The sequence below is a fragment of the Nocardia shimofusensis NBRC 100134 genome (assembly GCF_001613125.1).
In the GTDB taxonomy this organism is placed as follows: Bacteria; Actinomycetota; Actinomycetes; order Mycobacteriales; family Mycobacteriaceae; genus Nocardia; species Nocardia shimofusensis.
Map to the genome: position 1 here is coordinate 56,529 of NZ_BDBT01000027.1, position 47,910 is coordinate 104,438.

Below are 47,910 nucleotides of genomic sequence, written 5' to 3' on the forward strand. Positions count from 1 at the left end.
GATCGTCATCGCCGCGAAATAAGCCAGGGCCCGCGCTCTTTCGATAGCGACGTGCATATCGACGGCTTTGTGCTTGACCGCCTGGAAGCTTCCGATCGGCACCCCGAACTGGGTCCGCCCCCGGACGTGCTCGAGCACCATCTCCAGCACCCGCGCGCAGGCGCCGACCGTGGTCATGGCCAGACCCACAAGCGCCACGTGACGCGCCTTCTCGGGATCGGCGTCGGCTTTCGCGTCGTCGCGCACCGGCACCGCGGCGAAAGTCACCTCGGCCAGATGCAGCAGCGGATCGAACACCTGCTCGCGGCGGATGATCGCCGATGCCGCGGGCACCACGAACACCCCCGACGGTGTGAGCACCGCGAGCCAGTCGGCGCGATCACCGTCGAGCACATGGCGCGCGGTGCCGGTGAGCACCCAGCTGTTGCCGTCGTGATGCACGCCGACACCCTCGTAGACCGCCGCACCCGCGGCGCCGGCCAACTCGAATCCCGCGGCGAGCGGTGCGAACTGGGTGACCGTCGCCAGGAAGGGCGTCGGATCGGCGTGCCTGCCCAACTCCTCGAGCACGATCCCCAGCTCCACCGCCTCGGCGGGATCGGTGAGTTCGCCCCACCCCTGCTCGGTGTAGACGCGCCACAGCGCTTCCGTCGACGCGCCTTTGTCCGCGACCTCGCGGATCAGCGCGGCCGGACAATGTCGCGTGAGCACCTCGCGGACGGTGTGCTGCCACAGGCGCTGATCGGCGTCGAACTCCAAGAGCATCCGGACTCACCTCCTTGCCTGGTCCGCTGCGGGATCGTGCGAGAATAGCATTCTCTTTGAGAGAAAGTGAAGCATTACCTAGGTGGAAGTCTGCTGCTCAGAACCACCGGAAACGAGCATCCCTCCGGTACAGTGCGTTCATGTTCTCTTCCGCTGACCCAGGAATGAGGCGCCCGTGAGCAGCCCCGGCGAAGAGCCCGCATGGAAGCAACGCGCCGTGGAACGCTCGCTGCGCACCGCGAAACTGCGAGCCGAAGAGCGCGTGCAACGCTTCCTGGACGCAGCCCAGGCGATCATCGCCGAGAAGGGCACCACCGATTTCACCGTGCAAGAGGTGGTCGATCGGTCACGCCAGTCGCTGCGCAGCTTCTACCTGCAGTTCGACGGTAAGCACGAGCTGCTGCTCGCCCTGTTCGAGGACACCCTGGCCCGGACGTCCGAACAGTTGCGTGCAGCCACCGAAGGCAAGACCGATCCACTGCACAAGCTGCAGGTCGTCGTGGAACTGCTCTTCGAACTGTGCCGCCCCGACCCGGTCGCGCAGCGCCCGCTGTTCACCGAGTTCGCCCCGCGATTGCTGGTCTCCCATCCCGCCCAGGTCAAGCTCGGCCACGCGCCGATGCTGGCGCTGTTCACCGAGTTGATGGACGAGGCGGCCGGAGCCGGACAGCTGCGCGCCGGTGTGAATACCCGCCGAATGGCCGCGATGGTCATGCAGACAGTCATGTTCACCGCGCAGTCCAACGGCAATCCCGACGAGGAGACTCAGAACCCCATCACCGCCACCGAGGTATGGAACTTCTGCGCGCACGGGTTCACTCCCGAGCGGTAATGCCATTCTCGTTTGCGAGAATTTGACATACACTCAGGTCATGTCCGACCTGTGGAGTGATCTTGTCGACTGCCTCGACATCACACGAGTACCGTCCCCCGACACTTCCGGCGAGGCCGAGACCGTGTTCGAGGGCAGCAACCAGCACCTGACCTACCACCGCGTGTTCGGCGGCCAGATCCTCGGCCAGTTCGTCCGCGCGGCGGCGTCGAGCTTCCCCGACAAGCAGGTGAAATCCCTGCACGCGCTGTTTCCGCGCGAAGGCCGCTCCGAGGAGCCGATCCGCTACCGCGTACGCCGCCACCACGCCGGCCGCACCTTCGCCTCGGCGTCGATCGTCGCCGAACAGGCTTCGGGCGTGATCGCCACCGCGTCGATCTCCCTGCACGCCCCCGAAGACGGACCGCGGCGCCAGACCACCGAACCGGTGCCCGCGCTGCCCTCGGCCGAGCACAAGGCCGACTGGGATCTGCTGCCCTGGGAGATCCGCGCTACCCGCGATATCGACGACAAGGGCAGCAGCGCACCGGAATTCGAGTTCTGGATGCGCACCCCCGCCGTCGACCCGCAGCTGGCACAAGCCCTCGCGTCCTACGCCACCGACCTCACCCTCATCGGAACCGCCCTGCTGCCCCAAGAGAGTTTCTCGCAGAGCGGCAACGGCACCGCCTTCCTCTCCGCAGTCACCTCCCACACGCTGTGGTTCCACCGCGAATTCCGCACCGACGACTGGCTGTTGCTGCGCCAGCACAGTCCGATCCTCGCCCACGGGCGCAGCTTCGGGCGCGGGGACATCCTCACCGAAGCCGGCGATCTGGTCGCGTCCTACGCTCAGGAGGCGATGGTCCGGCTACCGTCGTAACAGTTCCAACCGGTGCGGCCACCGCGGGAGTCGCAGGTGCGGTCCTCGTCCGGTCATCTACGGTTTCGTGAAGAAGCGACGTTCGCTATGCTGGCGGTCCGCCCCTCACTCGCAGCATGGACGCATCTGTCCTGGAGGCTATTTCGCTGCGTACAACCCGGCAGGTGCTCGACTCGTCTTCGCAGAAGGGAACTTCGTGACCAACGACCGACCGGACGCGGACGATGAGCTCGGCCAACTACTCGGTAAGTTCCAGGCTTTGGACGAGGAACAGTTGTACGCCGAACTCGGCGCCTCCCACTTCGGCGAAACCTTGGGCGTTCGGCCGTCCGAGTTCGGACGCTACCTGCGCACCGGACGCCTGTGGTTCGAAAAGCACGAGTCCGAGATCCGCGAACGGCTGTGCTCGCACGAGAGAATTGTGCAACTACGCGCATCGTTGGACCGCGATCAAGCCACCGAACTCGCGACGATCGTCGATATCCTGCTGAGCCTCTACGGTCAGATTCCGGCCGCCATCGTCGCGATCATCATCACCAGACGAGGACTCGACAGGCTCTGCCCGGACAGATGACGGCGATGAAGGCCCGGAAGTGGGCCAAGTTTCATCGAATGATCGTCTGCGACGACGAGCCGACGGCGGACGAGCCGGAGGATCCGGTGGTCGCCGCGATCGTCACGTTGCTGCGGCGTCGAGTCATGGCCATGACCGCGGAATCGAGAGGCAGCGCGCGCGAGGCGATGGCGAGAGTCTGGATCGAGAGGCTCCCCACCGGTTATTGCACCACCGAACTGCGGCCGGTCGAGGACGAATACGCGATCCTCGTCGACAGCGGACTCGAAGACTCCATCCTGCTCGGGGCGAAATTCTTCGCCCATCACTTCGACGGAACAGTCTTCGAGGTTGCCGCCGACGAAGCACACACCGGTGCGGCATTCGAACGCTACTACGCGACACTGATGTCCCAATTCTTCCTTCACGGCCGGCTACACAGAGCCGACATCATTTCGGCCGGATATGATCGCATGATCGCATCTCGAATCTGCCTCGAGGCAACAAGTTTCGTCATCGCCCACGAACTCGGGCACGCCATGGCCGGCCATCAGCACTTTCAAGGGGATAATCAGTGGCTGGAACAGTCCACGATCCCGCCCGCGTACAACGCCTTCGCACAAGAAATCGAAGCGGACGCCATCGCCGTGCAGATAGCTTTCGGCGACATGTGGAGTAGATCCGTTGGGCAAGGTGAGATCGAGCTGCGCCTGCTCGCAGTCCGCCTGGCATTCCAGACCCTGCAAACGGTGGAGCGCTGCGCATTGGTGCCGGTCTTCGCCAAACATCTTCCTGCCCCGCAACGCTGGGCCGGTATCCTCTCCTTCTTGAGGGAACGGCTGCCGCAATGGCTGCTCGACAAGCACCAAGCCACTTGGGTATCGCTGGGCGCACGGCTGACCGTGGGAGCTGTTTCCGAACTCCTGCCACCGGATGCCGATATCATCGAGGAACTTCGCGATGCGGGTTGGATCGCCGCATCCTGGTCATACTCTGGCAGTGACTGGAGAGAACTGGAGTCGGCGGCGTGGCAGTTCCGTCTCCGCCGCCCGATCCTGGACATCTTGATCGGACACGAGGTCTGTCTAATCGAGGATCGGCCCGATCAGACACTCGCCGACGCTTGGCGCGTAGGCTCGCGGTACATCGACGACTTCACCAGCTCGTTGCCGGATTGGTTGACAGGCGATGATTCCGGCCGCGGATCCGCTACCTCCGGTGACCTGATCCAGTACCTCAGGTATCGCGACCGCTGGCCGGAACCGTTCCGCGCCGGTACCGATATCCCGCTGCCGCTGCACACCATGGCCGCAGCGATTGGTCACCGTGTCGCGGAACACCGTGACCGTCGCATGGCCCGCAAACCTGCCGACCCTCGGGATGCGCCGGATCATGCAGGCACGGAATGAGGTGCTGCACTATGCCTCATCATCGGCCTGCATCGGCGAGGTATTCCCCCTCGGCAAGATGCGCCGATACCTCGAGCGCCCCAACAGCGACTATCTCGCGCACACCGATCGATCGGCCACCTCTTCAGCCCTTACGAGCTGATCGAGTGCCCACGCGAAGAAGGCCGACTCAGGTATGGCGTGGTCAGGCCGGACCGCCCAAGGCCCAGCTCCGATCCTTGGTGATCTGGCGGCTCATCGCCCGCGCCATGCGTGACGCCTGGAGTACCGCGCGTGCGGCGAAGGGTCCGGCGTGCCGCTCGTCGACAATCTCGGTCCACAAAGCCAGCCAGCGCTGGAAATGCGCGACGGTGAGCGGGTGCTGCTGGTGCAGGCGGGTGTGGACCGCGAGCGCGCTGCCGCGGTAGGTCTTGGTGCCGAACAACACCGTTTCCCAGAAGTCGCACATCACCGGCAGGTGGGATTCCAGGCCCTTCTCGCGAAGCTCGGTGAACGGCTCGACCAGTTCTTCGTCGATCAGCGCCCGGGAGTAGAAGGCGCGCAACAGTGCTTCGATGTCCGCGCGGGTGGTGAGATCGCCGCGCTCCGTCTGCACTGTCATCGAATCCTCCTCGCCCAGCCGGGTGTGGGGCCCGGGGTCACCTCGCTCGCGCGGCGGGCCTACTACCGATGGTAGTCCGGGACCACCGGCGCTCAGGCCGGTGAGACGGACGAGACAGGCTGGTACCACTGGCAGGATGGAATGGTTCAGCCATCCACAGCGGAGAGGGCGCAAATGACCATCCTGGTGACAGGGGCCACCGCAAATATCGGCCGCAAGGTCGTCGACCACCTGCTCGCGCTGGGCGCCAACGACATTCGGGCGCTCACCACCAACCCGCGTAAGGCCGCGCTCCCCTCCGCGGTGCAGGTGGCCGAGGGCTACCTGCGGCAACCGGACACCCTGCCCGCGGCATTCGAAGGGGTCGATCGGATGTACCTGGCGCCCACACCCGACAATGTCGCCGAGGTGCTCGCGCTGGCCCGCGCGGCCGGTGTGCGACATGTCGTCGATCTTTCCGGTGAACCGGAGAGCTGGCGGGGCGGCGTCTGCACGGCCGTCGAGGACAGCGGCATGGCCTGGACTCATCTGTGGCCGGGGGATTTCATGGAGAACACCCTGATCTGGGCGCAGCAGATCCGCGAGACCGGCGCTGTCCTGGAGCCGGTGCCCGAGGCCGCGAGCGCGCCGATCGCCATGGACGACATCGCCGCTGTCGCCGCCACCGCCCTGCTGACCGACGCACATCTCGGCCGTGCCTACCCGCTGGCGGGGCCGGAGATCCTCACCCGCACCGACCTGGTCCGGCATCTCGCCGAGGCACTCGGTCGCGGCATCACCTTCCAGCGGGCATCCCGTGAGGAGACCATCGCCGTTCTGACCCCCGCCATGGGCGACACCGCGACCTGGTACGTCGACAACGTTCTGACCAGTTTCGACGTGCCGGCGTCAGCTCTGCCGATCACCAGCGTCCAGGAGATCACCGGCAGGCCCGCGACGACCTTCGCCCGGTGGGCCGCCGACAACGCCGCGCGTTTCGCTGTCGACTGACGGGAGCTACCGGGGGATTGAGCCGTAGCCGCCGAGGGGTGAGCACTCCGACCCACGCTCACCTGCTCGGCGACGGGTTGGTCCCCGTGTCGAGGCAACGGTGGGCTGGCGTCGACAGCAGCGTGTCGGCGGCGGAATAGGCATCCAGCGCCCCGGCGCCGACCGCATCGGCCAGCCGGTCGAGGTCGCTGTGCCCGCGTAGCCGGCTCTGGGCGAGAGAGAGGATCTGGGCGCGGGCGCGGGCCGTGCGACGATCGCGGGTCTCGGCGCGGCGGTGGGCATCGATGGCGGTGATCAGTTCGCCGACGCCGACGCCACGGTCGGCGATCAAGGTGAGGATCGGGACGGACGCCTCCGCGCGCAGATCGCGGACCGTCTGCTGGGCGCCGTCGCGGTCGGCCTTGTTGACCACGAGGATGTCGGCGACCTCGAGCAGACCGGCCTTGGCGGCCTGGATCGCGTCTCCCGCACCGGGATTCAGGACCACCAGCGTGGGGTCGGCGACTGCGGCGATCTCGATCTCGGATTGGCCGACACCGACAGTCTCGAGCAGCACCACCTCGTAGCCGACCGCGGCGAGCAGGGCGAGGGCCGCGGGTACCGCTTCGGACAGGCCGCCGAGGTGGCCGCGGGCAGCCAGGGAACGGATGAAGACGCCCGGATCGTCGATGTGTCGATCCATCCTGATCCGATCCCCCAGCAGCGCGCCCCCGCTGTAGGGCGAGGACGGGTCGACGGCCAGCACGGCCACGCGCAGACCCCGTTGCCGGTATGCGCCCACCAATGCCGAGATGGTGGTCGACTTTCCCGCTCCGGGTGGTCCCGTGACGCCGATGACCAGTGCCGAGGCGGACTCCCCCCGCAGCGCGTCGCGCACCGACGCACTGGCCGGTCCTTCGACCGAAGTGAGCAGTCGCCCTAGCGCACGGGGCGATCCCGCCCTGGCCCTCGCGAGCAGATCAGCCACTCCGTCGTCGTCCGGCGTCGGCTCGGCATCCGAATCCGCGACCTCGGCCGGGACGGCCCCCGCTCTCCGGGGCGGCGCCGCATCGGGGGCGACGCCGAGGGACACCTCGGCACCGGACGCGGTGGGCGGACCATCCGCCGAGGGCACGACGGCACTCGTCGCGCCCTCGGATACGGCGACGAATTCGCCGCCCGGCTCGCTCACGGCGCGGGGACCTCGATGACTGTGGCCGATCCCATGCCGCCGCCGGCACACAGCGCCGCTATCCCCAGGCCGCCGCCGCGACGGCGCAGTTCGTGCACCAGGGTCACGATCATGCGCGCACCGGTCGCCGCGACGGGATGGCCGAGCGAGCACCCGCTGCCGCTGAAGTTGACCCGGTCGGCGTCCAGATCCAGTGCCGCGATCGTGGCCAGCGGAACAGACGCGAACGCCTCGTTGATCTCGATCAGCGAGACATCCGAAAGCGAGACCCCGGCGCGCGCAACCGCTTTGGTGATGGCCTGGATGGGCGCGAGACCGGTGTCGTACGGATCGACGCCCACGCTCGCCCAGCCTCGGATGACCCCGAGGGCAGGCAGTCCGAGTCGATCGCTGGCGACGGCCAGTGCCGCCGCGCCGTCGTTGGCGCCCGAGGCGTTGCCCGCGGTAATGGAGAAGCCCTCGATCTCGGGGTGCAGCACCTTCAGTGAGGCCAGTCGCTCGAGGTTGGTGTCGCGGCGGGGATGCTCGTCGGTGTCGAACAGCCCGTGCGGGGTCTGGATCGGGACGATTTCTTCCTTGAAGCGCCCCTCGTCGATGGCGGCGATGGCGTTGCGGTGCGAGCGCAGCGCCCAGGCGTCCATCTCCTCGCGCGAGATCCCCGCTTTCACCGCCGTGTTCCAACCGACGGTGATCGACATGTCCATGGCGGGGGCGTCCGGGCGGTCCGGGTGGCTCGGCGATGTCCACGGGTCCGCCCAGGTGTCCGGACCGGTCCTGAATCGCGCTCGGGGCGCGGTGGAATCGGAGTTCACCCCACCGGCGATGACCAGTTCGTCCATGCCGGCGCGAATCGACGCGGCGGCCGTCTGCACGGCCGACATCCCCGCCGCGCAGTGGCGGTTCTGGGCCAGCCCCGGCACCCCGGTCAGTCCCGCGGTGATCGCGCCGTGGCGGGCGAGCACGCCGCCGCCGTAGCGGCCTTCGCCGAGGACCACGTCGTCGATGCGGTCCGGGTCGAGCCCTTCGGCGGCGGCTCCCACGATGTGCCGGGCCAGCTCGAAGGCGTCGGTATCGCGCAGCGTTCCTTTCCTGGCGGTTCCGATCGGGGTCCGGGTCGCGGACACGATGACGGCCTCAGGCATGGTGACACTCCAATCACGTATGAGAATATAATTCTCTCAACACGAGAGTTCAGTTTCAAGAGAGGGTCGCGACATGCAGATCAGTGGAAGCTCAGCCCTGGTGGTCGGCGGTACCGGTGGACTCGGTGAGGCCACCACGCGCAGGCTGGTCGCCGCGGGCGCCAAGGTCGTGGTCGCGGATGTGGCCGACGAGAAGGGCCGCGAGCTGGAGAAGGAGCTCGGCGTCCGGTACGTGCACACCGACGCCACCGACGAGGACTCGGTGAACGCCGCCATCGCCGAAGCCCGATCGCTCGCCCCGCTGCGCATCTCGGTCGATACCCACGGCGGCCCCGCCCAGGGCGGCCGGCTCATCGGAAAAGACGGAAAGCCGTTGGCGCTGGACGGCTTCCGCACGACCATCGAGTACTACCTGACCGCCGTCTTCAACGTCCTCCGGCTGTCGGCGGCCGCCATCGCCGAGGCCGAACCCCTGGAAGAAGGCGGGCGCGGCGTCATCGTCAACACCGCCTCCATCGCCGCCTACGAAGGTCAGATCGGGCAGCTGCCGTACGCCGCGGCCAAGGGCGGCGTGGTCGGCATGACCCTGGTCGCCGCCCGCGATCTGTCGCCGCTGGGCATCCGGGTGGTCACCATCGCGCCGGGCACCGTCAACACCCCCGCCTACGGCAAGGCCGCCGACCAGCTCGAGCAGTACTGGGGACCGCAGGTGCCCTTCCCCAAGCGCATGGGCCGGTCCACGGAGTACGCCCAGCTCGCGCAGTCGATCATCGAAAACGACTACCTCAACGGGGAAGTCATCCGCCTCGACGGCGCGTTGCGGTTCGGACCGAAATAGCCCGGCCCCGCGTGCCGTCGACGCGCTTCGACCGAGCCGCACCGAAAGCAACGACCGGTGCGGCTCGGTCGATCGTCTACGGGATGCCGCCACCGCTCTCGTCAGGGGGCACCGGCAACGAGCCCGATACGAAGATCATCGGCGTTCGACGCGAGGACAGCCGGTGGAAGGCAACGATCTCGAAAGGCAGATGTAGATCAGTCGCCTTCGGACGTGAGCCGGGCGATGGTGGCCCGGAAATCGGCGGTCTGGAACGACTGGTCCTCGGCGATGTTCGCGTAGTCCAGCGTCGCCAGCACCGCGCGCTCCAGGTGCAGGTTGAGCATACGTTTGGTGCTCTCCACCGCCTGCCTGGGCAACTCGGCCATGCGCTTGGCGCAGGCCAGCGCCTCCGCCATCGGATCGGCGACGATGTGGTTGACCAGCCCCATCTCCCGCGCCCGCTCGGCGGTGATCTTCGCACCGGTGAGGGCGTACTCCTTGGCCAGCATGAGGCTGGTGTGCAGGGGCCAGGTGAGCGGTCCGCCGTCGGCGGCGACCAAGCCGACCTGTACGTGCGGGTCCTTGAGGTAGGCGGATTCGGCGATGTAGGCGATGTCGCTCAAAGCGACCAGACTGCAACCCAATCCGACGGCGGGGCCGTTCACCGCCGCCACCACCGGGATGCGGCAGCGTGCCATGCCGAGGACGATGGCGCGACCATGGGCGATGGTCTTGGCGCGCAGATTCTCGTCCCCGGCGAGCTCGGCGAGATAGGCGAAGTCGCCGCCCGCGCTGAACGCCTTGCCCGCGCCGGTCAGCACTGCGGCACGCGCCTGCCGATCCTCGTCCAGGCGCGGCCAGAGCTGGGCCAGCGCGGTGTGCAGGTCGTCGTTCACAGCATTGAGGGCATCGGGGCGGTTCAGCGTGATGACGCGGATCGGGCCGTCGGCGCGGACCTCGATCACGTCGGGAAGGTCGTACATGTCAGGCTCCTAGTTCGAGGATGCGCGAGGCGATGATGTTCTTCTGGATCTGCGAGGTGCCGCCCATGACGCTCTGGGCGCGGCTGTAGAAATAGGCGCCGAGCAGTTCCTCGTCGCCGGTGCCGCCGACAGCGAGGGCGGCGTGGCCGACGGATTGGTCGACCCAGGTCATGAGGAGCTTGTCCAGGGAGCCGTCGGGGCCGTGGGTGACGCCGTCGAGTTGTTCGGACAGCCTGCGGCGCACGTGCAGGCGCAGCATCTCGGCCTGCACGGCGGCCCAGCGCAGGTCTCCGGGCGGGTTCGCACCGGCACGGGCTGCCAACTGCCGCACCAGTTTTCCGTAGCGGGCGGCGTAGCCGAGGGTCGAGGGTTCACGTTCGTGGCCGACCACGGTCATGGCCAGCTTCCAGCCTTCCCCCGGGGCGCCGACCATCTGATCGGCGGGCACGCGGGCGCCGTCGAAGAGAACCTGGCCGAACTCGCGGGTGACGCCGCTGATCATCTGCAGCGGACGCTGTTCGACGCCGGGCTGCTTCATCGAGACGACGAACGCCGAGATGCCTTTGTGCCGAGGCGCATGCGAGTCGGTGCGGGCCAGCAGCAGGCACCAGTCGGCGACGTCGGAGTAGCTGGTCCAGATCTTGTGGCCGTGGATCACGTACTCGTCGCCGTCACGCACGGCCGTGGTGCGCAAGGAGGCGAGGTCCGAGCCCGCGCCGGGTTCGCTGAAACCCTGGCACCAGCGTTGGGTCCCGTCGATCATGCCGGGCAGGAAGCGGTGCTGGAGCTCCTCGCTGCCGTGCCTGCCCAGGCCCTGCACGAGGTAGCCGAGGCTGGGGCGCGGCGGTGCGCCGGCGAGCGCGAGTTCTTCGTCGAGGATGACGTCGTAGACGGGCGGCAGATCCTGTCCGCCGAACTTCACCGGCCAGGACAGGCCGAAGAAGCCCGCCGCGTAGAGCGCGTGGTGCCAGTCGCCCTGCCTGGCCCAGTATTCGTCGCCACTGCTCGGGTAGTCCGCGGCGTTGTCGGCGAGCCAGGAGCGCAAGCGCGAGCGGAATTCCGCTTCGCGGGCCGAGTCACGATAGTCCAAGGTCGATCTCCTCCAAACGTACGGGGAACCACTCGGCCGAGGTGAGCGCTCGGCGCAGGAACACGTGGGCCAGGCACTCCCAGGTGTTGCCGATGCCGCCGTGCACCTGGATGGCGGTCTCACAGACGGTGCGGGCGGCGCGGGTGATGTAGAGATGGGCGATGCGGGCCGCTCGCAGGGCATCCACCGGATCGAGTTCGTCGACCGACCAGGCCGCGTGACGCAAGACGCTGATCGAGCCTTCGATCAGCGCTCGGCTCTCGGCGAGCAGGTGCGCGACCGCTTGATAGCTGCCGATCGGGTGACCGTACTGTTCGCGGACCTTCGCGTAATCGATGGCCAGATCTTGCGCGCCGCGCGCCGCACCGAGCTGATCGGCGGCGGTAGCGGTGATCGCCAGGGCATACCACCGGGTGCAGCGGTCTTGTGAGATCTCGCTGAGCGTGTCGAATCCTGTCGCCAGGTCCGCATCGCGGCGGGTGAGATCGGCGGCGGGCAGCCGATTGCCGACCGGAGCCCAGAGCAGCAGGCCGTCGGCCGGTTCCAGAGCCCGATCCCGGCCGCGGGCGTCGACGGCCCGCCCGTCCACGGCGACGGTCCACTCGCCCGGCTCGCCACCCTCGCCGAGCAGGTCGTCGGCCAGCACCGGCCCGAGGAAGGCGACGTCCACCAAGCCCCTGCCGAACTCCTCGGCGACCAGCGCGACCTCCACACCGGACGCGCCGTCGGAGCGCAACGAACGCCAGCCCGCCGTCTCGACGGCCTTGTCCAGCCGGGCGACCCGCTGTTCGTCGTCGAGGTCGGCGACCGAGCCCGGACCGAGTTCGTCGGCCAATCGGGCAGCGGCGTCGCGTAATTGACGCTGTTCAGCGGTCAGACGGACATCCATGACGCTCCTTCAGTACTCGGCGCAGCACCTTGCCCGAGGGCAGGCGGGGAATCTCCGGGACGAACACGATCCGGCGCGGTTTCTTGTAGGTGGCCAGTCGGCTGCCGATCAGGTCGACGAGTTCTTCCTCGGTAACCGGCTCATCCGCGTGGACCGCGGCGATCACCGCCTCGCCGTCGGCCGCGTCGGGCACGCCGAAGACCGCGCAGTCGGTGACGCGCGGGTGGCCGTGCAGAACGGCTTCGATCTCGGCGGGCGCGACCTGGAAGCCGCGAACCTTGATCATCTCCTTGGCGCGGTCGGTGAGCCTGATCCAGCCGTCGGGATCGACGTAGCCGACATCGCCGGTCCGGTACCACCCCTCGTCGAAGGCACCGGCCGTCGCTTCCTCCGGCAGGTAGCCGGACATCAGAGAGCCCGCGCGACATTGGATCTCACCGATCTCGCCGGTCTCGAGCACCTGCCCGGAATCCAGGTCGACCACGCGGACCTCCACGCCCGGCGCGGCCTTGCCCACGCTGTCCAGGCGCGCGCCCTCGAGCGGGTTGCAGGCGATGACGGGCAGTTCACTGGCTCCGTAGGCGGGCAGCCACGCGACTCCCGCCCGGCGGGTGACGGTCTCGGCCACGCTGACGGTCACCGGGGTCGCGCCCCACATGATGTAGCGCAGCGAGCTCAGGTCGAAGGACTCGAGATCCGGATGCGAGGCGATGGCCAGGGCGATCGGAGCGACCGCCATCTCGATGGTGATCCGGTCGTCCTGGATGCACGAGAGCATGGTGTTCAGGTCGAAGCGCCGATGTAGGCGCATCCACGCTCCGGCATCGAGCGCGGTGACGATATTGAGCAGGCCGAGGATGTGCGACGGCGGAGTGGCGACCTGGATGCGATCGGCGGCGGTCAGCCCGAGCACTTCGCGCCACTGCCGCACCGCGACCGCCAGCGAACCGTGCGTGTGCCGCACCGCTTTCGGCATCCCGGTGGTCCCGGAACTGAAGACGAGCACCGCCTCCGCCGCCGGATCGACGGCGGTCGGGTCCGCCGTTCGCGGAGTGATCGGATTGTCGAGGTGGCGCATGGGCAGCAGTTCGGCCAGCACGGGATGGTCACCGGCCCCGTGCACCGCCCCGGTGACGGCGAGCGCGTGCACGACCTCGTCGTTCTTCCAGGCCGGACTGATGAGCACGACCGCCGCGCCGAGCCGCCAGATCGCCAGCACGGCGACGACGAACTCCGGCCGGTTGGACGACATCAGCGCCACCCGGTCACCGGCCCGGACACCGCGGAGGGCGAGGTCGGCAGCCAGGCCGGCGGCGAGTTCGTCGAGTTCGACGCGGCTGTAGGACCGCTCCTCGAAGACGAGGGCGATGGATTCGCTCCCAACAGACATTTGAGATGATCCCGTCTCGTGGCTGAGAATGTGATTCTCTTAATATTAGAATATATGTACCAAAGGAGGCGGTCGATGGCGAGACCCACGAACGTTCAGCGAGCCGGGTTCCAGACCGCGACGGTGACCCGGATCGTGAAGGAAAGCGTGGACGCGCGCACCTTCGTGCTGCGCCCGCACGAGCAGCCGATCACCTACCGCGCCGGGCAGTTCTGCACGTTCCGCGTCACCGTGGACGGGGAGGTCCTGTACCGGTCGTACTCGATGTCCAGCGCGCCGGAGACCGACTCCGAGCTGATGACCACCGTCAAACGCGTTCCGGGCGGCAAGGTGTCGAACTGGATGCACGACAATCTGACCGAAGGCGACGAGCTGGAACTCGGCCCGGTGACGGGACGGTTCTGCCTTCGCGAGAGCGCCGCGCCGCTGCTCGGATTCAGCGGCGGCAGCGGGATCACGCCGATCCTGTCGCTGGCCAAGTCGGTGCTGGCCACCACCGATCGCCGGGTCAGGTTGCTCTGCGCCGACCGGGACGCGGACTCGATGATCTTCGGCGAGGCATTGACCGCACTAACCGCGCGCTACCCGGGACGGCTCGAGGTTCGCCGCCATCTCGACAGCTCGGGCGGTTTCCTCGACGCCGACGCCGTCCGCGCCTTCGTCGGCCCGGACGGGCACGGCGAGGCATACGTCTGCGGGCCGGAAGCGTTCATGGAGATGGTCGAGAACGCGCTCCCGGGGCCGGGCGCGATCTACAGCGAGCGGTTCGGAACGCCCGTGCCGGCGACACCACCGGTGTCGGCCGACCCGATCGCCGGGGGCGCCGCGGTCGTCTCGCCGGAAATCGGCCCGTCCGGCACACATACGTCGGTGTCGGCGGCAACTCCGGCGACTGCCGCACCACCACCCCAGGGCGAGACCGGCACCGTGACGATCCTGCTCAACCGCAAGAAGAAGACGGTGCCGCGCCGGGCCGGCGAGACCCTGCTGGAAAGTGCCCGGCGCGCGGGGCTGGTCCCGCCGTTCTCGTGCGAGGCGGGCAACTGCGCTACCTGCATCGCGAAGGTCACCAGCGGGCACGCGACGCTACGGGTCAACGAGGCGCTGACAGACGACGAACTGGACGAGGGGTACGTCCTCACCTGCCAGGCGGTGCCGGATACGGATTCGATCACCGTCGACTACGAGTGAGCTCAGTGGGAGTGGGCGGACACGCCTGGACATTCCACTGCCGACGCGAGAACCGCCGCGCTATCTGCGATCCCGGCGGTTACTCCACTGTCGCCGCGCAGCCCACATCCCCAGAAACTCACGCACTTCCGGAACACTCGCGTGTGGTCGCACCGCCGCGACCAGCTCGCCCAGTCGCTTCTGGAGCCGCGCGGATGCCAGATCCGATATGGCGGCGAAGGTGCCCGCCAGGTACTCGCATGCCTGCGCCGTGTTCCCGCTCCGGATGAGGTTGTGCGCCAAGTGCAGCTGCCACGAGGCGCGTTCTCTCGGCCAGGCCGCCGAGCTGTCGATGGCCTCCCGGAGGTGGTCGGTCGCCGCGGCGTGATCGCCGAGCCGCCTATGCGCTTTGCCGGATACGCCGCTCATTTGGGCTTCGGGCAGGTACACCCAGTCCGGATCGAAGCCGCGCGTGGAGTCGTATGCGCGAAACGCTCGTCCGATCGCGGCATTCATCTCCGTCCGATCCCCCCGGGCACCATTCGCCTCGGCCTCCCGGAGCGCCATGAGTGCCCGCAGTCTCGGCCCACCTCGGCGGCGGGCTGCCCGTGAAGCCGCCTGGGCGTACTGCACGGCCATCCGGTCGCCGGTGCTGTTCGATCCCAGCCGGTTGACCATCAGGTGGCTGGCGTTGCCGAGAGCATGAGCCGCGGCAATTCCGTCGTCGGCGGCGATCGCGGTCTGGGCCGCCTCGGTGTAGTAGCGGGCAGCCACATCGGATTGCCCGGAGTCGTAGTGCACCCAGCCGGCTGCCGTCATCATCTCGGCAGTGGCGCCGGCCAGGTCCCGCCCGACCGCATCGCTGTAGGTGCCGACATCGAGCAGATACTGTGCGTAGCACACTTGCCCGGCGGAGAGACCACGCAGTCGATCCCCGCCGATCACGAGATCGAGATCGTGGATTTGGCTGATGCTGTCCGTTATGGCGGCGACATCAGAGGCACCGACCTTGACGGCGGTGCCGGAGTCGCGAGCAGGAGGCGCCGCCGCGCTCGCAGCCGACACGGCAATTCCGCCGACTCCGAGGGCGCCGGTCTCGAAGAATTCGCGACGCTTCACGTCCGCCTCCTCTTCGTCTTCCACTACCAGTATGGCAAGCGGAACATGGAGCGCTCGGGCAATACGGCGTAGGACGCGAACATCGTGGATGGCGGGTCCGTTACGCTCGAGGTGGGCAATGACGATCGTTCGAAGGCAAAGCCATTGCCGGGCAAGGGTAGCCGAAATCACGACCGCTGCCTCATGGCGGCGCCCGGAGCGAGCGCTACGGGCTAGCCGTCTTCCCCGAGCCGGGGCGGCCGCCGATACCGCGGCCGATAGCCCTCGACCCGGATCGGGCATCCGACCAGTCGATGCTCCCCCGCCTGGATCAGTGCATCGGGACTGGCGTCCAGCGCCTCGGGCAGTTCACGGACAGCGGCGGCCGGGATGCCCAACGGCCGTAAGCGCATCTCCCAGTTCGCCGCGGTGTCGGCGGCCAGCGCGGCGGTCACGACCGCGAGTACCTCGTCGCGGTGGGTGACCCGCTCGCTCATAGTGGCGTATCCGTCGATGCCCGCTTCTCCCGCGAACGCTTTCCAGAAGCCGTCGTGGGTGACGAACAGGGCGAGGTGGCCGTCCGCGGTCGGGAAGAGTTGCGCCGGGACGTAATACGAGTGAGCGCCGTTCGGGCGGCGTTGCGGCCGCTTGCCTTCGGCGAGGTAGGCGGCGGCGTGGTAGTTCAACTGCGACAGCATGACCTCGTAGAGCGAGACGTCGATCTGGCCGCCGCGCCCGGAGACGATCTGCGCGAGCAAACCCAGCGCGGCGGTGAGGCCGGTCGAGTTGTCGGCCGAGGAATAGCCGGGCAAGGTCGGTGGGCCGTCGGGGTCGCCGGTGAGGGCGGCGATGCCGGTGGCCGCCTGGATGACGTAGTCGAAGGCCGGATCGTCGCCGCCGTGCAGGCCGTAGCCGGTGATGGCGACGCACACGATCCGCTCGTTCACGCGACGCAGGCTGTCGTAGGTCAGGCCGAGGCGGTGGATCGCCGAAGGCTTGAGATTGACCAGCAGAGCGTGGGATTCGGCGGCCAGTTCGGCGAGTTTCGCCTGGCCACGTTCGGTGCCGAGCTCGAGGCGGATGCTGCGCTTGCCGCGGTTCAGGCTGGCGAAGTAGCTGTCGCTCACCTGGCGGGAGATGTCGCCGCCCGGCGGCTCGAGCTTGATCACCTCGGCGCCGAGATCGGCCAGCATCATGGTCGCGTACGGCCCCGCGAGCATGGTGCCGACCTCGAGGATCCGGATTCCCGCCAGCGGACCCTCGTCAGCCGCGCTCACCGTACAGTCCCTCCTCCGGCGTGCCACCGGTCCATCCCGCGCGAGCACCCGTAACGAACACGCGCACACCGACGGGCCACATGCGCGGGCAAGACCCCGACGGCCGAGTGCGGGCCGCCGGGCGCCGCCCGCTCATCGCAGGGCCTCGGCGATGTCGGCGATCATCTGACGGGTGCGGCGTTTGGAGGCGACCAGTTCGTCTCGGGTGTCGCCGATGGGGAGCAGCCGCACCGACAGGTCTGTCGCGCCCGCGTCGGCGTACCGGCGCAGCCCGGCGACGATCGCTTCTTCGTCACCGGCGATGCACAGGTCGCCGATGTCGCGGGCCGAGCCTTGTTCGAGCAGGCGCTGGTAGTTCGGGGAGACCTCGGCCTCGCCGAGAATGCGGTTCGCCCGCGCTTTGGCCTCGTCCACTTCGCCGGGCGCGCACAGGCACACCGGCAGTCCTGCGACGATGCGCGGGGCAGGGCGGCCCGCGTCGGCGGCGGCTTTGGTGATCTTGGGGACGACGTGGTCGGAGACGGCCTTCTCGTCGGCCATCCACAGCACCGTGCCGTCGGCGTGCTCACCGGCGATGCGCAGCATGACCGGGCCGAGCGCGGCGATCAGCACCGGCAGCGGGGCGACCGGGCCGAGGTCGAGGGGGTTGTGCACGGTGAACGTGTCGTTCTCGACGTCGACCCGACCGGGACCGCGCAGTGCTGCGTCGAGCACCTCGAGGTAGTCGCGGGTGTAGGCGGCGGGGCGGTCGTAGGGCAGGCCGAGCATGTCCCGCACGATCCAGTGGTGTGAGGGGCCGACTCCTAGGGCGAGCCGGCCGCCTGCGGCCGCATGGACCGACAGCGCCTGCCGGGCGAGCGCGATGGGATGTTGCGCCTGCAACGGGACCACGGCGGTGCCGAGTTCGATGCGGCCGGTGCGCAAACCCATGGCCGCGACGGCCGTGAGAGCATCGAAATCGGTGGGGATCTGAGGGATCCAGGCGGTGTCCAGACCGGCCGACTCCGCCCATTCGATATCACGCAGCATCCGGTCGAGCTTGCGACCGGAGTCGCCCTTCTCCGGCCCGATCATCACACCGATACGCACTGTTCCTCCAAGCTGTCCGGCGCTTCGCCGGACCATCGGGCCGGCGGCGACGACCATCGTCGGCCTGCGCGCCGCCGACCACCGTTTCCTGGGTCACCGCCGGTGTCGACGGCGACCATTGCTTCCCGCAGCGCCGCTGCCGGAGACGGTGCGTCCCCCGTGGGACACCGCCGCCTTCCATGCGAGATCTCCACGCTCTTCGCGGCCCGGCTGCTGATGCTGTCGACGCTCGGTCGTCCCGGTAAGCCGTGCGGCGACGACCGCTGTCGCGGCTCTCGCCCCACTCGTCAGGTATCGCACACGCGTCCCCACCGGCTCGACCGCTGTCCCGATGCCGCGCACCACGGCCTAGTTCGCCGCCGATGTCGTGAGTGCGCGGATCTCCTCGACCAGCGTCTCCAGCGCGGTTCCGGTCGGAAAGACCGCCGCCGCACCGGCTTCCAGCAGCACCGGCACGTCCGCCCGCGGAATCGTGCCGCCCACGACCACCGCGATGTCGGAGGCGTCGGCGGCCCGCAGCGCGTCGATCACCCGCTGGGTCAGCGCGACGTGCGCGCCGGACAGGATGCTCAGGCCGACCACGGCGACGTCCTCCTGCACCGCGATGGCGACGATCTCCTCCACCTTCTTGCGGATGCCGGTGTAGATCACCTCGAAACCCGCGTCGCGCAGGGTGCGGGCGACGATCTTGGCGCCGCGATCGTGACCGTCGAGTCCGGGTTTGGCGACCAGCACGCGGGCGGGCATCAGAACACCACCGGCTGCTGGAATTCGCCCCAGACCGCTTTGAGCGCGGAGGTCATCTCCCCCACCGTGCAATAGGCGTTGGCACAGGCGATCAGGTGGTGCATGAGGTTGTCCTCTCCCTCCGCGGCCCGCGAGAGCGCGGCCAGCGTGTCCCGCACGGCGGCGGGGTCGCGTTCGGCCTTGACGCGGGCCAGTCGCTTCAACTGCCGCTCGCGGCCCTCGGCGTCGAGCGCGTAGGTGCCGATGTCGGGGGCGGGCTCGTCGGTGACGAACCGGTTCACCCCGACCACCGGCCGCTGTCCCGACTCGACCGCGTGGTGCAGGTCGAAGGCGGCGTCGGCGATCAGGCCCTGCAGGTAGCCGTCCTCGATGCAGCGGACCATGCCGCCGCGCTGTTCGAGGTCGCTCATGATCTCGACGATCCGTTTCTCGGTCTCATCGGTGAGCGCCTCGACGAAGTAGGAGCCGCCGAGCGGGTCGGCCACCCGGGTGACGCCGGTCTCGTAGGCGAGGATCTGCTGGGTGCGCAGCGCCATGGTCGCCGATTCCTCGCTCGGCAGCGCGAACGGCTCGTCCCAGGCCGCGGTGAACATCGACTGCACGCCGCCGAGCACCGCCGCCATCGCCTCGTAGGCGATGCGTACCAGATTGTTCTGCGCCTGCGGGGCATACAGCGAGGCGCCGCCGGCGACGCAGCCGAAGCGGAACATGGCCGCCTTGTCGCTGCTCGCGCCGTAGCGCTCGCGCACGATGGTGGCCCAACGGCGTCTGCCCGCACGGTATTTGGCGATCTCCTCGAAGAAGTCGCCGTGGGTGTAGAAGAAGAACGAGATCTGCGGGGCGAACTGGTCGATGGTCATCCGGCCGCGTTCGACCAGGGTGTCACAATAGGTGACGCCGTCGGCGAGGGTGAAGGCCATCTCCTGGACGGCGTTGGCGCCCGCGTCGCGGAAGTGCGCGCCCGCCACCGAGATCGCGTTGAAGCGCGGCACCTCGGCGGCGCAGAACTCGATGGTGTCGGCGATCAGGCGCAGCGAGGGCTGCGGCGGCCAGATCCAGGTGCCGCGCGAGGCGTATTCCTTGAGGATGTCGTTCTGGATCGTGCCGGTGAGCTTCGCCCTGGGCACGCCCTTCTTCTCGGCGGCGGCGACATAGAGGGCCAGCAGGATCGCGGCGGTGCCGTTGATGGTGAAGCTGGTGCTGATCTTGTCGAGCGGGATCTCGTCGAAGAGCACTTCGGCGTCGGCCAGGGTGTCCACGGCGACGCCGACCCGGCCGACCTCCTCGCTCACCTCGGGATCGTCGGAGTCGTAACCGCATTGGGTCGGCAGGTCGAGCGCGACCGAGAGTCCGGTACCGCCCTGCTCGAGCAGATACCGGTAGCGACGGTTGGACTCCTCGGCGGTGCCGAACCCGGAGTACTGCCGGAAGGTCCACAACCGGCCGCGGTAGCCCGTGGGGAAGTTGCCCCGGGTGAAGGGGTAACTGCCCGGCGGGGGCGGATCCGTTCGCCTCGCCTCGGGCCCGTAGCTCGGCTCCAACGGTATGCCGGACGAGGTCTGCACTTGCTCGTTCATCACTTGAATACGTTACTTGCAGAAAATGAGAATGCCAATACCATTCTAGGCGAACGCATAATCGGAACGCCCCGGACCAGCGGGAGAACGGACGGCACATGAGCACTCCCCCGCCCTTCCGAGTCGTCCAATGGGCCACCGGCACCATCGGCCGCCGGTCACTGCGCGCGATCCTCGCGCACCCGGGGATGACGCTCGCGGGCGTCTATGTGCACTCGCCGGACAAAGCAGGCCGGGACGCGGGTGAGCTGTGCGGAACGGATCCGGTGGGCGTCACGGCGACGACCGATATCGAGCAGATCCTCGCCCTCGACGCCGACTGCGTGCTCTACATGCCGATCACCTTTGACGCCGACGAGGTCTGCCGCCTGCTCGCGGCCGGTTTCGACGTGGTCACCACCTGCGGCCGATTCCACCATCCGGAGACCACCGAGCCAGGACTGCGCGCACGGGTCGCCGCGGCCTGCGCCGAAGGCGGCGCCTCGATCCACAGCACCGGCAGCAGCCCCGGCTTCATCACCGAGGCCATCCCCTTGGCGCTGACCTCGGTCCAGCGCGAGCTGACCGGCCTGACGATCGACGAATACGCCGACCTGTCCCGGCGCCCCTCACCGGAACTGCTGTTCGGCATCATGGGATTCGGCGGCCCCGCGCAGACGGCCGATCCGAGCCGAGCCGCATACCTGCGCGACAGTTTCGGCCCCTCGCTGCGCCTGGTCGCCCGGGCGCTCGGCCTGCCACTCGACGACCTCACCGCCCATGCCGAACTCGCTTGCGCGCACACCGATGTCGACATCGCCGCAGGCCGTATCCCGGCGGGCACCGTCGCCGCCCAGCGCATCACCGTCACCGGAGTCCGGGCGGGCGCACCTCTACTGACCTTCCGCGCGACCTGGTACTGCACCGCCGACCTCGACGCCGACTGGCGCATCGGCGACACCGGCTGGCACCTGTCGGTGGACGGCGACGCTCCGCTCGAGGTCGACATCCGGCTCGCTGTCGACCTGGACCGGATGGCTCAGGTATCCCCCGGCTACACCGCCCATCGAGCAGTCAATGCGGTGCCCGCCGTCTGCGCCGCCGAGCCGGGTATCCGCAGTTCGGTCGAGCTCCCGCAGATCATCGCAGACTTTCGACCCAGGGGCTCCGATCCGCTATCGTCTATACCATGAGCGAGAGCGTCATTCTCCTATAGATAGATTGACAATTTCGCGAGACTGACAATCTCACGTCAGCCCCGTTCCGCAGACGCCCACGTACGCGAGGAGTCCCATGAACACCGACGACCTGATCCTGGTGAGCATCGATGACCATGTCGTCGAGCCGCTCGACATGTTCGACGGTCACGTCCCGAAGAAGTGGGCCGATCTGGCCCCGAAGGTCGTCGTGGACGATCAGGGCATCGACCGCTGGATCTACCGCGACCGCCCGACCGGCGTCGCGGGTCTCAACGCCGTGGTCACCTGGCCCGCCGAGGAGTGGGGCCGCGATCCCGCCGGCTACGCCGAGATGCGCCCGGCGGTCTACAACGTGCACGATCGAGTGCGCGACATGGACGCCAACGGGGTGCTGGCCTCGATGTGCTTCCCGACCTTCACCGGGTTCAGCGCCGGGCATCTGGCCCACCGAAAGGACGAGATCACCGTCGCGATGATCCAGGCGTACAACGACTGGCACATCGAGGACTGGGCGGGCGCCTACCCGGGCCGGTTCATTCCGATCGCCATCCTGCCGCTGTGGGATCCGCAGCTGGCCGTGGCCGAGATCGCCCGCGTCGCGGCCAAGGGCTGCCATTCGGTGACCATGCCGGAGCTGCCGCACATCGACGGCCTGCCCAGCTACCACGACATCGAGTACTGGGCGCCGGTGTTCGAGGCGCTGTGCGAGCACAACACCGTGATGAACCTGCACATCGGCCAGGGCTTCGGCGTGCTGCGCCTGGCCCCGGACGCGCCGATCGACAATCTCATGGTGCTCGCCCCGAGCATCTCGCTGATCGCCGCGCAGGACCTGCTGTGGGGACCGGCGTTCCGCGCCTACCCGAAGCTCAAGATCGCGCTCTCCGAGGGCGGCGTCGGCTGGATCCCGTTCTTCCTGGACCGCTCCGACCGGCACTACACCAACCAGCGCTGGCTGCGCCGTGACTTCGGCGGCAAGCTGCCCAGCGAGGTCTTCCGCGAGCACGTGCTGGCCTGCTACGTCACCGACCGGACGGCGTTGAAGTTCCGTCACGACATCGGCATCGACAACATCGCCTGGGAGTGCGACTACCCGCATTCGGACTCGATCTGGCCCAACGCGCCGGAGTTCGTGCTCGAGGAGCTCGAGGCCGCCGGGGCCACCGACGACGAGATCCACAAGATCACCTGGGAGAACGCCACCCGCTGGTTCGACTGGGATCCGTTCCGGCACATCCCCCGCGAGCAGGCAACCGTCGGTGCGCTGCGCGCCAAGGCGACCGACGTGGACATCTCGACCACCTCGCGCAAGGAGTACGCCGCGGCCTACGCCAAGCGCGCGGGCTGATCACGCACGAAGGCGGGCCGCAGCCTCTCCGGCCGCGGCCCGCCTTCGTGTTCGGGCGAGGTGTCAGGACACCGCGCCCGCCACCTTCAATTCCACGATCCGATCCCAGCTCAGACCCAGCTCGAGCAGCACCTCGTCGGTCTGCTCGGCGAATCCCGGCGCGGGCCGCAGATCCGGCGCCGTGACATCGAATTGGACAGGATTGGCCACCAGCTCCAGCTCACCGGCCTGCCGCAGGTACTCGTTGGCCCTGATCTGCGGATCGCTGAGCACCTGCTCGGAGTCCTGCACCGGCGCCCATGGGCCCGACAGTGTCGCCAGGCGCTCGGTCCATTCCGCCAGCGTGCGGCGCCCGATCTCGGCGCGCAGGATCTCCACGGCCTCGGCGGTGTGCTCGGCGATGCTCGCGGCATCGGCGAAGCGCGGGTCCTCGGCCAGTTCCGGACGCTCGATGTGGCGGCACACATCCGCCCAGAATTTGGCGGGCTGCAACATGACGAACGAGAGGTACCGTCCGTCGGCGGTCGAGTAGAGACCCGACAGCGGATTCGTCGGAGCGCCGTGCGCGCCCGGCTTCGGCGCGATCATCGGCTTCTTGCCGTGCGCGGACAGCGCGACGGTGTGCCCCAGCGACCACAGACCGCTGCCGAGCAACGAGACGTCCACGACCGAAGGCTTGCCGGTGCGTTCACGTTTGAGCAGTGCGGCGGCGATCCCGCCGGCCAGATTGGTGCCGGAGATGGTGTCGCCGAAGGCGGGACCGGGCGGCTGGATCATGCCCTCGACACCGGGCGCGGTGATCGTGGCGGCGATCCCGCCCCGGCACCAGAACGCGGTCATGTCGTAACCGCCGCGGTCGGATTCGACGCCGCGCGGACCGAGCGCGCTGCCGCGGGCGTAGACGATCGACGGATTCACCGCACGGATGTCGTCGACATCGATGCCGAACTTGGTCCGCGCCTGCGGCAGGAAGCTGGTCAGGAACACATCCGCGCCGCGGGCGAGCTCGTGGATCACCGCACGCCCCTCCGGTGTCGACATGTCGACACCGATGCTGCGCTTGCCCCGGTTCGCGTGTTCCACATTGGGATTCGGGTCGTTCTCGACGACGAACTGCCCGACCCGGCGCAGCCCGCGCTGCGGATCCCCGGTCACCGCGTGCTCGACCTTGATCACGTCGGCGCCCCAGTCGGCCAGCACCGCCCCCGCCGACGGGACGAACCCGTACATGGCCACTTCGAGTACCCGGATACCCGCGAGCGGGCCGTCGGCCTCCGTTGTCTGTGTCATTCGACAATCTCCGTCATTTCGAAATCTCCGTCATTCGTCGGTCGCCGCGTTCGCCGATCGTCGTCATTCGAGGTCGGACATGCTCTTGTCGACGTCGGCCAGCGTGGTCGGCTTGCCGTGGTCGACGGTGTAGCGGTAAGGCGTGAAGCCACAGCGGAAGACGCCGGTGTCGGGGTCGAAATCCGCGGCCCGCCAGCCCTCCGGCGTCGCCTGCTGCACGTTGAAGCACCGCGGCTGATCCGAGCGCGGCTTGCTCAGATCGACCGGGGCCTGCAGGCCGCCGCCGGTCCACGCGGTTTCCTTGCTCGCGGTCTCGAACACACAGCGCCTGGTCAACTCGTCGCCGCACGCGGTCGCGGACTCGGCGAACAGCAGCCAGGCCGGGAACGCGCGCAGCACCTGGTAGGTGATGGGGCTGTCGGGCGCGTACTGCTCGAACATGTCCCGCAACTGCGCCACCGCGGGGACCTGATCGGCGGCGTCGAGCGGCGCCGTACCGGCGAGATCGACGAAGTTGTTCTGCGCGGCCAGCGAGGCTCCGGCGCCGTCGAGGAAGGCCTGCTTGTAGGAATTGGAATTGGCGTCGATCCAGTCCGGCTTGTAGTTCAGGCTGGTCAGCGCTTCTTCCAGCTTGGTGAGAGCCCGGTGCTCGCCGAGGAAGATCAGCCCGCGCACACCGTTGCTCTTGATCGCCTGCGCGTAGGGAGTCCAGTCCGCGAGGCCGCCGAGCGGGTACAGGCCGCTGTAGGCGACATTCGCGCCCGAGGCGGTCAGCGCCTCGGTGAGCTTGTCGCCCATCACCTTGGTGATCGGGGAGTCGCCGGTGAGCAGGCCGATCTTGCCCTTGGACTCCGGATACGCCTGCGTGGTCAGCCAATTGTAGAAGCCCGTATAGGGATTGACGTCCTCGGACAGCGATGAGCCACCACCCAGCTGCAGATCCGAGCCGGTATTGGCGGTCTGGGTGACCTGCGCGGGGAACTCCGGGAGCAGGCACTTCAACCGGTCCTTGACGCCGAGTCCGTCCAGCGCGGCCGCGCCGCCGACGAGGAAGAAGTCCTCCCGACAGGCTTCGAGCATGCGCTGACGCACCTCGGTGAGCCGGGTGTCGCGCAGATTGGTCACCAGCTCACGGCCGTTGATCCCGCCCGCGGCATTGCACCACTCGACGAACACCTTTGCCGCGTCGGCGATATCGGGGTCCTTGGTGAAGCCGATATCGGAGAAGAGCCCGATTTCGATCTGCGTGGCGCTGACGCCCTGGGCCGACGCGGACGAGGCGTCACCGGGCCCGCACACGCTCTTCAGATCACCGAAGTCGCCGGAGGCCGCGGCGACCGAGAGTCCCGGATCCTCGCCGGCGCCTGGCTCGCGAGCACATCCCGCGGCGGCCAGCGCGAGCACGCATACCGCGACGGCGGCCTTCCTCAGCGTGCGATGTCGCCGCGTGCCGGTTCGGCCGGGAGCGAGGCGCGCCGCGCGGAATCGTGGAGTGCGCATGGGACATCCTTGTGGTCGAGGCGTGAGCGAGCGGGTCCGGCGACCCCCACAGCCGGTACCTGTTCGGAGAATATCATTCTCTTGAAATGAGTATGTCGTTTTTGAAACGCTGACGCCCACCGGGGGCGCATCCCTTGTGATATGGGGTTATCCGGTACAGTGCATTCATGTTCTCTTCACATCACCGGGGCTGGAGGCGCCCGTGACCAGCCCGAGCGAGCAGCCGGCCTGGAAAGAGCGCGCCGTCGAGCGTTCCCTGCGTACCGCCAAGCTTCGCGCCGAACAGCGCGTTCAGCGGTTCCTCGACGCTGCCCAGGCGATCATCACGGAGAAGGGCAGCACGGATTTCACCGTGCAGGAGGTCGTCGACCGCTCCCGGCAGTCGCTGCGCAGCTTCTACCTGCAGTTCGACGGCAAACACGAGCTACTGCTCGCGCTGTTCGAAGATGCGCTCGGCCGCACCGCCGACCAGTTGCGCGCCGCCGCCGACGGCGAGACCGAACCTCTCGACAAGCTGCGGGTCACCGTGGAGTTGCTGTTCGAGTTGTGCAGGCCCGATCCGGGCGCGCACCGTCCGCTGTTCACCGATTTCGCCCCCCAGCTACTGGTCAGCCATCCCAGCCAGGTGAAGGTCGCGCACGCGCCGATGCTGGCGCTGTTCACCGAGCTGATGGAAGAGGCCGAGGCCGCGGGCGCGCTGCGTGCCGGTATCGATCCGCGCCGCATCGCCGCGATGGTCATCCAGACGGTCATGTTCACCGCTCAGTCGGCGGCAGCCGAGGAGGATCAGCGGCCGATCACCGCCGCGGAGATCTGGGATTTCTGCGCGCACGGATTCACCTCCGGCAAGTGAGCCACTGAAACGAGGCGGATTGCGGGGCAAGTCGTTTCGAGCCTGCCCCGCCCGCATCCCGCATCACCCGACCGGCATCAGGTCGGCGGCGACCTGGGGCACGAGCGTGGCTCCGCTGCGAAAGATCTCCGTCGAACCGACCGCGACCGACAATGCCGCCGCTGCGGTCAGCGCCTGCGCCTTGAATGCCTGCGCCGCCATGCTGAGCCGGTGCAGCACCGGATCCACCCGATGCTCGGGCGGAGTCGACCAGTCCTCGCCCCACACCACGACCTCGACGCCGCCGTCGCGCAGCGCCTTGAGCACTCCGCGGTGCGCCCGCGAATCCTGTTGACAGACAGCGCTCGCGATACCGAGCGCGTCGGGTCTGCGCCCCTGCCCGCTCGCGGACAGCACCGACTCCAGGTCCAGCACTTCCGCGCCGAGGATGCGCAACGGGCGGGAATCGGCGAGATCGGCGACCAGTACGGTCACCTCCCAGCCGGCGATCGCACGGTCGAACAGCCATCCACCGGCATGCTCGACGACGTCGACGATGCTGGTCCCGACGATGTCGAGCCGGTAGCGGGTCGTTCCGTGGCCGGAGCGAAGTCCCGGGCCAGCGCCCGAGTGTATTCCTCGAACACCTTCGCCAGCGGGATCGAATGATCGAGCAGCCATGAGATCTCCATTCCGTTGATGAATGCAACGATTTCCATGGCCCGGACATCGGCATCCAGATCGGCCCGGTACTTACCGAGCTCCTGGTTGTGCCTGATGATCGCGGCCACGATGCCGACGGCGAGTTTCCATCTGTCGAGCAGGCGGTCGTGCAGCGGCGCGTCGGGCTGCAGGTTCTCCACCAGCATCACCACGAAGGTGCCGACCAGCTCCGGTGAGCGCTGGATGCGTTCGGCGACCCGGCCGATCTCGACGAACAGGTCCCCGGTGAGGTCGGCCCGAGACAGATCGTCGGCGTCCTTGGCGTCGAGGACGGCGTGCAGCAGTTGGTCCTTGGAGGGGAAGTGGTGCAGCAGGCCCGCCGGGCTGACCCCGGCCTCGCGCGCGACCATCGCGACGGTGGTGTTACGCCAGCCGTTCTGGGTGAGCAGCCGCTGAGCGACGGCCAGGATGCGCTGCCGGCGATCTTCGCCTTTGGCGAGCAGTGAGGCATAGGGGCGAGGAGCTGTCACGCGGAAACACCTGTCGGCTGGAAACCAAGTGAACACACAGTAGGTTGGTTTCGGACTTGTGACAAGGGTCTCATGGCGTGGCGCGAAGGTCCCCTCCGGTCGTGTCGCACACCCCTTGTGACACATCACCATGAGAATATTATTCTCCACTTTCCATCTGCCCTTATACCTGATCTCATCCCTCACACTTGGAAGTCATCTTCTCCTAGTGTGATAATCTCATTACCGCACTGCTCGGCCCCTGCCGACCGGTGCCTCGACCACACCCGAACTCCCCACGGAGGGTCATGATGTCGGTTCCGACCAGCAGTGCTTCGTTGTATCCGCCGGGTGGCTTCGGCCCGCCCAAGGACCGGCGCGGCCATGCCGAAGGCACTCTCGGCCTGCCCGCGGGCACCGAGGTGTTCTCGGCCGACAATCACATCTCCCTGGCGCACGACATCTTCTTCGAACGCTTCCCCGAGAGCCTCAAGGACCGTGCGCCCCGCGTCTGGTACGAGGACGGTGCCTTCCAGCTCGGGCGCAAGGGAAAGTCCTTCCTGCCCGGCGATTTCAGCCACGTGCTCATGCAGTACGACCCGCTGGACGGCTCGGGCAGCGCCAACCTCGAAGCCCGTACCGCCGATCTGCGCGCCGACGGCATCGCCAAGGAGCTCGCGTTCCCCAACGCGCTGCTGGCGCTGCTGTTCTACCCGGACAAAGAGATCCGCGAGCTGTGTTTCCGCGTCTACAACGCCTACATCGCCGAGCTGCAGGAGCAGTCCGACGGCGCGTTCTACGGCGTCGGCCTCATCAACTGGTGGGAGCCCGAGGGCGCGCGACGCACCCTCGAGGAACTCCGAGGACTCGGCCTGAAGACCTTTCTGCTGCCCCTGTCGGCAGGCAAGGACGACGACGGCAAGATCATCGACTACGGGAGCACCGCGATGATCCCGGTGTGGGACGCCATCGAGGAGTCCGGCGTGCCGGTCTCCCACCACATCGGCGAGTCTCCGCTGTCGAGCCCGTGCGAGGTCAACAGCGTCGCGGTCGGCATGATGCACAACGTCGCGCCGTTCCGGGAGTTGTTCTCCAAGTACATCTTCAGCGGCATCATCGACCGCCATCCCGGCCTGAGCATCGGCTGGTTCGAGGGCGGGATCAACTGGGTGGCCGCGGCCCTGCAGGACGCCGAGCACATGCACGCCTCCTTCCAGCACATGCTCGACCGCCCGCTCGACCACGACGTGCGCCACTACTGGGACAACCACATGCGCGCGTCCTTCATGGTCGATCCGCTCGGCCTCGCATTGGTCGACCAGATCGGCGTGGACCGGGTGATGTGGTCCTCGGACTACCCGCACAACGAGAGCACCTTCGGCTACTCGGAGAAGTCCCTGGCCGCGGTCGTGGAGGCGCTGGGCCCCGAGGACGCCGCCCGCGTCGTCAGCACCAACGTCCAGGACTTCCTGGGACTGTCCTCCCAGGAAACACGATCCCCCCTGGAATCGCGATGACCGCTTTCGCCACCCCGCAGACCTCGTCGTCCTTCGTGATCCCCGAGGTCCCCGACCGCGCCCGCATGCGCCGGGAGACCGACGCCCGGCTGCGCGCCGCGATGGCCGCCCAGGGCGTGGATGCCCTGGTGCTGCTCAACAACAGCAATGTCGTCTACGCGACCGGCGCCAACTGGCCGCTCGGCGACGCCGGCCTCGCGCATGTCGAGCGTCCGGTGGCCGTGGTGCTGGCCGGCGACCCGCATCCGCATCTGTTCCTGCCGTTCCGGGAGGGCGCGGCCGCGGAGTCCGAGTTGCCCGCCGATCACCTGCACGGACCGGTCTATCTCGAATTCGACGAGGGCGTGCGGGGTTTCACCCGGATTCTCGCCGACCTGATCCCCTCCGGCTCGACGGTGGCGGTCGACGAGTACACCGGCGCCATGCTGCGGGCGGGCGCCACGGTGTTCCCCGCGGGCCCGCCCACCGACGCCGCCGCGGTCATCGGCCCGGCCAAGCTGGTCAAGACGCCCGACGAAGTGTCCTGCATCCGCACCGCGGCCCGGATCACCGAGCAGGCGATCGTCGACGTGCAGGCCGCGCTCGCGCCCGGCCGTCGCCAGATCGATCTGTCCGCCGGATTCGTGCGCCGCGCTTTCGAACTCGGCGCGACGGCGAACATGCTCGACGCCATCTGGCAGGTCATGCCCGCGACCAAGGCCGAGGGCGTGTGGACCACCCACGGCGACCTCGCGCTACCGCTGCTGAGCACCGAACGAGAACTGGCCGCGGGCGACGTGCTGTGGACAGACGTCAGCATCACCTACGGCGGCTACTGCTCGGATTTCGGCCGCACCTGGATCGTCGGCGCCGACCCGACGCCCGCCCAGCAGCGCCAGTTCACCCGCTGGCGCGAACTGCTGACCGCGGTCCTGGACGTGACCCGCGCCGGGGCGACCGCCGCCGATCTGGCGCGCGCCGCTACCGAGGCCAACGACGGCGCCGAGCCGTGGCTGCCGCACTTCTATCTCGGCCACGGCATCGGCGTGAGCGCGGCCGAGATGCCGATGATCGGCACCGATCTCGGTGCGGCCTATGACGAGAACTTCGTCTTCGAGCCCGGCATGGTGCTGGTGCTCGAGCCGGTCGTCTGGGAGGACGGCACCGGCGGATACCGAAGCGAGGAGATCATCGTGATCACCGAGGAGGGCTGGCTCCCTCTCACCGACTACCCCTATGACCCCTATGGCAACTGAGGTAGTGCCCGACGATCGCGCCCTGCGGCATGGGCGGCGCGATCGCGCACTGGCACAGATGCGAGCCCATGATCTGGACATCCTCGTGCTCGGCAGGCAGGCCAACGCCCGCTATGTCTCCGGCGCCGTGCAACTGTGGGTCGCGGGCACCCGGCCGTTCGGTCCCGTCGCCACTCTGGTCCGCGACAGCGGCGCGGTGCATCTGCTGAGCACCTGGGACGAAGGCGTGCCCGAGGACATCCCGCACGAGCACCTCTACGGCCTGCGGTGGAATCCGATGAACACCATCGCGGTGCTCGCCGCCATCGACGGCGCGAAGACCGCCCGCCGCGTCGGCACCGACGCGCTGTCGCCCGGTTTCGCGAAGCTGCTGCCGATGGCCTTCCCCGCCGCCGAACTCGTCGACGGCGAACAGGCCATGCGCGAAGCCCGCCGGATCAAGACTCCCGAGGAGATCGCGGCGCTGCGGCGCGCGCTGACCGTGGCCGAGGTCGGACTGGCGGCCACCGTCGCCGAACTCGCCCCCGGCGCCACCGAGCACGGCTTGATCGGCGTGCTGCTCGAGGCCATGACCGCCGGCGGCATCAGCACGCCCGCCGCGCAGGACTCGGTGTGGGTGACCTCGCCGGAGCATCCGTGGCGGCGGGCGGGTGCGGATCGCCGGATCCGTGACGGCGATCTGGTGGCAATCTCGGCGAGCGTGCTCGGCGAGGGCTACATCGGTGAGGTAGGTCGCACCTGGCCTGCCGCCGGCACGGCCGATGACCGCGTTCGCGCGCTGTATCGGCGCGCGGATGGCTTGTGGGACAAGCTGATCGAAGCCTGTCGGCCGGGCGCATCGGCCGCCGGACTGCTCGACGCCTACGAGGCCGCGGGGGTCGCACTGCCCCCGATGCCGGTGGCACGCGGGCTCGGCATGGGCTTCGACTCCCCCGTGATCTCCCCTCACCTGCGCGAAACCGCCGAGGCCGACCGCCTCGAGCCCGGCATGGTCCTCGCGGTCACCGGCTACGTGTGGGAATCGGGCATCGGCGCCGTCTTCACCCGGGACTCGGTGCTGATCACCGACTCCGGCCCGGAGGTACTGACCACCGCGCCGCACTGGCCGCACTGACAGGAGCCGTCGCATGTCCGAATCCGATCAACCGTCGGCCGAGGAGATCATCCTCTACGACAAGGACCCCGCGACCCGCATCGCGACCATCACCTTCAACCGCCCGGAGCATCTGAACGCCCCGACCATCGCGGCGAGATTGCGCTACGGCGATCTCATCCACCGCGCGAGCGTCGACGACGAGGTGAAGGTGCTCGTCGTGCGCGGGGCGGGCGACGATTTCGGCAGCGGCGCGGATCTGCCCGAGTTCCTGCGCGTGCAGAACGACCCGTCGCAGGGTCCGCGGCTGGCCGAGTACAAGATCGGCGAGGACGAGGTGCGCTACCCGCCGAAGAACTCCTTCCGGCACGGCGCCACCGTCAGCCAGTGGTATGCCAATGCCCAGGCGGGCTGCCGCAGCCTGCAGGAGTTCAAGAAGATCAGCATCGTCGAGGTGAAGGGCTACTGCTACGGCTGGCACTTCTACCAGGCCGCCGACGCCGACCTGGTCATCTCCTCCGACGACGCCCTCTTCGGCCACCCCTCCTTCCGCTACTACGGGTGGGGCCCGCGCATGTGGACCTGGGCGCAGACCATGGGCATGCGCCGATTCCAGGAGATGGTGTTCACCGGCCGGGCGTTCACCGCGCAGGAGATGTTCGACTGCAACTTCCTCAACAAGGTCGTCACCCGTGACGAGCTCGAGGCCGAGACCGCCAAGTACGCGCTGGCCTGCGCCCGCAACCGCCCCACCGACACCATCTTCATGCAGAAGGTCTTCTTCGAGATCATGAAGCAGCAGCAGGGCGAATACATGGGCAGCCTGCTCAGCGGCTTCTTCGAGTCGATGGGCGGCCACATCCACGCCGACGACGACGAGCTCATGCTGGACAAAGCCTTCGACAACGGGCTGAACAAGTCGGTCAAGGACAACGACTCCCGCTTCCCGCCCGAGTTCCGGCTCAGCAAGTCCGCGCGCGAGGAGCAGGAGTGAGCCCAGACCTGCCGCTGGACGGCTGCACGGTGGTCGACCTGTCTTCCGGCATCGCCGGGGCCTACTGCACGCGCTTGCTCCGCGACGGTGGCGCGCATGTCGTGAAAGTCGAGGACCCGCAAGGCGATCCGCTGCGGAGATGGACTGCTTCCGGAGCCGCTATCGCCCCGGACGAGGACGGGGCGCTGTTCGCGTACCTGTCCGGCGGCAAGCACTCGGTGGTCGCCGATCCGGTGCGGCGCGCGGATATCGAGATGGTCGAGACGCTGCTGGCCGGAGCCGATGTGGTGGTGTGGTCACCGGGTTCCGCGCTCGCGGAGCTTCCCGAGCTGTCCCCCACCGCCATTCGGCGCGGCCACCCGCACACGATCGTCACCTCGATCACCTCGTTCGGGCTCGAAGGACCGTGGGCAGGCCGACCCGCCACCGAGTTCACCCTCCAAGCCTGGTCCGGCGGCATCATCGGGCTGGGCCGGGGCGATCCGCAACGCGCTCCGGTGCACGTCGGCGGCCGCATCGGCGAATGGTTCGCCGGCGCCCACGCGAGCGCGGCCACCATGATCTCGCGACTGCGCTGCGCCGACACCGACAGCGGCGAACTCGTCGATCTGTCGATGCTCGAAACCCAGATCCTCGGCCTCACCTACTTCCCCGTCACCTTCCACGACGCGCTCGGCCGCCCTTTCCGCACCCAGCGCAGGCTCAGCGTGCCCGGCGTCGCGACGGCGGCCGACGGGCTGGTGTCGGTCGGCTGCGGCACCGCGCAGCAGTGGTTCGACCTGTGCGCGATCGTCGGGCATCCGGAGTGGATCGACCAGGACACCGAGCTGACGATCACCGAACGCGCGGGCAAGCACGCCGATGAGATCGCCGCCTGGTTCGCCTCGCAACCGGTCGACGCGATTCGCGCGCTCGCCACGGCTTTTCGCGTCCCCAACGGCCTGGTCGCCGACGGCGCCAACGCACCGCACATGGACCATCACGCCGAACGCGGCACCTTCGTCACCGACCCGGCCGGATTCCTGCGCCCGGCGGCCCCCTTCCGCACCACTCCCCCGCTCTTGCGCGCACCCGCGCCCGCGCCCCGGCTCGGCGAGCACACCGACGCCTTCCGGCACCGTCCGCCCGCGCGAGTCGCCGCGACCCGCGGCGGCGAACCGGACCCGTTGCCGTTCGGCGGGATTCGTGTGCTCGACTTGACGACCTTCTGGGCCGGACCATCCTGCACACACGTCCTGGCCATGCTCGGCGCGGAGGTCATCCACGTCGAGTCGGCCACCCGCCCCGACGGCACCCGGCTCATCGCGGGCGTGCCGAACACCGAGGACCGGTGGTGGGAGCGCTCCCCCATCTTCTCCGGTCTCAACACCGGCAAGAAGAGCATCACCATCGACTGGCGCGACGAACGCGGCCGTGACCTGCTGCACCGCTTGGCCGCCACCTGCGACATCGTCGTGGAGAACTACACGCCCCGCGTCATGGAGCAGATCGGCCTGGACTACGACGCCTATCGCGCACTGCGCCCCGACGGGATCATGGTCCGGATGCCCGGTTTCGGCCTCACCGGGCCGTGGCGGGACAACCCGGCCTTCGCCTACGTCATCGAGGACACCTCCGGCATCACCAATCTCACCGGCCACCCCGACGCCAACCCGGTGCAGCCGTATTCCATCGGCGACCCCAACGCCGGCGTGCACGCCTTGAACGCACTGCTGCTGGCCCTCGAACATCGGCGGACCACCGGCCAGGGTGTGCTCGTGGAGGCCGCGATGGTGGAGGCGGCGCTCAGCGTGGCCGCCGAGCAGGTCATCGAATACTCCGCCTACGGCGCGCTGCTGCGGCGGGACGGCAATCGGGGACCCGAGGCCGCCCCGCAGAACCTCTATCGCACCGCGGGGACCGACGAGTTCGGCGGGCGTGATCGGTGGGTCGCCCTCGCGGTCACCACCGACGTCCAGTGGCACTCGTTGCGCGAAGCCCTGGGAAATCCGGCCTGGGCACAGGACCCGGCGCTGGACACCACCGCGGGCCGACGACTGCGGCACGACGAGATCGACGCCGAACTCGGCCTGTGGTGCGCCGAGCGGACCGACGATCAGATCATCGAATTGCTCTGGGCCGGCGGTGTTCCCGTCGCCAAGGTACTGCAGCCGCACCGACAGGGCGATATCCCGCACCTGGAAGCGCGCGGATTCTACGAGATCGTCGAGCATCCGGTGCTGGCACCGGCCCGGCACAGCACGCTCCCGGCGCGGTTCTCCGCCGGTCCCGCGCGATGGCACCGCGGCCATGCTCCACTGCTGGGCGAGCACACCACCGAAGTGCTCGCCCGTCTCGGAGTCGATGCGGCGGAACTGGCCGACCTCGAGTCGGCGGCGGTTGTCGGCGGTGCGCCGAGCGTGGCCCACCGGTCCGACCGCTGACCCCACCACCGGCTCGAACATCTGCCCCAGGTATCGGCGGTACCAGCATCGTCGAGCCCTTCCTGTCCCGATCTCCTCGCGACAGTATCGAGACGATCCCGCCTCGGTCCGGACCGAGCACCGCGCAAGCAGCATCGTCAAAGAGGGCTCGTGCCTCGCAACGTCCGCTACTGCGCCGTTTCCGCAGACGGCGGTCTATCGGGAATCAGCCCCGAGAGGACCTCGTCGAATGCCCGGCGCAGGTAGGACACGTCCCGGATCGGCTGCATCTGCTGATACCCGTTCAGGATGAACAGGCCCAGGCAGGCGATGTGGTCGGCCTCGGTCTCGTCGCCGAGGATGCCGAGCACCGACTCGTAGGCGACCTGGTAGCGCTGCGCGTCCACCGCCTCCTGCACCCGGCGGACCTCGGGGTCGCTGTGCGACCACGATCTGATCGCCGCCTCGGCGCGGTGCGGGAGGCCGCAGGCGAAGTCGGTGAGCGCCCGGAGCATCCGCGCCGGATCGGAGATGTCGCGGGCCGCGGCGGCGAGATTCACCGTGCGCTCGTCGAGCCAGTACTGCAGCAACTCGGCCTTGAAACCCGCCCAGCTGCCGAAGTAGTTGTAGAACGAACCGGTGGTGACCTTCAGTCTCCGGCACAGCGTCGACTGCTTGAGGCCGCCGTGGTCGGCCTCGGCCAGTATCTCGATCGCCGCCGAGAAGTAGTCCTCGCGCTCCACGACCTTGTTCACCACAACGGCCCCCTGTTCCTAGGTCATCGCCCCCGATCCTACGGAGCCCGCACCAGCGGAAAACAACACTGTTGTTCATAAGATAACTTATGATACATTTCGTTTGTGATCCACCGCACAGTGCGGTGATTCCTCCGGCATCCGCTCTCGGGAAGGGGCTCCTCATGGCCTTCAGCAACTCGTCCGAAGTCCGCCGCTACATCGGGGGCATCTTCGAATCGGCCTTCGCCGACGACGAACTGCGCGCAAAGCTCTCCGAGACCGGCATCGTCCTGCGCTCGACGTTCACCGATCCCGACGTCGACCTCGTGGTCGACATGGGCGCTGGGGCGGTTCTGCCCGAGGGCGCCTCCGCCGTCCCCAATGCCGTCATGACCATGGCCGCCGAAGTGGGAAATGCCTACTGGCAGGGCAAGGTCAATCTGCCGATGGCCATGGCCAAGGGCAAGATCAAGGTCGACGGCAATGTGGCGACGCTGCTCAAACTCGCCCCGCTGAGCAAGCAGCTGTTCCCCGTCTACATCGAGACGCTGAAAGCCGACGGCCGCACCGACCTTCTCGCCTGACCACCGCTCCATCACATCCCAGGGAGAAGCCATGACCGCGCACCCCGATTTCGACCCCGTCGACATCTCCAGCCTCGCCTTCTGGGCGCTCGCTCCGGAGGAACGCGACGAGCGCTTCGCCGAACTGCGCCGCCGCAGCCCGGTGAGCTGGCAGCGTCCCCTCGACAGCATGCTCGCCGAGCCCACCATTCCCGGCTTCTGGGCGGTGACCAGCAACGATCTGGTCCGCCACGTCAGCACGCATCCGGAATTGTTCTGTTCTTCGGAAGGCACGCAGCTCGAGGAAGTCCCCGAGGACTTCCGCTCCGCCGCCGAATCCTTCCTGGCGATGGACGGCCCCGAGCACCTGCGCATGCGCAAACTCATGAGCGCGGCGTTCACGCCTCGGCAGGTGAAATTGCTCGGCGAGCAGATCCGGCAGCGCGCGATCGAGATCGTCGACCGCCTGCTCGCGATCGGCGAGGGCGATTTCGTCGAGCACGTCTCCAAGCAGATGCCGATGAACACCTTCTACGACATCGCCGGACTCCCCCAGGAATACCGCGACGACGCCGCCCACCACGCCGACAGCCTGGCGGCCTTCAACGACCCCGATGTCGCGGCCGGTCGCGAACCCGGTCAGGTGTTGAGCGATTCGTTGCTCGGTCTGTTGTCGACCGGCCTCGAGTTCGCGGAGATGACGCGCGCGTGCCCGCGCGACGATGTGTGGTCGAATCTGGTGCGGGCCGAGATCGACGGGCGCGAACTCGGCGACGAGGACCTGGCCTCGATGTTCGTGCTGATGTCGTTCGCGGGCAACGACACCACCCGCACCACCATCAGCCTGGGCACCAAAGCCTTTCTGGACCATCCCGACCAGCTCGCCCACCTCCTCGAGGACTTCGACGGCCGCATCGACGCCGCCATCGACGAAGTCCTGCGCTGGGTCACGCCGATCATGACCTTCCGCCGCACCGCGACCGAGGACACCGTGCTCGGCGGCAGGCAGGTCCGCCGCGGCGACTGGGTCGTCATGTACTACGCCTCCGCCAACCGCGACGAGAAGGTCTTCCCGGACCCGTGGACCTTCGACATCACCCGAAAGCCCAACGGTCACGTGGCATTCGGCGGCGGCGGACCGCACTTCTGCCTCGGCAGCTTCCTCGCGAAGATGATGCTGCGCCACATGTTCGACCAGCTGTTCCATCGCGTGCCCGGCCTCACCCTGGGCACGCCGGAACTGTTGATCGGCAATTTCGCCGGCGCGGTCAAGCGCCTGCCCGCCTCGACCGGCTGCCCGGTCGCGCACTGACACCTCACCAGAGCAGGAGTTCTGCCATGTTCGACTTCACCGGCAAGCGCGTACTGGTGACCGGTGCGGCCTCGGGGATCGGGGATGCCACGGCACGGCAGCTCATCGCCGCGGGCGCCCAGGTCGTCAGCCTCGACCGCAACGAACCCGCCGCCGCCGTCGCGCACCATCGGATCGACCTCGCCGATGTCGGCAGCATCGATTCGGTCGTCGCCCGGCTCGACGGCACCTTCGACGCGCTGTTCAATGTCGCCGGATTGCCCGGCACCGCGCCCGCCGAAAAGGTCATGGCTGTCAATGTCTTCGGCATGCGACACCTGACCGAAGCCCTGCTCGAGCGGCTCACCCCCGGCGGGTCGGTCGTCGTGGTGTCCTCCACGGCCGGGTTCGGCTGGCCGCAGCGCCTGGAAACGATCAAGGAACTGCTCGCCACCGACACCTTCGACGAGGCGGTGGCGTGGTTCGCGGACAACCCGCAGGAAGGCAACGCCTACAACTTCTCCAAGGAGTGCGCCACCGTCTACACCATGACGATGGGCGTCGCCCTCCACGAGCTCGGCCTGCGGATCAACGCGGTGCTGCCCGGCCCGGTCCGGACGCCGATTCTCGAGGACTTCCGGAAATCCATGGGCGAGGACACTATCGACGGCGCCGCGATCCTGCTCGGCCGTCACGCCGAGCCCGACGAGGTCGCCTCCGCCATCCTGTTCCTCGCCTCGCCCGGGGCCCGGTGGATCAACGGCCACCCGTTGATCGTGGACGGCGGGTTGAGCGGCACCTACCTCACCGGACTCGTCCCGCTTCCCGAGATCTGAACAAGGAGAACCCCGACCGGCGGCCGTCGCAGCGCAGTCATCCACTTGCGCGGCACGGAAATTCAGGGCCGTGCGCATGGGAGAATGGCGGCATGCCGACCGCCGATCACCGGGACAAGGCCCGTCGAGCACGTTCCTTCGGCGCCGCGGCGCAGGAGTACGAGCGTGGCCGGCCCACCTATCCGCCGGAATCCGTCTCCTGGCTGGTGCCCGAGGAAGCTCGAACCGTGGTCGACATCGGAGCGGGCACGGGCAAGCTGACCCGGACCCTGCTGTCGCCGGGCCGAGAGGTGATCGCGGTCGAGCCTTCGGCCGAGATGCGCGATCAGTTCGCCCGGGTGCTGCCGGAAGTCCGGATGCTGGCAGCGACAGCGGAGTTCATCCCGCTACCGGACGCGAGCGCCGACGTCGTGGTCTGCGCGCAGGCCTGGCACTGGGTGAGTCCCGAGCTGGCGATACCGGAGGCGGCACGGGTACTGCGACCGGGCGGGCGGCTGAGCCTCGTGTGGAACACCCGCGATGTGTCCGAGCCTTGGGTGGCCGAGCTCGACCGCATACTCCTCGAGCGGGAGTCGGCGCGGGCCGACGCACGAATTCCGCACGTGCAGCCCCCTTTCGGCCTCCTCGAGCACCGGGATTTCCGCTGGGCGCACCCGACCTCGCCGGAAGAGATCGTCTCCATGGTCGCCTCGCGCAGCTGTGTGATCACGATGGCGCCGATGGCCCGGCAGGAGTTGCTCGACAGCGTGTGGACCCTGGTGGCAGCAGAGGGTCCGACAGAGATGCCGTATGTCACCGAATGCTATCGCGCCGCAGTCGCACCAGCCTGACTCCGATCCGAGTCCGGGAATGCGGGCCTGAACTGCGGCGCTACTCTATAACGGTCGTTATGAGGCGGAAGGGCGGGCGATAGTGGCGGAGTCGACGCAGGCGCGGGAGCGCATGGTGGCCGGCGCGGCAGACATGCTGCGTCGGCGTGGACTCAACGCGACCAGCGTGCGCGAGCTGGCCAAGCATTCCGGTGCGCCGCTGGGGTCGACCTACCACTACTTCCCCGGCGGTAAGACGCAGCTGGCGGCCGAGGCGGTGCGGTTCGCCGACGAGCGGACCGTACGCACGCTGCGCAGACAGCTCGAGGCGGGACCGGTCGCCGGGCTGCGCGGCTTCGTGGATCTGTGGCGCCGGGTTGTTCTCGACAGCGACTTCCGGGCCGGTTGCCCGGTGCTGGCGGTGTCGGTGGAAGACCAGCCCGACAGCGGTGACGAACCGCGGCGAGCCGCGGCAGAGGCGTTCACGCACTGGACGGACATGCTCGCCGAGTCGATGCGCGCGCACGGCGCCACGGCGGAGGCGGCGTTGCGCACCGCGACCCTGGTGGTCGCCGCCATCGAGGGCACGGTCGCCCTGTGCCGGGCGCAGCGCTGCATCGAACCGCTCGACCGCACCGTCGACGCGCTCGAGGCGGCCGTGCGCAGCGTCGTCGACCAGGGCGACGCGTGATCGGCCGGGGTCGCGGACACTTCCTATAACGACTGTCATAAAATGGGAAGGTACCGCCGCGCCTGCCGCCCGGCTCCGGTGTGATCGACAGAGAGAACTCCCGATGACCGACGCCTGCTACCTGCCTCTCACCAGTCCCGAGTCCGCCGCCGAGGGCATGGAGCGCTTCGCACCCACCGAACACGTGCTCGGCCCGTGGGGCCCGATTCAGCACGGCGGGCCCATCTCCGGGCTCCTCACCCGAGCGATGGACCGGTGCGCGCCTCGGGGAAACGCGCGCCTGACCAAGATCTCGGTCGACCTGCTCGGCCCGGTTCCCATGTCCGAGGTCCGGGTCGGCGCACAGGTGACGCGACCCGGCAAGCGCATCGAGATGCTGTCCGCAGTCCTCGAGGCGCGCCAGACCGACGGCTCCTGGCGCGCCGCCGCGACCGCGTCGGCCTGGCGGCTGGCCAACCAGCCCACCGACGATGTGGTCCGCCGCGCCGACGCCCCGCTCGAATTGCCCGAACAGGCCCCCGACCTGAGCACCGTGGACGTGTCCTCGGCATGGTCGATGACGGGCTTCGTCAACACGATGCAGTGGCGCCTCGGCGCACCCGGCGGACAGCCGGGCGAACCGACGGTGGCGTGGGTGAACCTGAAGCTGCCGTTGGTCGCGGGCGAGCAGATCAGCGGAATCGAACGGCTCATGACCGTCGCCGACGCCGCCAACGGTGTCGGCGCGCGGCTCGACCCGGCCGAATTCGCCTTCCTCAACACCGAATTGACCGTGCACCTGTTCGAGGAACCGCGGTCGCCGTGGATCGGCATGGCCGCCGAGGCCTCGGTCGGCAGCGACGGTGTCGGCATGAATGCCGCGGTCCTGCACGCTCCGCACGGGCCGATCGGCCGCGTCGCGCAGAACCTCCTCGTCGAGCGGCGCGCGTCCGTCAGCGCCTGATCTCGGTGGGACCGGGATCAGGCGCATCGGGCTTCCCGAGTGACCGTCGCGGCCGGCCGGGTGACCGGCCTCGGGCGGTGACTCAGGCCGTCGTCGCAGGCAGGCTCTCCCACCCGCGCACCGTCGACGTCGGCGACAGCCGGGCGCTGGACAGGTCGACCTCCCACTCCGGGAAGCGCTTCAGGATCTCCTCCAACGCGACCCGCCCCTCCAGCCGGGCCAGCGCCGAGCCGAGGCAGAAATGCGTGCCGACGCTGAACGACAGGTGCTGGCGGCCGCCCCGGTGGATGTCGAAGACGTCGCCGTCGGGCGGGTAGACGCGGTGGTCGCGGTTGGCCGCGCCGATGAGCATCATCATGACGCTGCCTTCGGGAACGGTCTGTCCATACATCTCCACGTCCCTGGTGACGTATCGGGCGACATGCGGGGCAGGCGGCTCGAAACGCAGGAGTTCTTCGATGGCCTTGGGGATGAGCTTCGGATTCTCGGCCAATTGCCGTCGCTGGTCGGGGTGTTCGGCGAGCACCTTGCCCGCCCAGCCGATGAGGCGGGTGGTGGTCTCGTTGCCCGCGCCCGAGACCACGTTGATGTAGGTGAGCAGTTCCTCGCGGGTGAGTTTGCGCTCCACGCCGTGCTGGTCTTCGAATTCGACCTCGAGCAGCTCGGTCATGATGTCGTCGGAGGGGTTCTCGACGCGCCATTGGAGGTAGCGTTCGAAGATCTCCCCGGTGGGCAGGCCCTCGGAGGCGGCCTTCATGGGCTTGCCTTCTTCGGTGCGCATCTGGTCGTTGGCGAAATCGCGGATCGCTTCCTGATCCTCTTCGGGAATGCCGAGCAGCATGCCGATCGTCTTCATCGGCATCTGCGCGCCGATGTCGGCGATGAAATCGATTCTTCCGGTGCCGATCAGCGGATCGAGACTGGCGACGCAGAACTCGCGGATCTTCGCTTCCAGCGCGGCGATCTTGCGCGGAGTGAACATGCGCGAGAGGAGTTTGCGGTGGATATCGTGGACCGGCGGGTCCTCGAAGATCAGCACGCCGGGCGGGATGGGGATGTTCGCCTTGATCAACTCGACGATGGCGCCGCGGGCGGAGCTGTAGGTCTGGTGATCGATGAGGGCGGCGTTGACGTCCTCGAAGCGGGACAGCGCGTAGAAGTCGTGCTTCTCGCTGTAGAACAGCGGGGACTCTTCGCGCAGGCGCTTGAACATGGGGTACGGGTCGGCGTTGAGTTCGACGTCGTAGGGGTCGTAGTAGACGTCGCTGGCGGCACTGGTGGTCATGGGTTGTCTTCCTTCTACCAAGCCACCGGCAGCGCGTACACGCCGTAGGCGAGGCGGTCGTGTTTGAATTCGACGTCGTCGAGCGGAATCGCCAGGCGCAGAGTCGGAATCCGGCGAACCAGGGTCTCGAAGATGATCTGCAATTCGGCGCGGGCGAGCTGTTGGCCGACGCACTGGTGCGGGCCGAAGCCGAAACCGAGGTGGTGGGCGGCGGGGCGGGTGAGGTCGAGCCGGTCGGGGTTCTCCCATTCGCGCTCGTCCCAGTTCGCGGCGGACAGGTCGAAGATCAGGCCCTCCCCGGCACGGACGGTGATGTCACCGATCTCGATGTCGGCGGTGGCGATGCGACGCTGGCCGTTCTGGATGATGCCCAGGTAGCGCAGCAGTTCCTCGACGGTGTTGGCGACCAGTTTCGGGTCCTCGCTGTCGCGCAGCAGGGCCCACTGTCCGGGATTCTGCAACAGCGCGAGCGTGCCGAGGCCGATCATGTTGGCGCTGGTCTCGTGGCCTGCGATGAGTACGCCGGTGCCGAGCTGGGCGGCTTCACGCATGTCGATCTCACCCGCGCGGACGCGTTCGGCGAGGTCGGTGGCGAGGTCTTCGGCGGGCTCGTCGAGCTTGCGCTTCAACAGGTCGATCAGGTACCTCGCCAGCGTCGAACGGCCCTCGGCGGCTTGTTCTTTGGTGGCGAAGCGATCGACGTTGAGGGTGGCGTGCTTCTGGAAGAACGCGTGATCTTCGTAGGGGACGCCGAGCATATCGCTGATCATCAGCGTCGGGATCGGCAGGGCCAGCGCTTCGACCAGGTCGGCGGGCTGGGGGCCGGCGAGCATACGGTCGATATGCTCGTCGGTGATGGCCTGGATACCTGGGCGCAGGGCCGCCACGCGTTTGAAGGTGAACGGCTTGGTGAGCATGCGACGGTAGCGGCTGTGTTCCTCACCGTCGGTGGTGAACACCGATTTGGGGCGGGCGTCCTTGATGGCGCGCATGCCCTCGTTCCAGTCCGGGAAGCCCGGTAGGTGGTCGTTCACGCTGACCCGCGGGTCCGACATGAGGGTCTTGTATTCGTGATAGCCGGTGACCAGCCAGGGGGTGCTGCCGTCCCAGATCCGTACCCGGTTCAGGGGGGCTCCGCGGTTGAGTTCCCTGGCCTGTTCGGGCGGCGCGAACGGGCACGCCGACGCGCGTGGCATCGGGTATTCGGGCGTGTGGGCGGCCGTGGTGGCATCGGCCAGTGTTTCGGGCACTGTTCACTCCTCGATCAGGATGGCCATGGCCGGGCACATCGCGGCGGCCGTTCGCACCTCGTCGGCCAGGTCGTCGGGCGGGTTCTCGTCGAGCAGGACGACGATGCCGTCCTCGTCGCGCTGGTCGAACACGTCGGCGGCGTGCATGACGCAGTGACCGGCCGCGACGCATTTGACCTGGTCGACAGTCACTTTCATCGGAAGCCTCTCTGTGGGGGGTGCGAAGGGATCACGGCCGCGAACCGGCGGCGGTCTGCGCGGCGGAGGCTTGCCGGGCGGCGGCGGCCTCGACCAGACGTTGTCGATGCAGCCTGGCCTGTTTGGGCATGTTCCAGCCGAGGACGGCGGTCACCACGCCTGCGGTCTCATAACGGACGACGAACCGGTTGTCGGCCGGATCGCCTTCGACGACGACCGCTTCGGCGTCGGGGGTGACGGTGCCGAAGACCTGGATCTTGACGCCGAGCTGATCGGTCCAGAAGTACGGGATCGGGCGGTAGACGGGCTCGCCCCCGAGAATGGCCGCCGCCACCACCGACGCCTGTTCGGTGGCGTTGGTGCGGTTCTCCAGGCGCACAGAAGAACCGGTGTCGGGGTGCTGCCAGCGCGCGACATCGCCCACGGCGTAGATGCCCGCGGCGGCGCGGCAGGCGCAATCGCAGACGATCCCGTTGTCGAGGCGCAGGCCGCTGCTGTCGAGCCAGCCGGTCGCCGGAGTCGCGCCGATGGCGACAACCACCAGATCAGCCGGGACCACATCGCCGGTGCTCACCGTGACGCCGGTGACGCGACCGCCGCGTTCGGTGAAGCCCTGCACGCCGGTGCCCAGACACAGTTCGACGCCGTGGCGGACATGCAGTTCCGCGAGACGATCGGCCACGAAATCGCCGAGCTGAGTGACCATCGGGGCGCGCAGCGGGCCGATCATGGTGACCGCCGGACCGGCCTCGGGTTCGCCTGCGACCTCGGCGGCGCGACCGAGATCAGCAGACCGCGCGAGAGCGGCCGGTTGCCTGTCACCGAGCGGCTGTCCGGGGCCGGACCGTGCGCACCCGGTGCTCAGTTGGGCTGTGGTGGCGGCGATCTCGGCGCCGAGGACACCTTCGCCGACGACCGCGACCCGGGTGCAGCGCCGGGTGGCCTCGCGCAGGTCCAGTGCGTCGTCCAACGTGCGCAGCATGTGGACGCCACCGGGCGTGGCGACACCGGGCAGGGCGCGTGGCGCGGCTCCGGTGGCGATCACGATGTGATCGGCCTGCCAGGATCCCGCGGTGGTGCGGGCGGTGCGGGTGTCGGCGTCGAGGGACAGTGCCGTGGCGGCGAGCACGATCCGGGCGTCGAGGTCGTGCAACATGCGCGGTGGGCGCAGCATGGTCTGCTCGGCGCGCCAGGCACCGGTGAGGATCTGTTTCGACAGCGGAGGGCGGTCGTAGGGCAGGTGGGCTTCCGCGCCGAGCAGGGTGATCGGCTCGCGGTAGCCCGCGCGGCGCAGTGCCTCCACCGTGGCCAGGCCGGCGGCGCCCGCGCCGATCACCAGGACGCCGGTCCGGCGGGTCGATGCGGTCATCCCAGAATCTCCTCTTTCGACTTCGAGCGCACCGGCAGGGGCTTGCCCGCCACGGTGCCGCCGTCGACGGGCAGCACGGTTCCGGTGACATAGCGGGAGCGGTCGCTCGCGAAGTAGACGGCCGTGTCGGCGACATCCTCGGGGCGTCCTTCGACCGGCAGCGGGCGGTCGGCCGCCATGTTCGCGCGCATGGCCTTGATGAACCGCTCCCCCAGCCCGTCGGGCATCGCGCGGGCCGAGGACTCGAGCAGCGGGGTCGGGATGTTGCCCGGGGCGATGGCATTGACCCGGATACCGTGCTGGGCCAGTTCGATGGCCGCGGACTTGGTGAAGTGGGCGACGGCGGCCTTGGACGCCCGGTAGGTCTGCACGCCGCCGCCGGCCTGGAGGCCGCCGACCGAGGTCAGGTTGATGATCGAACCGCCGCCGTGCTCGGCCATGTGACCGGCGGCGTAGCGGGTGCCCGCCATGACGCCGAGCAGGTTCACGCCGAGCACGCGCTGGAAGTCGGCGAAGTCGTCGTGCAGGAAGCTGCGGTGCATGGTGCCGGAGATGCCCGCGTTGTTGCACATCACGTCCAGGCCGCCGAAGGTGGCGACGGCGTGCTCGACCAGCGCCGCGACCTGCCGCGGGTCGGCCACGTCGACGTGGCGGAACACCGCTGCCGCACCGTATCCGGTGATCGACGCCGCACCTGTGTCGGCATCGGTGTCGGCCACGACCACGTTCGCGCCCTCGGCCACCAAGGCCGCGACGATCGCCGCGCCGATGCCCGAGGCGCCGCCGGTGACGACCGCGACCCGGCCTGCCAATTCGCCTGTCATCTCTCGTCCTCTCGACGGGCCGACGCCCCGACCGGCAGCGGTTCACGCACCGCCGCGCCCGAGTGCCGGTCCAGGAAATCCAGCAGCAGCCCGTTGACCACGGCCGGTTGTTCGATCTGCGGGCAGTGCCCTGCCGATTCCACGACGGCCGATTCGCCGCCGGTGATGCGCCCCGCCAGGTCCGCCGCCCAGCCGGAGGGCAGCAGTTTGTCCGCGCCGCCTTCGACCACCAGCACCGGAACGGTGATGCGCCGGTACGCGCGCTCACTCGACGGCGGCGGTGGCACATCGGCGCCAGGGCGACGGAATCGTGCCGCCGCCAGGGATTCCCACGCGCCGGGGACGATGCTGGACTCGTAGCGACGGCGCACGTAGTCCTCGTCGGCCGGGTAGCTCTCGGAGTGGAACAGCGCTTCGACGATGCGGCGCATGGCGGGCAGGGTCGCGTCGTAGTCGTAGAGGGCGCGCATGTGCTCGTTCTGCTGGATCTCGCCGCCGCCGCAGAGGGCGACGACACCGCGCGAACGCAGCCGGGGACGCTCGGAGGTGGCGTCGACGAACAGATTGATCGCGCCCATCGAGTTGCCGACGAACCAGGCCGATTCCACGCCGAGGACATCGAGCAAGCCTGCGATGTGGCGGATGCGCAGGCCGCGCCCGTCGGTGAAGTCGACGATTTTCGCCGAGTCGCCGTAGCCGAGCATGTCGGGGGCGATCACGTGGTAGCGGCCGGCGAGGGCGTCGATGGTGTGTTCCCAGCTCAGCTCGGCGCTCGCGCCGAACTCGCCGCCGTGCAGCAGGACGACCGGTTCCCCCGCGCCCGCTTCCAGGAAGCTGGTGCGTGCGCCGTCCACGGTCACGATGCGCCTGGTTGTCATGACGCCCGTCCCATCCGGCCTGCCGGGCGCTTCGCTTCGGTCAGCGGCACCTGACCCAGGACGCGCGCGTGATCCGGGCGCAGCCGGTGCTCCACGTCGTCGGCGAGCTGATGGAACTCACCGATGCCGAGGGCGTCGAGGATGTCGGAGGTGGTGTGGGCGTCGGCGTCGGAGACCCGATGCGCCGGACCGGTTCGCCGCAGTGCGTCGTGGGCGCGCAACGTGTCGCGGAGCGCGGTCTTCGCGGCGCGCAGGTAGATCAGGACGCCGCTCTCGGTATCCACCAAACGCCGCAGCGCGGTGTCGAGGCGGGTCGCGCAATCGCACGCGCGGGAGCCGAGGACATCGCCGAGCAGGCATTCCACGTGCAGCCGCACCAGGGGTGGCGTCGGGGCGGCAAGGTCTCCCCGGACGAAGGCGATGTGTTCGCTGCCGTGTCCGTCGGTGAATCCGACCGCCCGGAAGTCACCGAGCGGCAGAGGAATTCGAGCGTCGCCGTGACGATCGACCCGACACAGTTCCCGGCGCCGGTAGGTGATCAGTTCGTCGATCGTCACCATCGGCAGCTCGTGTTCACGGGCGAGGGCGAACAGTTCTTCCCAACAGGTCGACTCGCCGTCGGAACCACAGACCTCCGTCGACACCGCCGCGGGCCGCGCGCCGGCCAGTTCGACCAGGTCCACGGCGGCCTCCGGGGCGGCGGGCCGCGTGAGGACGCCTCCCGGCGCGGCACCGAGCGGGAAGACATGGCCGGGTCCGGCGAAATCTCCCGCGGTAGCGGCGGGGTCGGCGAGCGCGCGGATGGTGCGGGCGCGGTGCGAAGCGCGAATACCGTTGGCGCCCTGCCCCGTGAGCGAGATCGACAACCGGAACAGGTCACGGTCGGGACCGGTCGACGACGGGTCCGCGGGGGGCACCTCCAGCGCGTCGAGGTCGGGGGCACGCATGGCGACGCAGAGCAGGCCGCATCCCACGCGGGTCAGGAAACGCACCGTCTCGGCGGTGGCATGTTCGGCGGCGGTCACCAGGTCACCGCGGCACCGGCCCTCGTCCGTACCGACGACCAGGATCGTCCGCCCGCTCCGCAGCGCGGTGAGCGCCCCGGCGATGCGCTCACGCGCCGGCCGCTGCGTGTGCTCGACCATCGCCCGGGCGGTCGTCGGCTGGGCGGACGCCGGCTGGGCGGACGCCGCTTCGGCGGGCGCCGCTCGGCGGGGCCT

At 68.6% G+C, this 47,910-nt stretch carries 46 protein-coding genes (1 of these 46 cut by a window edge); 21 read left to right on the forward strand and 25 right to left on the reverse strand.

What is annotated here, in order from left to right; all coding sequences use genetic code 11:
* Window positions 1–765, reverse strand: partial view of an acyl-CoA dehydrogenase family protein gene (locus NS3_RS22470; RefSeq protein ID WP_067862978.1) — the 5' portion only. 234 nt of this gene lie to the left of the window's left edge; 765 of the gene's 999 nt are visible here — the first part of the coding sequence; its start codon is at window positions 763–765; the stop codon falls past the left edge of the window.
* Window positions 766–940: 175 nt separating this feature from the next.
* Here NS3_RS22470 and NS3_RS22475 point away from each other — a divergent pair, with 175 nt between their 5' ends.
* From NS3_RS22475 to NS3_RS22490, 4 genes are all read left to right on the forward strand, one after another.
* On the forward strand, window positions 941–1,597 hold the full coding sequence (locus tag NS3_RS22475; protein ID WP_067862981.1) for a TetR/AcrR family transcriptional regulator: 657 nt from the start codon (window positions 941–943) through the stop codon (window positions 1,595–1,597).
* Window positions 1,598–1,637: 40 nt separating this feature from the next.
* A complete protein-coding gene (locus tag NS3_RS22480; RefSeq protein ID WP_067862984.1) occupies window positions 1,638–2,459 on the forward strand; it encodes an acyl-CoA thioesterase in 822 nt (273 codons plus the stop codon).
* A 67-nt stretch (window positions 2,460–2,526) separates the two neighbouring features.
* A complete protein-coding gene (locus NS3_RS22485) occupies window positions 2,527–3,033 on the forward strand; it encodes a hypothetical protein (protein ID WP_157101476.1) in 507 nt (168 codons plus the stop codon).
* Window positions 3,030–4,421, forward strand: coding sequence for a hypothetical protein (locus tag NS3_RS22490; protein ID WP_067862990.1), 1,392 nt, complete (start codon window positions 3,030–3,032; stop codon window positions 4,419–4,421). The genes NS3_RS22485 and NS3_RS22490 overlap by 4 nt, the downstream gene beginning before the upstream one ends.
* 184 nt (window positions 4,422–4,605) lie before the next feature.
* On the opposite strand, the gene NS3_RS22495 is transcribed toward NS3_RS22490, so the two are convergent.
* A complete protein-coding gene (locus tag NS3_RS22495) occupies window positions 4,606–5,022 on the reverse strand; it encodes a group III truncated hemoglobin (protein ID WP_067862993.1) in 417 nt (138 codons plus the stop codon).
* A 174-nt stretch (window positions 5,023–5,196) separates the two neighbouring features.
* Here NS3_RS22495 and NS3_RS22500 point away from each other — a divergent pair, with 174 nt between their 5' ends.
* The gene (locus NS3_RS22500; protein ID WP_067862997.1) at window positions 5,197–6,012 is read left to right on the forward strand and encodes an NAD(P)H-binding protein; all 816 of its coding nucleotides are present in this window, start codon (window positions 5,197–5,199) and stop codon (window positions 6,010–6,012) included.
* A 58-nt stretch (window positions 6,013–6,070) separates the two neighbouring features.
* Here NS3_RS22500 and meaB read toward each other — a convergent pair whose 3' ends face one another.
* On the reverse strand, window positions 6,071–6,979 hold the full coding sequence (gene meaB / locus NS3_RS22505) for a methylmalonyl Co-A mutase-associated GTPase MeaB (RefSeq protein ID WP_067863137.1): 909 nt from the start codon (window positions 6,977–6,979) through the stop codon (window positions 6,071–6,073).
* 200 nt (window positions 6,980–7,179) lie between these two features.
* Window positions 7,180–8,325 carry a thiolase family protein gene (locus NS3_RS22510; RefSeq protein ID WP_067862999.1) on the reverse strand — a complete coding sequence of 382 codons (1,146 nt, stop codon included), beginning with the start codon at window positions 8,323–8,325 and terminating at the stop codon, window positions 7,180–7,182.
* A gap of 73 nt (window positions 8,326–8,398) precedes the next feature.
* Here NS3_RS22510 and NS3_RS22515 point away from each other — a divergent pair, with 73 nt between their 5' ends.
* The gene (locus tag NS3_RS22515; RefSeq protein ID WP_067863002.1) at window positions 8,399–9,163 is read left to right on the forward strand and encodes an SDR family NAD(P)-dependent oxidoreductase; all 765 of its coding nucleotides are present in this window, start codon (window positions 8,399–8,401) and stop codon (window positions 9,161–9,163) included.
* A gap of 197 nt (window positions 9,164–9,360) precedes the next feature.
* Here the strand turns inward: NS3_RS22515 and NS3_RS22520 are convergent, their stop codons facing one another.
* From NS3_RS22520 to NS3_RS22535, 4 genes are read right to left on the reverse strand one after another with little or no spacing between them, the layout of a single operon-like run.
* Window positions 9,361–10,128, reverse strand: a complete 768-nt coding sequence (locus NS3_RS22520; RefSeq protein ID WP_067863004.1) for an enoyl-CoA hydratase/isomerase family protein — start codon at window positions 10,126–10,128, stop codon at window positions 9,361–9,363.
* Window position 10,129: 1 nt separating this feature from the next.
* The gene (locus NS3_RS22525; RefSeq protein WP_067863007.1) at window positions 10,130–11,218 is read right to left on the reverse strand and encodes an acyl-CoA dehydrogenase family protein; all 1,089 of its coding nucleotides are present in this window, start codon (window positions 11,216–11,218) and stop codon (window positions 10,130–10,132) included.
* Entirely contained in the window at window positions 11,205–12,107 is a 903-nt protein-coding gene (locus tag NS3_RS22530; protein WP_067863010.1) for an acyl-CoA dehydrogenase family protein, read from the reverse strand. The genes NS3_RS22525 and NS3_RS22530 overlap by 14 nt, the downstream gene beginning before the upstream one ends.
* Complete coding sequence (locus tag NS3_RS22535) at window positions 12,085–13,497, reverse strand: class I adenylate-forming enzyme family protein (protein WP_067863014.1); 1,413 nt, start codon at window positions 13,495–13,497, stop codon at window positions 12,085–12,087. The genes NS3_RS22530 and NS3_RS22535 overlap by 23 nt, the downstream gene beginning before the upstream one ends.
* Window positions 13,498–13,572: 75 nt before the next feature.
* Here NS3_RS22535 and NS3_RS22540 point away from each other — a divergent pair, with 75 nt between their 5' ends.
* Window positions 13,573–14,688, forward strand: a complete 1,116-nt coding sequence (locus NS3_RS22540; RefSeq protein WP_067863018.1) for a ferredoxin--NADP reductase — start codon at window positions 13,573–13,575, stop codon at window positions 14,686–14,688.
* 60 nt (window positions 14,689–14,748) lie between these two features.
* Here the strand turns inward: NS3_RS22540 and NS3_RS22545 are convergent, their stop codons facing one another.
* The 5 genes from NS3_RS22545 to NS3_RS22570 form a co-directional block, all read right to left on the reverse strand.
* Window positions 14,749–16,068, reverse strand: coding sequence for an NsdA family TPR-like regulatory protein (locus NS3_RS22545; protein WP_507762087.1), 1,320 nt, complete (start codon window positions 16,066–16,068; stop codon window positions 14,749–14,751).
* Window positions 15,999–17,042 (reverse strand): CaiB/BaiF CoA transferase family protein, encoded by a 1,044-nt coding sequence (locus tag NS3_RS22555; RefSeq protein ID WP_067863028.1) that lies wholly within the window; start codon window positions 17,040–17,042, stop codon window positions 15,999–16,001. The genes NS3_RS22545 and NS3_RS22555 overlap by 70 nt, the downstream gene beginning before the upstream one ends.
* 132 nt (window positions 17,043–17,174) lie before the next feature.
* A complete protein-coding gene (locus tag NS3_RS22560; protein WP_067863032.1) occupies window positions 17,175–18,131 on the reverse strand; it encodes an LLM class F420-dependent oxidoreductase in 957 nt (318 codons plus the stop codon).
* A 348-nt stretch (window positions 18,132–18,479) separates the two neighbouring features.
* Window positions 18,480–18,878 carry a cobalamin B12-binding domain-containing protein gene (locus NS3_RS22565; protein ID WP_067863035.1) on the reverse strand — a complete coding sequence of 133 codons (399 nt, stop codon included), beginning with the start codon at window positions 18,876–18,878 and terminating at the stop codon, window positions 18,480–18,482.
* Window positions 18,878–20,455 carry a methylmalonyl-CoA mutase family protein gene (locus NS3_RS22570; RefSeq protein ID WP_067863038.1) on the reverse strand — a complete coding sequence of 526 codons (1,578 nt, stop codon included), beginning with the start codon at window positions 20,453–20,455 and terminating at the stop codon, window positions 18,878–18,880. The genes NS3_RS22565 and NS3_RS22570 overlap by 1 nt, the downstream gene beginning before the upstream one ends.
* 98 nt (window positions 20,456–20,553) lie before the next feature.
* Here NS3_RS22570 and NS3_RS22575 point away from each other — a divergent pair, with 98 nt between their 5' ends.
* Window positions 20,554–21,627, forward strand: a complete 1,074-nt coding sequence (locus NS3_RS22575) for an NAD(P)H-dependent amine dehydrogenase family protein (protein WP_067863041.1) — start codon at window positions 20,554–20,556, stop codon at window positions 21,625–21,627.
* A gap of 100 nt (window positions 21,628–21,727) precedes the next feature.
* Window positions 21,728–22,981: an amidohydrolase family protein gene (locus NS3_RS22580; RefSeq protein WP_067863044.1), complete on the forward strand. Its 1,254-nt coding sequence runs from the start codon at window positions 21,728–21,730 to the stop codon at window positions 22,979–22,981.
* A 63-nt stretch (window positions 22,982–23,044) separates the two neighbouring features.
* On the opposite strand, the gene NS3_RS22585 is transcribed toward NS3_RS22580, so the two are convergent.
* Together NS3_RS22585 and NS3_RS22590 are read right to left on the reverse strand one after the other, a co-directional pair.
* The gene (locus NS3_RS22585) at window positions 23,045–24,271 is read right to left on the reverse strand and encodes a CaiB/BaiF CoA transferase family protein (RefSeq protein WP_067863046.1); all 1,227 of its coding nucleotides are present in this window, start codon (window positions 24,269–24,271) and stop codon (window positions 23,045–23,047) included.
* A 63-nt stretch (window positions 24,272–24,334) separates the two neighbouring features.
* Window positions 24,335–25,771: an ABC transporter substrate-binding protein gene (locus tag NS3_RS22590; RefSeq protein WP_084495837.1), complete on the reverse strand. Its 1,437-nt coding sequence runs from the start codon at window positions 25,769–25,771 to the stop codon at window positions 24,335–24,337.
* Window positions 25,772–25,973: 202 nt separating this feature from the next.
* Here NS3_RS22590 and NS3_RS22595 point away from each other — a divergent pair, with 202 nt between their 5' ends.
* On the forward strand, window positions 25,974–26,624 hold the full coding sequence (locus NS3_RS22595) for a TetR/AcrR family transcriptional regulator (RefSeq protein WP_067863049.1): 651 nt from the start codon (window positions 25,974–25,976) through the stop codon (window positions 26,622–26,624).
* A gap of 63 nt (window positions 26,625–26,687) precedes the next feature.
* On the opposite strand, the gene NS3_RS22600 is transcribed toward NS3_RS22595, so the two are convergent.
* Window positions 26,688–27,176, reverse strand: coding sequence for a hypothetical protein (locus tag NS3_RS22600; protein ID WP_084495842.1), 489 nt, complete (start codon window positions 27,174–27,176; stop codon window positions 26,688–26,690).
* A complete protein-coding gene (locus NS3_RS22605; protein WP_245649752.1) occupies window positions 27,095–27,796 on the reverse strand; it encodes a TetR/AcrR family transcriptional regulator in 702 nt (233 codons plus the stop codon). Before NS3_RS22605 ends, NS3_RS22600 begins: the two co-directional genes overlap by 82 nt.
* Before the next feature lie 287 nt (window positions 27,797–28,083).
* On the opposite strand from NS3_RS22605, the gene NS3_RS22610 reads away from it, so the two are divergent.
* From NS3_RS22610 to NS3_RS22630, 5 genes are read left to right on the forward strand one after another with little or no spacing between them, the layout of a single operon-like run.
* Window positions 28,084–29,292 carry an amidohydrolase family protein gene (locus tag NS3_RS22610; protein ID WP_373865335.1) on the forward strand — a complete coding sequence of 403 codons (1,209 nt, stop codon included), beginning with the start codon at window positions 28,084–28,086 and terminating at the stop codon, window positions 29,290–29,292.
* Entirely contained in the window at window positions 29,289–30,527 is a 1,239-nt protein-coding gene (locus NS3_RS22615; RefSeq protein WP_067863052.1) for a M24 family metallopeptidase, read from the forward strand. Before NS3_RS22610 ends, NS3_RS22615 begins: the two co-directional genes overlap by 4 nt.
* Window positions 30,517–31,641, forward strand: a complete 1,125-nt coding sequence (locus tag NS3_RS22620; RefSeq protein ID WP_067863056.1) for a M24 family metallopeptidase — start codon at window positions 30,517–30,519, stop codon at window positions 31,639–31,641. Before NS3_RS22615 ends, NS3_RS22620 begins: the two co-directional genes overlap by 11 nt.
* Window positions 31,642–31,654: 13 nt before the next feature.
* Window positions 31,655–32,614 carry an enoyl-CoA hydratase/isomerase family protein gene (locus tag NS3_RS22625; protein WP_067863058.1) on the forward strand — a complete coding sequence of 320 codons (960 nt, stop codon included), beginning with the start codon at window positions 31,655–31,657 and terminating at the stop codon, window positions 32,612–32,614.
* Complete coding sequence (locus NS3_RS22630) at window positions 32,611–35,037, forward strand: CaiB/BaiF CoA-transferase family protein (RefSeq protein WP_067863061.1); 2,427 nt, start codon at window positions 32,611–32,613, stop codon at window positions 35,035–35,037. The genes NS3_RS22625 and NS3_RS22630 overlap by 4 nt, the downstream gene beginning before the upstream one ends.
* 167 nt (window positions 35,038–35,204) lie before the next feature.
* Here the strand turns inward: NS3_RS22630 and NS3_RS22635 are convergent, their stop codons facing one another.
* Window positions 35,205–35,774, reverse strand: coding sequence for a TetR/AcrR family transcriptional regulator (locus tag NS3_RS22635; protein ID WP_245649753.1), 570 nt, complete (start codon window positions 35,772–35,774; stop codon window positions 35,205–35,207).
* A gap of 161 nt (window positions 35,775–35,935) precedes the next feature.
* Here NS3_RS22635 and NS3_RS22640 point away from each other — a divergent pair, with 161 nt between their 5' ends.
* From NS3_RS22640 to NS3_RS22665, 6 genes are all read left to right on the forward strand, one after another.
* Window positions 35,936–36,337 carry an SCP2 sterol-binding domain-containing protein gene (locus NS3_RS22640; RefSeq protein ID WP_067863064.1) on the forward strand — a complete coding sequence of 134 codons (402 nt, stop codon included), beginning with the start codon at window positions 35,936–35,938 and terminating at the stop codon, window positions 36,335–36,337.
* A 31-nt stretch (window positions 36,338–36,368) separates the two neighbouring features.
* The gene (locus NS3_RS22645) at window positions 36,369–37,628 is read left to right on the forward strand and encodes a cytochrome P450 (protein WP_157101478.1); all 1,260 of its coding nucleotides are present in this window, start codon (window positions 36,369–36,371) and stop codon (window positions 37,626–37,628) included.
* Window positions 37,629–37,654: 26 nt separating this feature from the next.
* Complete coding sequence (locus NS3_RS22650; RefSeq protein WP_067863070.1) at window positions 37,655–38,443, forward strand: coniferyl-alcohol dehydrogenase; 789 nt, start codon at window positions 37,655–37,657, stop codon at window positions 38,441–38,443.
* A gap of 92 nt (window positions 38,444–38,535) precedes the next feature.
* Window positions 38,536–39,273 carry a class I SAM-dependent methyltransferase gene (locus NS3_RS22655; RefSeq protein WP_067863072.1) on the forward strand — a complete coding sequence of 246 codons (738 nt, stop codon included), beginning with the start codon at window positions 38,536–38,538 and terminating at the stop codon, window positions 39,271–39,273.
* Between the two features lie 82 nt (window positions 39,274–39,355).
* Window positions 39,356–39,943 (forward strand): TetR/AcrR family transcriptional regulator, encoded by a 588-nt coding sequence (locus NS3_RS22660; protein WP_245649754.1) that lies wholly within the window; start codon window positions 39,356–39,358, stop codon window positions 39,941–39,943.
* Between the two features lie 103 nt (window positions 39,944–40,046).
* On the forward strand, window positions 40,047–40,886 hold the full coding sequence (locus tag NS3_RS22665) for a thioesterase family protein (RefSeq protein WP_067863077.1): 840 nt from the start codon (window positions 40,047–40,049) through the stop codon (window positions 40,884–40,886).
* Between the two features lie 82 nt (window positions 40,887–40,968).
* Here NS3_RS22665 and NS3_RS22670 read toward each other — a convergent pair whose 3' ends face one another.
* The 7 genes from NS3_RS22670 to NS3_RS22700 form a co-directional block, all read right to left on the reverse strand.
* Window positions 40,969–42,171, reverse strand: coding sequence for a cytochrome P450 (locus NS3_RS22670; RefSeq protein WP_067863079.1), 1,203 nt, complete (start codon window positions 42,169–42,171; stop codon window positions 40,969–40,971).
* A gap of 14 nt (window positions 42,172–42,185) precedes the next feature.
* On the reverse strand, window positions 42,186–43,421 hold the full coding sequence (locus NS3_RS22675) for a cytochrome P450 (protein WP_067863082.1): 1,236 nt from the start codon (window positions 43,419–43,421) through the stop codon (window positions 42,186–42,188).
* A gap of 3 nt (window positions 43,422–43,424) precedes the next feature.
* Window positions 43,425–43,619: a ferredoxin gene (locus tag NS3_RS22680; RefSeq protein WP_067863085.1), complete on the reverse strand. Its 195-nt coding sequence runs from the start codon at window positions 43,617–43,619 to the stop codon at window positions 43,425–43,427.
* A gap of 31 nt (window positions 43,620–43,650) precedes the next feature.
* The gene (locus tag NS3_RS22685; RefSeq protein ID WP_067863088.1) at window positions 43,651–44,988 is read right to left on the reverse strand and encodes an NAD(P)/FAD-dependent oxidoreductase; all 1,338 of its coding nucleotides are present in this window, start codon (window positions 44,986–44,988) and stop codon (window positions 43,651–43,653) included.
* Window positions 44,985–45,812, reverse strand: coding sequence for an SDR family NAD(P)-dependent oxidoreductase (locus NS3_RS22690; protein WP_067863091.1), 828 nt, complete (start codon window positions 45,810–45,812; stop codon window positions 44,985–44,987). Before NS3_RS22690 ends, NS3_RS22685 begins: the two co-directional genes overlap by 4 nt.
* Window positions 45,809–46,690: an alpha/beta fold hydrolase gene (locus NS3_RS22695; RefSeq protein ID WP_084495838.1), complete on the reverse strand. Its 882-nt coding sequence runs from the start codon at window positions 46,688–46,690 to the stop codon at window positions 45,809–45,811. The genes NS3_RS22690 and NS3_RS22695 overlap by 4 nt, the downstream gene beginning before the upstream one ends.
* Window positions 46,687–47,910 (reverse strand): 3,4-dihydroxy-2-butanone-4-phosphate synthase (locus tag NS3_RS22700; RefSeq protein ID WP_157101479.1); only part of this gene is annotated, 1,224 nt, incomplete at its 5' end. The genes NS3_RS22700 and NS3_RS22695, both read right to left, overlap by 4 nt.

What these genes read in the sequence shown, in the direction of transcription:
- NS3_RS22480 (WP_067862984.1), top strand. Translation starts at nt 1,638, where the DNA reads ATGTCCGACCTGTGGAGTGATCTTGTCGACTGCCTCGACATCACACGA.
- NS3_RS22490 (WP_067862990.1), top strand. Translation starts at nt 3,030, where the DNA reads ATGACGGCGATGAAGGCCCGGAAGTGGGCCAAGTTTCATCGAATGATC.
- NS3_RS22495 (WP_067862993.1), bottom strand. Translation starts at nt 5,022, where the DNA reads ATGACAGTGCAGACGGAGCGCGGCGATCTCACCACCCGCGCGGACATC.
- NS3_RS22500 (WP_067862997.1), top strand. Translation starts at nt 5,197, where the DNA reads ATGACCATCCTGGTGACAGGGGCCACCGCAAATATCGGCCGCAAGGTC.
- NS3_RS22510 (WP_067862999.1), bottom strand. Translation starts at nt 8,325, where the DNA reads ATGCCTGAGGCCGTCATCGTGTCCGCGACCCGGACCCCGATCGGAACC.
- NS3_RS22515 (WP_067863002.1), top strand. Translation starts at nt 8,399, where the DNA reads ATGCAGATCAGTGGAAGCTCAGCCCTGGTGGTCGGCGGTACCGGTGGA.
- NS3_RS22520 (WP_067863004.1), bottom strand. Translation starts at nt 10,128, where the DNA reads ATGTACGACCTTCCCGACGTGATCGAGGTCCGCGCCGACGGCCCGATC.
- NS3_RS22530 (WP_067863010.1), bottom strand. Translation starts at nt 12,107, where the DNA reads ATGGATGTCCGTCTGACCGCTGAACAGCGTCAATTACGCGACGCCGCT.
- NS3_RS22535 (WP_067863014.1), bottom strand. Translation starts at nt 13,497, where the DNA reads ATGTCTGTTGGGAGCGAATCCATCGCCCTCGTCTTCGAGGAGCGGTCC.
- NS3_RS22540 (WP_067863018.1), top strand. Translation starts at nt 13,573, where the DNA reads ATGGCGAGACCCACGAACGTTCAGCGAGCCGGGTTCCAGACCGCGACG.
- NS3_RS22545 (WP_507762087.1), bottom strand. Translation starts at nt 16,068, where the DNA reads ATGCCCGATCCGGGTCGAGGGCTATCGGCCGCGGTATCGGCGGCCGCC.
- NS3_RS22565 (WP_067863035.1), bottom strand. Translation starts at nt 18,878, where the DNA reads ATGCCCGCCCGCGTGCTGGTCGCCAAACCCGGACTCGACGGTCACGAT.
- NS3_RS22570 (WP_067863038.1), bottom strand. Translation starts at nt 20,455, where the DNA reads ATGAACGAGCAAGTGCAGACCTCGTCCGGCATACCGTTGGAGCCGAGC.
- NS3_RS22575 (WP_067863041.1), top strand. Translation starts at nt 20,554, where the DNA reads ATGAGCACTCCCCCGCCCTTCCGAGTCGTCCAATGGGCCACCGGCACC.
- NS3_RS22580 (WP_067863044.1), top strand. Translation starts at nt 21,728, where the DNA reads ATGAACACCGACGACCTGATCCTGGTGAGCATCGATGACCATGTCGTC.
- NS3_RS22585 (WP_067863046.1), bottom strand. Translation starts at nt 24,271, where the DNA reads ATGACACAGACAACGGAGGCCGACGGCCCGCTCGCGGGTATCCGGGTA.
- NS3_RS22590 (WP_084495837.1), bottom strand. Translation starts at nt 25,771, where the DNA reads ATGCGCACTCCACGATTCCGCGCGGCGCGCCTCGCTCCCGGCCGAACC.
- NS3_RS22610 (WP_373865335.1), top strand. Translation starts at nt 28,084, where the DNA reads ATGATGTCGGTTCCGACCAGCAGTGCTTCGTTGTATCCGCCGGGTGGC.
- NS3_RS22615 (WP_067863052.1), top strand. Translation starts at nt 29,289, where the DNA reads ATGACCGCTTTCGCCACCCCGCAGACCTCGTCGTCCTTCGTGATCCCC.
- NS3_RS22620 (WP_067863056.1), top strand. Translation starts at nt 30,517, where the DNA reads ATGGCAACTGAGGTAGTGCCCGACGATCGCGCCCTGCGGCATGGGCGG.
- NS3_RS22625 (WP_067863058.1), top strand. Translation starts at nt 31,655, where the DNA reads ATGTCCGAATCCGATCAACCGTCGGCCGAGGAGATCATCCTCTACGAC.
- NS3_RS22640 (WP_067863064.1), top strand. Translation starts at nt 35,936, where the DNA reads ATGGCCTTCAGCAACTCGTCCGAAGTCCGCCGCTACATCGGGGGCATC.
- NS3_RS22645 (WP_157101478.1), top strand. Translation starts at nt 36,369, where the DNA reads ATGACCGCGCACCCCGATTTCGACCCCGTCGACATCTCCAGCCTCGCC.
- NS3_RS22650 (WP_067863070.1), top strand. Translation starts at nt 37,655, where the DNA reads ATGTTCGACTTCACCGGCAAGCGCGTACTGGTGACCGGTGCGGCCTCG.
- NS3_RS22655 (WP_067863072.1), top strand. Translation starts at nt 38,536, where the DNA reads ATGCCGACCGCCGATCACCGGGACAAGGCCCGTCGAGCACGTTCCTTC.
- NS3_RS22665 (WP_067863077.1), top strand. Translation starts at nt 40,047, where the DNA reads ATGACCGACGCCTGCTACCTGCCTCTCACCAGTCCCGAGTCCGCCGCC.
- NS3_RS22670 (WP_067863079.1), bottom strand. Translation starts at nt 42,171, where the DNA reads ATGACCACCAGTGCCGCCAGCGACGTCTACTACGACCCCTACGACGTC.
- NS3_RS22680 (WP_067863085.1), bottom strand. Translation starts at nt 43,619, where the DNA reads ATGAAAGTGACTGTCGACCAGGTCAAATGCGTCGCGGCCGGTCACTGC.
- NS3_RS22685 (WP_067863088.1), bottom strand. Translation starts at nt 44,988, where the DNA reads ATGACCGCATCGACCCGCCGGACCGGCGTCCTGGTGATCGGCGCGGGC.
- NS3_RS22690 (WP_067863091.1), bottom strand. Translation starts at nt 45,812, where the DNA reads ATGACAGGCGAATTGGCAGGCCGGGTCGCGGTCGTCACCGGCGGCGCC.
- NS3_RS22695 (WP_084495838.1), bottom strand. Translation starts at nt 46,690, where the DNA reads ATGACAACCAGGCGCATCGTGACCGTGGACGGCGCACGCACCAGCTTC.